General features: G+C 60.3%; 26 protein-coding genes, 1 tRNA gene and 1 pseudogene (1 of these 28 cut by a window edge). 17 read left to right on the forward strand and 11 right to left on the reverse strand.

Going from position 1 to position 57,671, the window contains the following annotated elements; genetic code table 11:
• Together lapG and lapD are read left to right on the forward strand one after the other, a co-directional pair.
• Positions 1-318, forward strand: partial view of a cysteine protease LapG gene (gene lapG, locus BLV18_RS21620; RefSeq protein WP_236690448.1) — the final stretch only. It extends 363 nt beyond the left edge of the window; the window shows 318 of its 681 coding nt (coding positions 364-681); its start codon lies off the left edge, out of view; the stop codon is at positions 316-318.
• An 11-nt stretch (positions 319-329) separates the two neighbouring features.
• Positions 330-2,282 (forward strand): cyclic di-GMP receptor LapD, encoded by a 1,953-nt coding sequence (gene lapD / locus BLV18_RS21625; RefSeq protein WP_090361842.1) that lies wholly within the window; start codon positions 330-332, stop codon positions 2,280-2,282.
• Between the two features lie 73 nt (positions 2,283-2,355).
• On the opposite strand, the gene BLV18_RS21630 is transcribed toward lapD, so the two are convergent.
• Together BLV18_RS21630 and BLV18_RS21635 are read right to left on the reverse strand one after the other, a co-directional pair.
• Positions 2,356-2,694: a hypothetical protein gene (locus tag BLV18_RS21630; protein ID WP_049858986.1), complete on the reverse strand. Its 339-nt coding sequence runs from the start codon at positions 2,692-2,694 to the stop codon at positions 2,356-2,358.
• A 122-nt stretch (positions 2,695-2,816) separates the two neighbouring features.
• Positions 2,817-18,896 carry a retention module-containing protein gene (locus BLV18_RS21635; RefSeq protein WP_090361845.1) on the reverse strand — a complete coding sequence of 5,360 codons (16,080 nt, stop codon included), beginning with the start codon at positions 18,894-18,896 and terminating at the stop codon, positions 2,817-2,819.
• An 876-nt stretch (positions 18,897-19,772) separates the two neighbouring features.
• On the opposite strand from BLV18_RS21635, the gene BLV18_RS21640 reads away from it, so the two are divergent.
• The 7 genes from BLV18_RS21640 to BLV18_RS21670 all read left to right on the forward strand — a co-directional run bounded on the left by BLV18_RS21640 (position 19,773) and on the right by BLV18_RS21670 (position 28,572).
• On the forward strand, positions 19,773-21,926 hold the full coding sequence (locus BLV18_RS21640) for a type I secretion system permease/ATPase (RefSeq protein WP_090361848.1): 2,154 nt from the start codon (positions 19,773-19,775) through the stop codon (positions 21,924-21,926).
• Entirely contained in the window at positions 21,916-23,292 is a 1,377-nt protein-coding gene (locus BLV18_RS21645) for an HlyD family type I secretion periplasmic adaptor subunit (RefSeq protein WP_049858989.1), read from the forward strand. The genes BLV18_RS21640 and BLV18_RS21645 overlap by 11 nt, the downstream gene beginning before the upstream one ends.
• Before the next feature lie 211 nt (positions 23,293-23,503).
• On the forward strand, positions 23,504-23,956 hold the full coding sequence (locus BLV18_RS21650; protein WP_090362490.1) for a MarR family winged helix-turn-helix transcriptional regulator: 453 nt from the start codon (positions 23,504-23,506) through the stop codon (positions 23,954-23,956).
• Entirely contained in the window at positions 23,953-26,043 is a 2,091-nt protein-coding gene (locus BLV18_RS21655) for an FUSC family protein (RefSeq protein WP_090361850.1), read from the forward strand. The genes BLV18_RS21650 and BLV18_RS21655 overlap by 4 nt, the downstream gene beginning before the upstream one ends.
• Positions 26,040-26,249 carry a DUF1656 domain-containing protein gene (locus BLV18_RS21660; RefSeq protein ID WP_049858991.1) on the forward strand — a complete coding sequence of 70 codons (210 nt, stop codon included), beginning with the start codon at positions 26,040-26,042 and terminating at the stop codon, positions 26,247-26,249. The genes BLV18_RS21655 and BLV18_RS21660 overlap by 4 nt, the downstream gene beginning before the upstream one ends.
• Positions 26,246-27,136, forward strand: a complete 891-nt coding sequence (locus BLV18_RS21665; RefSeq protein WP_090361854.1) for an efflux RND transporter periplasmic adaptor subunit — start codon at positions 26,246-26,248, stop codon at positions 27,134-27,136. Before BLV18_RS21660 ends, BLV18_RS21665 begins: the two co-directional genes overlap by 4 nt.
• Positions 27,133-28,572 carry an efflux transporter outer membrane subunit gene (locus BLV18_RS21670; protein WP_090361857.1) on the forward strand — a complete coding sequence of 480 codons (1,440 nt, stop codon included), beginning with the start codon at positions 27,133-27,135 and terminating at the stop codon, positions 28,570-28,572. The genes BLV18_RS21665 and BLV18_RS21670 overlap by 4 nt, the downstream gene beginning before the upstream one ends.
• Before the next feature lie 3 nt (positions 28,573-28,575).
• On the opposite strand, the gene BLV18_RS21675 is transcribed toward BLV18_RS21670, so the two are convergent.
• The 3 genes from BLV18_RS21675 to BLV18_RS21685 all read right to left on the reverse strand — a co-directional run bounded on the left by BLV18_RS21675 (position 28,576) and on the right by BLV18_RS21685 (position 31,281).
• Entirely contained in the window at positions 28,576-29,571 is a 996-nt protein-coding gene (locus tag BLV18_RS21675; protein ID WP_049858994.1) for a zinc-binding alcohol dehydrogenase family protein, read from the reverse strand.
• An 81-nt stretch (positions 29,572-29,652) separates the two neighbouring features.
• Positions 29,653-30,540 carry a bestrophin family protein gene (locus tag BLV18_RS21680; protein ID WP_049858995.1) on the reverse strand — a complete coding sequence of 296 codons (888 nt, stop codon included), beginning with the start codon at positions 30,538-30,540 and terminating at the stop codon, positions 29,653-29,655.
• A 111-nt stretch (positions 30,541-30,651) separates the two neighbouring features.
• Positions 30,652-31,281: a LysE family translocator gene (locus tag BLV18_RS21685; RefSeq protein ID WP_090361859.1), complete on the reverse strand. Its 630-nt coding sequence runs from the start codon at positions 31,279-31,281 to the stop codon at positions 30,652-30,654.
• Between the two features lie 451 nt (positions 31,282-31,732).
• Between BLV18_RS21685 and BLV18_RS21690 the strand changes: the two genes are divergently transcribed.
• The 3 genes from BLV18_RS21690 to BLV18_RS22280 are packed head-to-tail and all read left to right on the forward strand — an operon-like array spanning position 31,733 to position 43,798.
• Complete coding sequence (locus BLV18_RS21690; RefSeq protein ID WP_090361861.1) at positions 31,733-33,442, forward strand: ShlB/FhaC/HecB family hemolysin secretion/activation protein; 1,710 nt, start codon at positions 31,733-31,735, stop codon at positions 33,440-33,442.
• Positions 33,443-33,467: 25 nt separating this feature from the next.
• Positions 33,468-43,355, forward strand: coding sequence for a two-partner secretion domain-containing protein (locus tag BLV18_RS21695; protein WP_090361864.1), 9,888 nt, complete (start codon positions 33,468-33,470; stop codon positions 43,353-43,355).
• Positions 43,352-43,798 (forward strand): hypothetical protein, encoded by a 447-nt coding sequence (locus tag BLV18_RS22280; RefSeq protein WP_139211038.1) that lies wholly within the window; start codon positions 43,352-43,354, stop codon positions 43,796-43,798. The genes BLV18_RS21695 and BLV18_RS22280 overlap by 4 nt, the downstream gene beginning before the upstream one ends.
• On the opposite strand, the gene BLV18_RS21700 is transcribed toward BLV18_RS22280, so the two are convergent.
• Complete coding sequence (locus BLV18_RS21700) at positions 43,747-44,346, reverse strand: RNA 2'-phosphotransferase (RefSeq protein ID WP_090361867.1); 600 nt, start codon at positions 44,344-44,346, stop codon at positions 43,747-43,749. The genes BLV18_RS22280 and BLV18_RS21700 overlap by 52 nt on opposite strands.
• A gap of 48 nt (positions 44,347-44,394) precedes the next feature.
• Positions 44,395-44,796, reverse strand: a complete 402-nt coding sequence (locus BLV18_RS21705; RefSeq protein WP_208598873.1) for a helix-turn-helix domain-containing protein — start codon at positions 44,794-44,796, stop codon at positions 44,395-44,397.
• 230 nt (positions 44,797-45,026) lie between these two features.
• Between BLV18_RS21705 and BLV18_RS21710 the strand changes: the two genes are divergently transcribed.
• Positions 45,027-45,515: a CHC2 zinc finger domain-containing protein gene (locus BLV18_RS21710; RefSeq protein WP_279626333.1), complete on the forward strand. Its 489-nt coding sequence runs from the start codon at positions 45,027-45,029 to the stop codon at positions 45,513-45,515.
• Between the two features lie 397 nt (positions 45,516-45,912).
• Here BLV18_RS21710 and BLV18_RS22835 read toward each other — a convergent pair whose 3' ends face one another.
• From BLV18_RS22835 to BLV18_RS21720, 3 genes and pseudogenes are all read right to left on the reverse strand, one after another.
• Positions 45,913-46,785, reverse strand: a complete 873-nt coding sequence (locus BLV18_RS22835) for a methyl-accepting chemotaxis protein (RefSeq protein ID WP_414708351.1) — start codon at positions 46,783-46,785, stop codon at positions 45,913-45,915.
• Positions 46,768-47,886, reverse strand: a pseudogene (locus tag BLV18_RS22840) (methyl-accepting chemotaxis protein); the annotation flags it as partial. The pseudogene BLV18_RS22840 and the gene BLV18_RS22835, both read right to left, overlap by 18 nt.
• A 336-nt stretch (positions 47,887-48,222) precedes the next feature.
• A tRNA-Arg gene (locus BLV18_RS21720) sits at positions 48,223-48,299 on the reverse strand.
• 309 nt (positions 48,300-48,608) lie between these two features.
• On the opposite strand from BLV18_RS21720, the gene gabD reads away from it, so the two are divergent.
• From gabD to BLV18_RS21735, 3 genes are all read left to right on the forward strand, one after another.
• Entirely contained in the window at positions 48,609-50,051 is a 1,443-nt protein-coding gene (gene gabD, locus BLV18_RS21725) for an NADP-dependent succinate-semialdehyde dehydrogenase (RefSeq protein WP_056844575.1), read from the forward strand.
• 125 nt (positions 50,052-50,176) lie between these two features.
• Positions 50,177-51,457, forward strand: a complete 1,281-nt coding sequence (gabT, locus tag BLV18_RS21730) for a 4-aminobutyrate--2-oxoglutarate transaminase (protein ID WP_090361879.1) — start codon at positions 50,177-50,179, stop codon at positions 51,455-51,457.
• A gap of 390 nt (positions 51,458-51,847) precedes the next feature.
• On the forward strand, positions 51,848-53,053 hold the full coding sequence (locus tag BLV18_RS21735; protein WP_090361883.1) for an HDOD domain-containing protein: 1,206 nt from the start codon (positions 51,848-51,850) through the stop codon (positions 53,051-53,053).
• Between the two features lie 77 nt (positions 53,054-53,130).
• Here BLV18_RS21735 and BLV18_RS22285 read toward each other — a convergent pair whose 3' ends face one another.
• Positions 53,131-53,526: a hypothetical protein gene (locus BLV18_RS22285; RefSeq protein ID WP_139211039.1), complete on the reverse strand. Its 396-nt coding sequence runs from the start codon at positions 53,524-53,526 to the stop codon at positions 53,131-53,133.
• An 81-nt stretch (positions 53,527-53,607) separates the two neighbouring features.
• Between BLV18_RS22285 and BLV18_RS21740 the strand changes: the two genes are divergently transcribed.
• Positions 53,608-57,507, forward strand: coding sequence for an SPM autocatalytic domain-containing protein (locus tag BLV18_RS21740; protein ID WP_090361886.1), 3,900 nt, complete (start codon positions 53,608-53,610; stop codon positions 57,505-57,507).
• The last annotated feature ends 164 nt before the right edge of the window (positions 57,508-57,671 follow it).

The following is a 57,671-nucleotide window of genomic DNA, read 5'->3' on the forward strand; positions in this document are numbered from 1 at the left end:
CGTCATCTGGGCGTCGCTGCCGACAAGCTGCGCATTACCTACGTCAAGGCCTTGCGACAGAATCGGGCGCACATGGTGCTCACCTATTACGCCACACCGACTGCCATGCCGCTGGTACTGGATAGCCTGATGGACCCTATTCTGCCTGCCAGCCAGCGTCAGGACCTGCTGCCGGTGTACGCCTTCAACGGTGAAGGATTATGGCTCACCGGCGCCGGTGGCAACAGGAAGGTAGGGGATACCAAACGCCTGTCGCGTTGGCAGGACGTGCTGAAGAAAATGGCCGCAGAAGGCTTTCCGGAAAGCCCGGATCATTAAGTGGAGCAACGATGTCTCTGTTCAAACAGCTGTTGATCGCGATATGTCTGTTTCTGGTGGTGGCTTTCACTGGCAGCTTCATGGTCAGCCTTGAGAGCTCGCGCACTCAGTACGTCAATCAGCTGCGTTCGCACGCCCAGGATGCGGCTACGGCGCTGGCGTTGTCGCTCACGCCCAACATCGATGACCCGGCGATGGTCGAGTTGATGGTCAGCTCGATCTTCGACAGCGGTTATTACGCCAGCATTCGTGTGGTCAATCTGGCGGATGACAGCGTCATCGTCGAGCGAGCCGCAGAGCCGGATGGCAGTGGTGTGCCGGCCTGGTTCGTGAAGATGATCAATCTGGCCCCGGCGGGTGGTGACGCCATCGTCAGCCGTGGCTGGGAGCAGGCGGCTCGGGTGGAGGTGGTGAGCCACCCCATGTTCGCTGTGGCCAAGCTATGGCAGGGCGCATTGGGCAGTCTGGGCTGGTTGCTGCTGTGCGGCGCGGTGAGTGCTGTGCTCGGCGCACTGCTGCTGCGTCGCCAGCTCAAACCGCTGGACTACATGGTCGAGCAGTCGCACGCCATTGCTCGCCGGGAGTTCCTCAGCCTGCCCGATCTGCCGCGGACCCCCGAGTTGCGACGCGTGGTGCAGGCCATGAACCAGATGGTGGAAAAGCTCAAGGCGCTGTTTCACGAGCAAACCGTGCGCAGCGAGAGGCTGCGGATCGAGTCGTACCAGGACAGCCTGACGGGACTGGCCAACCGACGCTACTTCGAGATGCAATTGCACACCCGCGTCAGCAATCTGGAAGAGGCCAGCGCCGGGTATCTGGTGCTGTTGCGGATCAACGATCTGGCAGGCCTCAACCAACGTCTGGGCGGGCAGCGGACCGACCAGTTGCTGCAGGCGGTGAGTCAGCAGTTGATTCGCACCTGTGCAGGTTACCCCGAGACGCAGAACCTGATCACCCGCAGCCGTGGTGGCGAGTTTTCCATCCTGGCACCGGGCATGGTGCGCGAGGAGGCCCAGCAGCTCGCACAGGCGCTCGATGCGAACCTGCGCAGCCTGGCCCAGACCGGCGCCACCGATCTGCTGCCAGTGGCCCATCTGGGGCTCGCACCGTACACCCCGGGTGATGACCCGCACGCCTTGCTCAAGCTGGCTGACGAAGCCCTGGCGCAAGCCGAGGGGCCAGGGGACAGTTGCTGGGTGTGTCTGGAGCACCGGGCGCTGGCGACGGTGGAAAATGATCACCACGCCTGGCATACCCTGCTCGATGACGCTCTGAGCCAGCGCCGCTTCCAGCTGTACTTCCAACCGGTGGTGAGTAGCGCGGACACCCAGCAGGTGCTTCACCACAAGGTGCTTTCACGGCTGATCGACGAGCAGGGCCAGGCTGTGGCAGCAGGACGGTTTCTGCCGTGGCTGGAGCGTTTCGGCTGGTCGGCGCGGCTGGATCGGCTGATGCTGGAGCTGGTGCTGGAGCATTTGCGCAAGCACGACGCCACGCTGGCCCTGAACCTGTCCGCGGCGACCTTGAATGATCCTCAGGCGTTGGAAGCGCTGTTCGAAAGACTGGCGCAGTATCCGTCCCTGGGCCCGCGTCTGATCCTGGAAATCGGCGAGGAGCAGATCCCCGAGCAGAGCGTGCTGGAGCAGTTCACGCGACGTCTGCGCAGCCTGGGCTATAGCCTGAGCCTGCAGCGCTTTGGCGGGCGTTTCAGCATGATCGGCAACCTGGCCCATCTGGGCCTTGGCTACCTGAAGATCGACGGCAGCTACATTCGCGCCATCGACCAGGAGAGCCACAAGCGGCTGTTCATCGAGGCCATTCAGCGGGCGGCGCACAGCATCGACTTGCCGCTGATTGCCGAGCGGGTCGAGACGGAAGGAGAGCTGCAGGTAATTCGCGAGATGGGGATTGCCGGTGTGCAGGGCCAGCTGGTGGGCGAACCGCGGCCCTGGCAGGCAGGCTAGGTCTGCCGCACAGGCCTTCGTTCAGCTTCTGACCGTGCCCTTGCAGGCGCGGTGGTGAGGAGGGACGAAGGCTTCAGATCAGGCCGGTTTCGTCGTCGTTGATCAGCTGGTTCAAACCACCCAGCGCCACCCGCGCGCTGGAACGATCCTTGAGCTTGGCCTGGGCCGCCGCTGGCAGGTCGGTCACCCGAATGATGCCTTTGCTGGTCAGTACCTGAATCAGGTCGTCGAGTACCCGGATCATGTCCAGGTCGCTCTGCTTGAGCTGTTTCAGGCTGGTTTCGACCACATCGTTGGCGTACCACGCCTGGATCTCGTGGTGATCGGCCGGCAGGGTTTCCGTGGCTTCGGCATAGGGTGCCGCCTCCACACGGATCAATGCACCTTGTCGATCGCGTTGTACGTAGAACATCGAAACACTCCCATCGAAAAAAACCTGCCGAGACTGCAGGGCAGCCTCGGCAGAGATTACACGGATTCCGACTCTCTGGATGCTGACGGCAGCCGACCCGTCGGGGCCAGCTGCCGATGGCATCAATCGTGGTGCTTGACCAGCAGGTCGCCACCGGAGATCAGCGACTTGATGGCATCGGTACCGCTGCCCCAGTGCGCATTGTCGACCTTGATGGTGACGTCCGGCGTGACGGTGGCCGCAGCCGACGTCATGCCACCTTTGGTGCTGATCTGCAGGGTCGAGTTGCCGGCCGTGTCGGTGCTCAGCTTCAGGTAGTTCGCCAGGTTGGTTTCGGCATCCGATGGCAACAGGTCGGACAGGTCCAGTTTGTCGCCTTCGGCATGGCTGAAGTCCTTGATGGTGTCGGTACCCACGTCACCGCTTTTCCACACGAACGTATCCTTGCCGGCACCACCGAAGAGCACGTCGTTGCCGGCACCGCCACGCAGGGTGTCATCGCCACGCTGGCCGTAGATGATGTCGTCGCCATCACCGCCGTTGAGGAAGTCGTTGCCCCCCTTGGCGACGGTGAACAGACCGGCCTGGCCCTCGGAGCTGGCAGGCCCGACGTTGAAGTCGCTGGCGTGCTTGGTGATGTAGTCGTGTACCTGCTCGGAGGTGACGGAGCTTGCGTTGGTGACCGATTTCACGTACTCGGTCAGGGCTGCCGTACCCTCGGTAGTCACGCCCGCCTTGGTGAACGAGATGGTGTCGCCGAACAGGATGTCGTGGCCTTCGCCGCCGTTGATGGTGTCGCCACCGGCGGTGATGATGCTGTTCTTCAGTGCGGCAGCGATATTGCTGACATCGATCTTGGTCTGCACTTCGCCATCGCTGTCGAACTTCTGCAAGGTGGCCACGGTGGCGCTGTTGGAGTTGTTACCAACCCCGATCGCCTCCACGGTCGATACTTTGGCCAAGGCTGCGAATCCTTCGGCAGAACCCTCGACGACGGCGCTGTTGGTGGTGCGACCATCGCCTTGACGGTTACCTGCGGTGTCCAGGTAGTAGGTGGGCTCGCCGTCGGTGATCAGGTAGCTGAGCTTCACGGCACCGGTGTTGCTGGTGGCTTCGGTCCCGTTGAACCAGGTCGCGGCCTTGTAGAACGCGGATTCGTAGTTGGTACCACCATTGGCGGTGATCGCATTGAGGCCAAGATCTTTTTTAATCTCGTCCAACGACATGTTCGCCTTGAGCGTCAGCGTAGTGCCTTGCTGCGCGTCGGTACCGAAGTCGATGATGGTCACCTTGACCGTGCCGCCGCCCAGGTTCTGCGAAAGCTGCTGGACCGCGTTCGCGACCGAATCCTTCGCGCTGGCCAGGGTGTCCTTCATGCTGCCGGAGCGATCCAGGATGTAGGCGATGTTGTAGCTGGCGCCGTTCTGCGTCTGGGTCGGTGTCACGTCGCCGACGATGATGTCGCGGCCGGTGGTGCCGTCCAGCGTCTCGGTGCCGGCGTTGCCGGTGATTGCGCTGTAGCTCTGTTTGGCCTCCACCACGTGCACGGTCAGGGTCTGTTCAGCAGCCGCTGCAGCGACGGCGGTACCGTCCTTGGCGCTGGCGTTGACCTTCAGGTTGATGTCACCGGCAGGCGCATTGGCCGCGGTGGTCAGGGTCAGGGTGGACAGGTTCCAGTCGCTGACGTCCGCGACCTGTGCAGTGCTGCTGGCCGTGAAGCTGTGGGTGCCGTCACTGAGGGTGGCACCGGCCTGGATGTTGGAAATGGTCGTGGTCAGGGTTTCGGAACCGTCACGGTCGACCAGCTGCGAAGTGATCTCGGACAGCGCGATCGCCTTGCCAGCCACACCGGTGTTGCCGGTGGTGGACAGCGTGATGTTGTCCAGCAGGCCGCCGAACGAGTTCTTGTCCACCGAAGCGAAGGTCAAGGTCTTGCTGGCGGTGCTGTCCACCGGCAATTGCAGGCTGTAGTGCACCATGCCAACGGTGGTGCCGTTGATCAAGGCAACCACCTTGTCACCCCACATGACCTTGATGTCGGAATCGCCTTCATGCCCTTTGCGTGGCGAGTAGTCGAAGTCCAGGGTGTACAGCGAACCGGCCTTGGCGTTGGCCACGACAGTGTAGAGGTCGCTGGCGTCGCCCACGTTGCTTTCCAGCTCGATCACCTTGGTGCTGCTGGAGGTGCCGTTGTAGACGCTGTATGGGTTGACCTCGATGTAGTTGTTGGCGTTATGGGTCTTCCACGCTTCGCCCAACTGGCTGACCTGGCCGCTGGTGACGGTGTTGGCGTCGCCGGACAGTGTCCACGAAGTTGGGTTGGCAACGCTCAGCAGCGGCGTATCGCTGACTGGCCCCACGGTGATGTCCAGGGTACTGACCGCACCGGTATTGGTGGTGTAGCTGACCGTTGGCACGGTGCCGCTCCAGTGCTCGTAACCCTTGGCCGGCGTGTAGGTGTAGCTGCCATCGGCGGCGATGGTCAGATTGCCGACCGTCACCGACTGGTTGCCCACGATGGCGGTGACCGGCGCCGAGGCATGGCCGTTGGCGTCCATGGCATAGCTGGTGCCGCCGACGGTGAACTTGGCCACGGTCAGGCTGTTGTCACCGTCGCGATCATTGGTCAGCACGTTGCCGTTCAGGGTGGCGCCTTCATCGACCGTGGCGGTGTCGGCCACCAGGGTGTTGTCGATGATGTTGATGGCAACACTGGCGTGGGCCGGGTCTGGCGTCAGGCTCTGGAAGTTGCCGCCGGTGACCGAGTCGATGGTCACGACCAGTTGTTCGGTTCCCTCACGCAACTGATCGCTCAGGGCGCTGATGGGGAAGGTCGCAGACGACTTGTCGGCGTTGATGACCACGGTGGTCTGGCCCTGGAAGTCGGCACCATTGGCCGCCTTGCCCGAATAGCTCAGGGTGACGGTGACCGGGCTCTTGGTCTCGTGGCTGAGGGTCAGGGTGTAGATGGCCGACTGGCCTTCGATGATCCGCTCGGCACCGGTGATACCGATGGTGGTCTGTGGACCGGTCACGGTGGTGCTGGCCGAAGCATCCTGGTACACCAGTTTTTCGAAGTTGCCATCGATCGGCTTGCCATTGGCGGCGTTGGCGATACCGGCCACGGCAACCGTGATGATGCCGGCGCGCGAGGCATCGTTGGCCACCGTGTAGTTGACGGAGCCTTGGGTGGCCTTGGCCGCGATGTCGATGGTCTGGCCGTTCGACAGCAGCAGCTTCACGGCCTTGTCGGCCGCATGGTCGAGGGTGGCGGTGTAGGTGATGACGCCGCCGTCGTTGACGGCCGATGTGGCGCTCAAGCTGACCTTGGTAGCGTCGATGGTGTCGTTGACCAGGACATTGACCGGCGTGGTGCCCGGCATCAGCGTGACGTTGCCGCCACCGCTCACGTTCTGGATGGTACGGCTGACCGAATCGGCGTCCTTGTACACATCGTCCGCTGGCGCATCGACAGTGGTCGAGCTTGCCGAGGCGCCCTTGGCGATGCTGATGCTCGCGCCGTTGCCGATGTCGACCCGAATGGTGTCCTGAGCGTTGACGGCATTGCCGTGCAGGTCGGTCAGGGTGGCGGTGTATTTGATCACACCGCCTTCGAAGGCCTGTGGGTCGGCCGACAGAGTCACAACCACGGCGGGCTTGACCATCATCACGCTGTTGGCCACGACCGAGGTCGCAGCGTTTGCACCATTGCCCTGCACGCCGGTATCGGTCACTTCGACCGAAACTTGGCGCACGGTGCTTTCCGGGTGTTCGCCGGTTGCCTTGAACATGATCGAACTGATCACGTCCTGATAGGTGGCACGACTTGCGGCACCTTCCAGAGTTATGGTCATGGTGCCATCGCTGCCCACGCCTGCGACCTTGTAGGCAATGCCTTGAGTGGTGGTGCCGTTGCCGGTTGCGAAGGCCGAGCTCAAGGTGTCACCGGCCATGGTGTTGTGGATGACGATCTTCGCGCTTTGCAGTTGATCGCCAACGGTGTTGTCCTTGTCGCTGATGCTCAGGCCTGTGACCAGATGGACGGCTTGTGCGGAGCCTTCGTTGAAGACCACACGTTCATCCATGGCGACCACGGGCGCGTCGTTCACGGCGTCGACGATGACGTTGAGCTTCTGGGTGACCGACGCAGGGTTGGCCGGGTCAGCGTTCTCGGTGGCGGTGGCCTTGACGGTCAGCGCCAGCGTGCCGTTGAAATCGGTCGGCGGCGTGATGGTCAGGGTTCTCAGATCCCATTTGGTGATATCGGCCGTGCCGGTGCCACCAGCCGTGGAAACGTAGCTATGGCCGGCGCCATCACGCAGCTCTGCACCTGCCGGGATACCGCTGATCTGCAACACGTGCAGTTCGGAGCCATCACGCGTGTCGCCGAAGGTGACGTTGATGGTGCTCAACTGGATCGCGGTGTTTTCGGCACCGTGGTTCAGTTCGTAACCGGCGTAGTAACCATCGCCGTTGCCGTCGACGTGCGGAGTGACCTTGATACCCTGGTTCACCAGGTCGGCGATGTCGGTGTACAGCAGCGCTCCGCTCTTACCGATCGCAGTGGCTGGGCCTTGGTCGACCGACAGGTTCAGGGTGTAGTTACCGGGCCCATTCTGGTTGTGGTGATACAGGTCGAGGCTGTAATAGCCGGTTTCCGTGGGCTTGAAGGTGCCGCTGAAAACACCCGCGTTAGGGGAAGAGCCTGGTCCCCAATGCGCGGTGGCCAAGTCCTTGCCGCCGACGTTGAATAGCAGACCGTCGTCGGCCTTGCCGCTGAAGGTGTAGGTCTTGCCAGCTTCGAGGAAGATCAAGCCGGTGACCTTGGTACCGGTGCCCTGGACGACACTGGTGTCACCCACATTGGAGATGACCACGCCCTGAGGCCGGTTGGCGGCTTCGATGGTGGACTTGATCAGTGCTGGATCAGCGCCTTCACCATTGGTGCCCAGGCCTTTCAGACCTGTGTAGGTGTACTTGATCAGACCGGTCGGAACGACGTAGTCCGGTGTCAGGCTCAGGATCGGGGCATCGGCTACCGGCTTGATATCGATGGTGACCGTGCCAGGCTTGCCCACCAGCGCATCGACCGTCGGGGTGAAGGTGAAGCTGGCGTAGTCGCTGTGCTGATCGCCGGTACCGGCGTTTTTGTAGGCATCGCTGCCCGACTCGTCGGGTACTGGGACGAACTGCAGCTTGCCGGCATCGATGTCGGCTTTGCTGAATGTGGTGCCCAGATCCGCTTGGGTCAGGTTTTTCCAGCCGCTGCCGTCGTTGAACTGCAGGTTGCCGTTCGCCGGCAGGCTGGTGAACTTGATGCCCAGGTCGAGGTTGGGGTTGGCAGTTGGCTGGACGTTGAACGAAGCCCAGTCCAAGGCCACGGCATTGTCTTCGGTGCCGCTGAGCTTGTTGCCAGCCACGCCCTTGTTGTCGCCATTGTCGCCCACCAGCGGCGCATCGTTGTCGATGATGACGGTGTTGACACTGGCGGCCTGCGGGTTGACCACCAGGCTTTCGAAGTTGCTGCCGGTTGGATTGGCGATGGTGACTACGACGTTCTCGCGACCTTCGACCAAAGCGTCATCGACGATGGGCAGTTGGAACTGGACGCTGGTCTGGCCCTTTGGAATGGTCACGGTAATGCTGTTGCTGTCCGGACCTACGTAGTCCGCACGTGTCGCAGTGCCGCCGTAGCTCAGGTTCAAGGTGACCTGGGTGTCGACATTGGTCGGATTGCTCAGGGTGAGCGTGTAGGTCGCCGATTGGCCTTCGGTGGCCGATGCATCACCGCTGAGGCTGATGGTGGTGACATCGATCACATCGCTGACCTGGGTCACGACCGGGGTGGTGTTCGGAGCCAGTTGCTCGTAGTTGCCACCGGTTACGCCGGTGATGGCGGTGCTGACGCTGTCAGCGCCTTTGTACACGTCGTTGCCGACGACGTAGGACACAGTGCCCGACGTCTGACCTACCGGAATGGTGATGGTCTGGTTGTTCGACAGGGTCACGACCACCGGCGATTCAGTAACAGGTGCGCCGACGGTGGCGGTGTAGACGATGGTGCCGTTCTCAGCCACGCCGCCTGCTGGCGTCTGTGCGGTCAGTACGACGTTTGTGACGTCATTGCTGTCGCTGACCTGGGTCACGACCGGGGTGGTGTTCGGGGCCAGTTGCTCGTAGTTGCCGCCGGTCACGCCGGTGATGGCGGTGCTGACGCTGTCAGCGCCTTTGTACACGTCGTTGCCAACGACGTACGACACCGAGCCGGACGTCTGACCTACCGGGATAGTAATGGTCTGGTTGTTCGACAGGGTCACGACCACCGGCGATTCAGTGACAGGTGCGCCGACGGTGGCGGTGTAGACGATGGTGCCGTTCTCAGCCACGCCGCCTGCTGGCGTTTGTGCGGTCAGTACGACGTTGGTGACGTCGTTGCTGTCGCTGACCTGGGTCACGACCGGGGTGGTGTTTGGGGCCAGTTGCTCGTAGTTGCCGCCGGTCACGCCGGTGATGGCGGTGCTGACGCTGTCGGCGCCTTTGTACACGTCGTTGCCGACGACGTAGGACACCGAGCCGGACGTCTGACCTACCGGAATGGTGATGGTCTGGTTGTTCGACAGGGTCACGACCACCGGCGATTCAGTGACAGGTGCGCCGACGGTGGCGGTGTAGACGATGGTGCCGTTCTCAGCCACGCCGCCTGCTGGCGTCTGTGCGGTCAGTACGACGTTGGTGACGTCATTGCTGTCGCTGACCTGGGTCACGACCGGGGTGGTGTTCGGGGCCAGTTGCTCGTAGTTGCCGCCGGTCACGCCGGTGATGGCGGTGCTGACGCTGTCGGCGCCTTTGTACACGTCGTTGCCGACGACGTAGGACACCGAGCCCGACGTCTCACCCACAGGAATGGTGATGACTTGGTCGTTCGAGAGCTTGACGACGACCGGTGTGCCTGTCACCGGATTACCCACCGTCGCGGTGTAGACGATGGTGCCGTTTTCCAGCACGCCGCCCGGTGGCGTTTGTGCCGTAAGCACGACATTGGTCACGTCGGTAACCGGGTCGACGATGACGTTCAGCTGCTGGCTGACCGAAGCCGGGTTGGCCGAGTCAGCGCTCTCGGTGGCGGTGGCCGTGACGGTCAGCGCCAGAGTGCCGTTGAAATCGGTCGGCGGCGTGATGGTCAGGGTTTTCAGATCCCACGTGGTGATATCGGCCGTGCCGGTGCCACCGGCTGTGGAAACGTAGCTATGGCCAGCGCCGTCACGCAGCTCTGCACCTGCCGGGATACCGCTGATCTGCAGCACGTGCAGTTCGGAACCATCACGCGTGTCGCCGAAGGTGACGTTGATGGTGCTCAGCTGGATCGCAGTGTCTTCGGCACCGTGGTTCAGTTCGTAGCCGGCGTAGTAGCCATCACCGTTGCCATCGACGTGCGGGGTAACCTTGATGCCTTGGTTCACCAGGTCGGCGATGTCGGTATACAGCAGCGCTCCGCTCTGGCCGATCGGAGTCACGGGGCCTTGGTCGACCGACAGGTTCAGGCCGTAGAAGCCCGGCCCGTTCTGGTTGTGATGGTACAGATCCAGGCTGTAGTAGCCGGTTTCAGTCGGCTTGAAGGTGCCGCTGAAGTCACCTGAAGTGGGATCGACGCCAGCGCCCCAGTGGGCGGTGCTCAAATCCTTGCCGCCAACGTTGATCAGCAGACCGTCGTCGGCCTTGCCGGTGAAGGTGTAGGTCTTGCCGGCTTCGAGGAAGATCAGGCCGGTGACTTTGGTAGATGTGCCCTGTACGACATTGGTGTCACCCACATCGGCAACGACCACGCCCTGAGGCCGGTTGGCGGCTTCGATGGTGGACTTGATCAGTGCAGGGTCAGCGCCTTCGCCATTGGTGCCCAGCCCTTGCAGGCCGGTGTAGGTGTACTTGATCAGACCGGTCGGAACCACGTAGTCCGGTGTCAGGCTCAGGATCGGTGCGTCAGCCACCGGTTTGATGTCGATGGTCACGGTGCCGGGTTTGCCCACCAGAGCGTCGACCGTGGGGGTGAAGGTGAAGCTGGCGTAGTCGCTGTGCTGGTCACCGGTACCGGCGTTTTTGTAGGCATCGCTGCCCGACTCGTCGGCTACGGGTACGAACTGCAGCTTGCCGGCATCGATGTCGGCTTTGCTGAACGTGGTGCCCAGATCCGCTTGGGTCAGGTTTTTCCAGCCGCTGCCGTCGTTGAACTGCAGGTTGCCGTTAGCCGGCAGGCTGGTGAACTTGATGCCTAGGTCGAGGGTGGGGTTGGCGGTTGGCTCGATGTTGAACGACGCCCAGTTCAGTGCCAGTGCGGTGTCTTCGGTACCGGTCAGTTTGTTGCCTGGCACGCCGCCATTGTCGCCCACCACCGGAGCATCGTTGTCGATGATGACAGTGTTGACGCTGGCGGCCTGCGGGTTGACTACCAGGCTCTCGAAGTTGGTGCCGGTCGGATTGGCGATGGTGACCACGACGTTCTCGCGACCTTCGACCAGAGCGTCATCGACGATGGGCAGTTGGAAGTTGGCGTTGGTTTCCCCCGCCTTGATGGTCACGGTGATGGTGTCCGTGCCCCGATAGTCGGCACCTGTCGCACTGCCACCGTAGCTCAGGTTCAGGGTGACCTGCGTATCGACATTGGTCGGATTGCTCAGGGTCAGCGTGTAGCTCGCAGACTCACCTTCGGTTACCGACGCAGTGCCGCTGAGGCTGATGGTGGTGACATCGGTCACATCGCCGACCTGGGTCACGATTGGCGTGGTGTTCGGAGTCAGCTGTTCATAGTTGCCACCGGCTACGCCGGTGATGGCCGTGCTGACGGTGGCGGCGCCGGTGTAGACGTCATTACCCAGCGTGTAGGAAACGGTGCCACTTGTTTCGCCCACACCGATGGTGATGGTCTGGTTGTTGGACAAGGTCACGACAACCGGGGTGCCGGTGACAGGTGCGCCGACGGTCGCGGTGTAGAGGATGGTACCGTTTTCCAAGGCGCCGCCCGCTGGGACGGTAGCGGTCAGTACGACGTTTGTGACGTCGGTGCTATCGCCAACTGGCGTCACGACCGGGGTGGTGTTCGGGGTCAGTTGCTCGTAGTTGCCACCGGTTACGCCGGCGATAGCCGTGCTGACGGGGTTGGCGCCGTTGTAGACGTCGTTACCCAGGGTGTAGGAGACAGTACCGCTGGTTTCTCCCACACCAATGGTGATGGTCTGGTTGTTCGACAGGGTCACTACAACCGGCGAGCCGGTGACCGGTGCGCCAACGGTGGCGGTATAGACGATGGTGCCGTTTTCAACGGCCCCGCCCGCTGGAACAGCGGCAGTCAGTACAACGCTGGTAACGTCGTTGCTGTCGCTAACCGGGGTCACGACTGGCGTGGTGTTCGGGGCCAGTTGCTCGTAGTTGCCGCCGGTCACGCCGGTGATGGCGGTGCTGACGCTGTCGGCACCTTTGTACACGTCGTTGCCGACGACGTACGACACTGAGCCCGACGTCTGACCTACTGGAATGGTGATGGTCTGGTTGTTCGACAGGGTCACGACCACCGGCGAACCGGTTACCGGTGCGCCGACAGTGGCGGTGTAGACGATGGTGCCGTTTTCAGCCACGCCACCGGTTGGAACGGCGGCAGTCAGTACGACGTTGGTGACGTCGATGCTGTCGCCAACTGGCGTTACGACCGGCGTGGTGTTCGGAGTCAGTTGCTCGTAGGTGCCACCGCTTACGCCGGTGATGCCCGTGCTGACGGTATCGGCACCTTTGTACACGTCGTTGCCAATGACGTAAGTCACCGAGCCCGATGTTTGACCTACGGGAATGGTGATGACCTGGTTGTTCGACAGGCTGACGACCACTGGCGCGCCGGTCACTGGCGAATCGACCGTGGCGGTGTAGACGATGGTGCCGTTTTCGACCGCGCCGCCCGCTGGGACTTCGGCGGTGAGAACCACGTTGGTCACGTCGGTGACCGGGTCGACGATGATGTTCAGCTGCTGGCTGACCGAAGCTGGGTTGGCCAGATCGGCTTTTTCGGTGGCCGTTGCGGTAACGGTCAGCGCCACGGTGCCGTTGAAGTCGGTCGGTGGCGTGAAGGTCAGGGTGCTGAGGTTCCAGCCGGTGATGTCGGCCGTGCCGGTGCCGCCAGCCTCGGACACATAAACGTGGTTGGCGCCATCACGCAGCACTGCACCCACTGGAATACCGCTGATCTGCAGCACATGCAGTTCGGAGCCGTCGCGCGTATCGCCGAACGCGACGGCGATGGTGCTCAGTTGGATCGCGGTGTCTTCGGCACCGTGGTTCAGTTCGTAGCCGGCGTAGTAGCCGTCGCCATTGGCGTCGACGTGCGGGACGACATCGATGCCCTGTTTGATCACTTCGCTGATATCACTGTAGAGCGGCACGCCGCTCGCACCGATCGACGTCGCTGGACCCTGGTCCACCGAGAGGTTCAGGTTGTAGAAGCCTGGGCCGTTCTGGTTGTAGTGATACAGGTCGATGCTGTAGTAGCCGGTTTCGGTCGGCGTGATGCTGCCAGTGTAGTCGCCCGAGGTCGGGTCGATGCCAGCGCCCCAGTGCGCGCCATCCAGATCCTTGCCGCCAACGTTGATCAACAGGCCGTCGTCGGCCTTGCCGCTGAAGGTGTAGGTCTTGCCAGCTTCGAGGAAGATCAGGCCGGTGACTTTGGTACCGGTGCCCTGCACCACGTTAGAGTCACCGACGTCGGAGATGACGACGCCCGGACGGCTGCCTGCGGCTTCGATGGTGGACTTGATCAATGCAGGATCAGCGCCTTCACCGTTGGTGCCGAGGCCTTGCAGGTCGGTGTAGGTGTACTTGATCAGACCGGAGATGGTCTGGGCCACAGACAGCACGGGGACGTCAGCCACCGGCTTGATGTCGATGACCACGGTACCCGGCTTGCCCACCAGGGCATCGACCGTCGGGGTGAAGGTGAAGTTGGCGTAATCGCTGCGCTGGTCGCCCGTGCCGCCGTTGTTGTAGGCATCGCTGCCCGATTCGTCGGCCACCGGGACGAAGCGCAGTGTGCCTGCGTCGATTTGAGCCTTGCTGAACGTGGTGCCCAGATCGGCCTGGGTCAGGTCTCTCCAGCCCGAGCCATCGTTGTATTGCAGCGAGCCGTTCGCCGGCAGGCTGGTGAACTTGATCCCCAGGTCGAGGTTGGGGTTGGCGGTCGGCTCGATGTTGAACGAGGCCCAGTCCAGTGCCAGTACGGTGTCTTCGGTACCGGTCAGCTTGTTGCCTGGCACGCCGTCGTTGTCGCCGACCACGGGCGCGTCGTTGTCGATGATGACGGTATTGACGCTGGCGGCCTGCGGGTTGACTACCAGGCTCTCGAAGTTGGTGCCAGTCGGATTGGCGATGGTGACCACGACGTTCTCGCGGCCTTCGACCAGAGCGTCATCGATGATGGGCAGCTGGAAGTTGGCGCTGGTTTCTCCCGCCTTGATGGTCACGGTGATGGTGTCCGTGCCCTGATAGTCGGCACGTGTAGCGCTGCCGCCGTAGCTCAGGTTCAGGGTGACCTGGGTGTCGACGTTGGTTGGATTGCTCAGGGTCAGCGTGTAGCTCGCCGATTCACCTTCGGTTACCGACGCAGCACCGGTGAGGCTGATGGTGGTGACATCGATCACATCGCTGACTGGCGTTACCACAGGCGTGGTGTTCGGGGTCAGCTGCTCGTAGTTGCCACCGGTTACGCCGGTGATGGCGGTGCTGACCGTGTTGGCACCAATGTAAACGTCATTGCCCAACGCGTAGGAAACGGTGCCGCTGGTTTCACCGACCGCGATGGTGATGGTCTGATTGTTCGACAGGGTTACGACGACTGGCGAGCCAGTGACGGGGGCGCCAACGGTAGCCGTGTAGACAATGGTGCCGTTTTCGAGGGCGCCGCCCGCTGGAACAGTGGCGGTCAAGACGACGTTGGTGACGTCGATGCTATCGCCAACCGGGGTCACGACCGGCGTGGTGTTCGGGGTCAGCTGCTCGTAGTTGCCGCCGGTTACGCCGGTGATCGCGGTGCTGACGGTGTCGGCGCCGTTGTAGACGTCGTTGCCGAGGGTGTACGAAACGGTACCGCTGGTTTCGCCCACTGCGATGGTAATGGTCTGGTTGTTCGACAGGGTCACGACAACCGGCGAGCCGGTGACAGGTGCGCCAACGGTAGCCGTGTAGAGAATGGTGCCGTTTTCCAGGGCGCCGCCCGCTGGGACAGTGGCGGTCAGCACAACGTTGGTGACGTCGATGCTATCGCCAACCGGGGTCACGACCGGCGTGGTGTTCGGGGTCAGTTGCTCGTAGTTGCCACCGGTTACGCCGGTGATCGCGGTGCTGACGGTATCGGCGCCGTTGTAGACGTCGTTGCCCAAGGTGTAAGAAACGGTACCGCTGGTTTCACCCACTGCGATGGTAATAGTCTGGTTGTTCGACAAAGTCACGACAACCGGGGAACCGGTGACAGGCGCGCCTACCGTAGCGGTGTAAACGATAGTGCCATTCTCGACAGCGCCGCCCGCTGGAACGGTAGCGGTCAGTACGACTTTGGTGACATCAACGCTATCGCCAACCGGCGTCACAACCGGTGTGGTGTTCGGCGTCAGCTGCTCGTAGTTGCCGCCGGTTACGCCGGTGATCGCGGTGCTGACGGTGGCGGCGTCGTTGTAGACATCATTGCCCAGTGGGAAGGAAACCGAGCCGCTGGTTTCGCCCACTGCGATGGTAATGATCTGGTTGTTCGACAAAGTCACGACGACTGGCGAGCCAGTCACTGGAGCGCCGACGGTCGCGGTGTAAAGGATGGTGCCGTTTTCGAGAGCGCCGCCCGCTGGGACAGTGGCGGTCAAGACGACGTTGGTCACGTCAATGCTATCGCCAACTGGCGTCACAACCGGTGTGGTGTTCGGGGTCAGCTGCTCGTAGTTGCCGCCGGTTACGCCGGTGATCGCGGTGCTGACAGTGTCGGCGCCGTTGTAGACGTCATTGCCCAGGGTGTAGGAAACGGTACCGCTGGTTTCACCGACCGCGATGGTGATGGTCTGGTTGTTCGACAGGGTCACGACAACCGGGGAACCGGTGACAGGCGCGCCTACCGTAGCGGTGTAAACGATAGTGCCATTCTCGACAGCGCCGCCCGCTGGAACGGTAGCGGTCAGTACGACGTTGGTGACATCAACGCTATCGCCAACCGGCGTCACAACCGGTGTGGTGTTCGGCGTCAGCTGCTCGTAGTTGCCGCCGGTTACGCCGGTGATCGCGGTGCTGACAGTGTCGGCGCCGTTGTAGACGTCATTGCCCAGGGTGTAGGAGACAGTGCCGCTGGTTTCACCGACCCCGATGGTAATGGTCTGGTTGTTCGACAGGGTTACGACAACCGGCGAGCCGGTGACAGGTGCGCCAACGGTAGCCTTATAGAGGATCGTGCCGTTTTCCAGGGCGCCGCCTGCTGGAACGGTAGCGGTCAACACGACATTGGTCACGTCAACGCTATCGCCAACTGGCGTCACGACCGGCGTAGTGTTCGGGGTGAGTTGCTCGTAGTTGCCGCCGGTTACGCCGGTGATCGCGGTGCTGACGGTGGCGGCGCCGTTGTAGACGTCGTTGCCCAGAGGGAAGGAAACCGAGCCGCTGGTTTCGCCTACACCAATGGTGATGGTCTGGTTGTTAGACAGGGTCACAACCACTGGCGAACCCGTGACAGGCGCGCCAACGGTAGCGGTGTAAACGATAGTGCCATTCTCAACAGCGCCGCCCGCTGGAACGGTAGCGGTCAACACGACGTTGGTGACATCAACGCTATCGCCAACCGGCGTCACAACCGGTGTGGTGTTCGGCGTCAGCTGCTCGTAGTTGCCGCCGGTTACGCCGGTGATCGCGGTGCTGACGGTGGCGGCGCCGTTGTAGACGTCATTGCCCAGAGGGAAGGAAACCGAGCCGCTGGTTTCGCCTACACCAATGGTGATGGTCTGGTTGTTAGACAGGGTCACAACAACCGGGGAACCGGTGACAGGTGCGCCAACGGTAGCGGTGTAAACGATGGTGCCATTCTCAACGGCGCCGCCAGCTGGAACGGTAGCGGTCAGTACGACGTTGGTCACGTCAACGCTATCGCCAACCGGGGTCACGACCGGCGTTGTGTTCGGCGTCAGCTGCTCGTAGTTGCCACCGGTTACGCCAGTGATCGCGGTGCTGACGGTGGCGGCGCCGTTGTAGACGTCGTTGCCCAGAGGGAAGGAAACCGAGCCGCTGGTTTCGCCTACACCAATGGTGATGGTCTGGTTGTTAGACAGGGTCACAACCACTGGCGAACCCGTGACAGGCGCGCCAACGGTAGCGGTGTAAACGATAGTGCCATTCTCAACAGCGCCGCCCGCTGGAACGGTAGCGGTCAACACGACGTTGGTGACATCAACGCTATCGCCAACCGGCGTCACGACCGGCGTTGTGTTCGGCGTCAGTTGCTCGTAGTTGCCACCGGTTACGCCGGTGATCGCGGTGCTGACGGTATCGGCGCCGTTGTAGACGTCGTTGCCGAGGGTGTACGAAACGGTACCGCTGGTTTCGCCCACTGCGATGGTAATGGTCTGGTTGTTCGACAAAGTCACGACAACCGGGGAACCGGTAACAGGCGCGCCTACCGTAGCGGTGTAAACGATAGTGCCATTCTCAACAGCGCCGCCCGCTGGAACGGTGGCGGTCAACACGACGTTGGTGACATCAACGCTATCGCCAACCGGCGTCACGACCGGTGTGGTGTTCGGGGTCAGCTGCTCGTAGTTGCCACCGGTTACGCCGGTGATCGCGGTGCTGACGGTGGCAGCGCCGTTGTAGACGTCATTGCCCAAGGTGTAGGAAACGGTACCGCTGGTTTCACCGACCGCGATGGTAATGGTCTGGTTGTTGGACAGGGTCACGACAACCGGGGAACCGGTGACAGGCGCGCCTACTGTAGCGGTGTAAACGATGGTGCCGTTCTCGACGGCGCCGCCGGCCGGAGTGGTCGCGGTGAGCACGACGGTCGTCGTGTCGATCGAGTCGACGATGTTGACCACCGCAGGCGTTGTGCTTGGCACCAGGCTTTCGAAATTGCCACCGGTAGCGCCGGTGATGGTGGTGTTGAGGGTGGTCGGGTTGTTGTAGACGTCGTTGGCCGGTGCGGCCACGTCGATCGACCCCGACGACTGACCAGCCGCGATGGTAATGGTGGAGCCGTTTGACAGGGTCACGGTTACCGGCGTCTGCGCCGGATTGGTGAGCACGGCGGTGTAAGTGATCGTCGTGCCTTCGGTGACGGGGTTGTTGCCCACGGTCAGGGTCACGGTGGTGACGTCGATGGTGTCGTCGACACGGGTGACGGCCGGGGTCGGATCGGTGGTGACCGCCAGGTCGCCACCGCCGGTGGTGCCGGTGACGGTTACGGAGATCTGCGACGGATCGATGTAAGGCGTGTTGGTGTCCGGCACGGTGACGTTGACGGCGCCTGTGGTCTGGCCGGCGGGAATGAGCACCGATTGGCCATTGGACAGGTTGACGGTCAGGTCGGCAGAAGGTGCCTGGGTCACGGTGGCGGTGTAAGTGATCACGCCGCCGGCTTCGGTGATGGCGGTCGTCGCCGTCACGGTCAGCGTGGCCGTGCGCTGGACGGCCGGATCGTTACCGGTGTCGGCGTTGATCGGGTTGGTATCGCCTTCGATCTCGCGTGTATTTTGCGCTGCACCCGCGTTCGGACCTTCGGTGGGGTAGCCCACGGTAGGATCGACTTCGCCTGCGGTTTCGCTGAGCAGTACGAAGCTGTGGCTACCGCCGCCTTCACCGCCGGTGTCGTTCGCGCCCGGGCCTGCAGCAGTGGCTTCCAGATCCTGGGTAGGGTCGGCGCCGGCCGCGATAGCCTGCTGCAACTCTTCTACCGAAGGGGCCGCCTGAGCCGTGGCCGCGCTCAGGTCGGCGATGGAGTCGGGCGTGTTGGCACTCCATTGAGTGTCGCGCCCCAGATCGATGGTGCGGCCATCGGCCAGCGCCAACGTGACCGCACCGGCTTCACCCGTGACGACCTGCTCCCCGGCGAATAGCCGATCCCCTTCGATAAGCACTCGGCGAATCCCCTCGGGGGACACTGCGAATACTTGGCCAACAATGCTTTTGACGATGGCAACAACACTGCTCATGTGGGTGACTCTCCGGGGTGACGATTCGTTTGGTACGGTGCCTGAACATCGTCAGTGAAGGCGACGGGCATTCGGTACGTATTGTATGTTGTAATATTGACGTCAAACTATTGTCTTAAATCCGCTAAAATGAACTTTATGACAATGTATTGACCTATTTGGCGCCATCCTAAACAATCCATTGTGTAATGTCACATTGATATTTCTTAGGTATGCAAAACGCTTCAACAGCGTGAGTTCATTGACGTCAAGACGACCACGACTGACATTTTTCGCCGGTTGATGTGACAAAAAAAGTCGCTTCTGGAATATCCGGGAGATGTCGTCAGGAGTGCTCGCCATGGATGCGTCGCAAGAAAGCCGGATATAGCACAAAGCCTGCCAGGCGCGGGCTGCACAGTACGTGGAGCGTGGATGAACGGTAAATGGCCTGGGGCTTTGCGTGCGAGTCGCCGGTGCGAAAATGGCCAGTTCAGGCTTACCGTTATATGTCAGGCACACAACATGGGTGGATGGACAAACATCACAACGGAAAGTTCGTAATTGTTGGTGTGCAAGTTATAAAGGCTAACTCCTTGTGTTGATTGAAGAAATTTTTTCACCGGGGCACGGATGCCAAATGGCCACTGACTGTTGATTGGCGAAACGACTGCTCACCCCGGTCGGATTGAATCAGCGATGAAACACACCCCATGGCTATCCAGGTTGCTCGACTCGCCGTGCATCCGTTTGCCAAACGAGCTCATGCGAAGCCAGCGACCAGCGTGTACGCTGGCATCCCTTGTGCAAATGCAACCCAAACCGCTGCCAGACCAGGCGGGATGAACTGATCCTGATAGGGTCGAGGTGTTCAATGAGCGATAAGAGAGTGTCAGCGTGGATTCGGAATTAAGTTCGGTACTACTCAGCCAGGACCCACGCAGCCAGCACGATGATCCGTTGCTCGACGGCCTGCTGACCCTGTGCTCGCTGCATCACAAGCCCGCCAGCCGGGCCATGCTGACCACCGGCCTGCCGTTGCCCTCGCAGCGTCTGACCGCTGACCTGCTGCCGCGCGCCGCTGCACGCGCCGGCCTGCAAGGCCGTGTACTGCAACGCAAGCTGGATCAGATTCCGTCCATAGCCCTGCCGGCCATGCTGATGCTCAAGGACGCGCGCTGCGCCGTGCTATTGGGCTGGGAAGGCGATACCGCGCGGTTGCTGCTCAGTGAAAGCGATGGTGGTGAAGTGCGCGTGGCGCGCGAAACGCTGGTTCAGGATTTCACCGGCCGGGTGTTTTTCGCCCAGCCGCAGCACAAGTTCGACGTTACCAATGGCTCGCTGATCCCGCGTGCCCATTCCTGGTTCCGCGACACCCTCAAGCGTTCGCGCTGGCTGTATGCCGACGCCATCGCCGCCAGCCTGGTGATCAATATCATTGCCCTGGCCGCGCCCCTGTTCGTGATGAACGTCTATGACCGCGTCGTGCCCAACCAGGCCACCGCGACCCTGTGGGTGCTGGCGGTGGGCATCTGCGGTGCCTACCTCTTCGACCTGCTGCTCAAGGGGCTGCGCAGCCTGTGCCTGGACCTGGCCGGCAAGAAGACCGACCTGATCATCTCGGCCACGCTGTTCGAACGCATCGTCGGCATGTCGATGAAAAACCGTCCGGCGCGCGTGGGCAGCTACGCGCAGAACATTCATGAATTCCAGGGCATGCGCGACTTTCTCACGTCGCTGACCCTGACCAGCCTGATCGACCTGCCGTTCACCATCCTCATCCTGCTGGTGATCGCCTTGCTGGGCGGGCATCTGGTGTGGATTCCGATCATCGCGTTCCCGCTGGCGCTGGGCATCGGGCATTTCCTGCAAAAGCCCCTGACCAAGACCCTGGAGCGCACCATGGCGCTGGCCGCCGAGCGCCAGTCGAGCCTGATCGAGACCCTGGGTGGCCTCGATGCGGTCAAGGTCAACAACGCCGAAAGCGAGCGCCAGTACCAGTGGGAACAGACCATCGGTACGCTCAGCCGCCTGGAATTGCGGGTCAAGACGCTGTCCAGCCTGGCCATGAACATCACCTTGCTGATTCAGCAACTGGCCGGTGTGGCGATCATCATCTTCGGTGTCTACCAGATCATCGAAGGCAACCTGAGCATGGGCGGCCTGGTGGCCTGCTACATGTTGAGTGGCCGCGCGCTGGCGCCGCTGGCGCAACTGTCCGGTCTGCTGACCCGTTACCAGCAGGCCAAGGTCACCATGGTCTCGGTCGACCAGATGATGGAACTGCCCCAGGAGCGCAATTTCGACGAGCGCCCGATGAGCCGCCAGGTGCTGCAGGGGGCCATGGAGTTCCGCAACGTCGACTTCACCTACCCGAACCAGCAGAACCAGGCGCTGCACGGCATCAACCTGACCGTGCGCCCCGGCGAGAAGATCGGCATCATTGGCCGCAGTGGCTCGGGCAAGAGCTCGCTGGCCAAGCTGCTGGTAGGGCTGTACCAGCCTGACGCCGGCTCGCTGCTGGTCGATGGCGTGGACATTCGCCAGATCGATGTCAGCGAGCTGCGCCACAACATCGGCTACGTACCGCAGGACATCCAACTGCTGGCCGGTACCTTGCGTGACAACCTGGTGTCGGGCGCCCGCTACGTCGATGACGAGATGGTCCTGCAGGCCGCCGAACTGGCCGGTGTGCACGAGTTCGCCCGCCTGCATCCGCAGGGCTATGAACTGCAGGTTGGCGAGCGCGGACAGAATCTCTCTGGCGGTCAGCGGCAGAACGTGGCGCTGGCGCGGGCGCTGTTGCTCAATCCACCGATTCTCTTGCTGGACGAACCCACCAGCGCCATGGACAACACCGGCGAGGAGCGCCTGAAAGCGCGCCTGCAAGCCGTCATCGAGAACAAGACCGTGATTCTGGTTACCCACCGTGCGTCGTTGCTGAGCCTGGTTGACCGCCTGCTGGTGATCGACCGCGGGCAGATTCTGGCGGACGGGCCGAAGGCTGCCGTCATGGAAGCGTTGAAGAAGGGGCAGATCAGTGTTGCTTAAATCCTCCTCCGGCGGCTTCAAGAATTCCCTGGTGCGCTACTTCAAGGGCTCCGATTCGCTCGATGGCCAGCCGTTGCCCGAGGTCGAAAAGGCGCTGATCGACGATGCGCCGCGCATCGTGCGCCTGACCATCTGGGGCGTGATCGCGTTCTTCGTGTTTCTGCTCGCCTGGGCGCACTTTGCGGTGATCGACGAGGTGACCAAGGGCGACGGCAAGGCGATTCCTTCTTCGCGCATCCAGAAAATCCAGAACCTGGAGGGCGGTATCGTCGCCCAGATCTACGTCAAGGAAGGGCAGATCGTCGAAGCGGGCGCGCCGCTGATTCGCCTGGACGACACGCGCTTCGCGTCCAACGTCGGCGAAACCGAAGCCGACCGTGTGGCCATGGAGCTGCGCGTGGAGCGCCTGAGTGCCGAGGTGGAAAACCGGCCGCTGAACATCACCGCCCAGGCGCGCAAGTCAGTGCCCAGCCAGGCGGCCAACGAAGAGTCGCTGTACATGAGCCGTCGCCAGCAGTTGGCCGATGAAGTCGGCGGCCTGCAGCAGCAGCTGGTGCAGCGTCAGCAGGAGCTGCGTGAGTTCACCTCCAAGGCCGAGCAGTACCGCAACAGCCTGAACCTGCTGCGCCAGGAGATCAGCATGTCGGAACCGCTGGTGGCCAGGGGCGCGATTTCGCCCGTCGAAGTGCTGCGTCTGCGCCGTTCGGAAGTGGAAACCCGCGGCATGCTCGACGGCACCACGCTGGCAGTGCCGCGTGCGCAGGCGGCGATTGGTGAGGTCCAGCGCAAGATCGACGAGACCCGCGGCAAATTCCGCAGTGAGGCGCTGACGCAGTTGAACGAGGCGCGTACCGATCTGGCCAAGACCCAGGCCACGGCCAAGGGGCTGGAAGATCGGGTGAGCCGTACCATGGTGACCTCGCCAGTGCGCGGGATCGTCAAGCAGGTGCTGGTCAACACGGTCGGTGGGGTGATCCAGCCGGGTAGCGACATGGCCGAGATCGTGCCTTTGGATGACAGCCTGCTGGTGGAAGCGCGGATTCGTCCGCAGGACATTGCGTTCCTGCATCCGGGGCAGAAGGCGATGATCAAGTTCACGGCCTATGACTACACCATCTACGGCGGTCTGGAAGGCACCCTGGAACAGATCGGCGCCGACACCGTGCAGGATGAAGAGAAGAAGAACACCTTCTATCTGATCAAGCTGCGGACCAACAAGAGTCATCTGGGCTCCGATGAAAAGCCGCTGCTGATCATTCCCGGGATGGTGGCTTCGGTGGACATCATCACCGGCAAGAAGAGCGTGCTGAGCTACCTGCTCAAGCCGATCATCAAGTCCCGCGCCGAGGCATTGCACGAGCGGTAAGGAGTTACCTGCTCGCGGCCGCTCACGTTCCACTGTAGGAGCGGTCTGCGGCTGCGAACGGTTTGTGGATGTGTCTGACACCCTGCGGCGTGTTCTCCGCGGCCGATGACCGCTCCTACAAGGGATTACATTCGGTCGGGCATTCTTGACGAAATGTTTCCGTTCCGCGAATATAGATAGTTAGCAAACTATGAATATTCGCACCTTCCCGATGAATATCGACAAGCTCCAGTTGAACATCAGCAGCGGCATGGTGGTTGCCTCGCGCCACTGGCGGCGAATCTGTCAGGCCACCCTGGCCAACTATGGTGTGTCCGAAGCCTGCGCCGTGCCTTTGTTACTGATCGTGCGCCTGGGCGACGGTGTCCGCCAGGTCACGGTGGCGCAGGCCGCTGGCCTGGAAAGCCCCTCACTGGTTCGCCTGCTCGACCAACTGTGCACGGCCGGCTACGTGGTTCGCACCGAAGACCCCACCGACCGCCGCGCCAAGGCCTTGAGCCTGACACCGAGTGGCCGCGACCTGGCCGAGTCCATCGAAGGCGAGTTGGTGCGCTTGCGCCGTGAAGTGCTCAAGGACATCGCCCCGGCGGACCTGGAGGCGGCTCTGCGTGTGGTGCGTGCCTTCGAGGAAGCGGGACAGGGCACGCCCGGTGGTTACCCGTGAAAGGTTTCTTCAGCGATGTGCCCCCGGCCCGGGATTGGTTCTACGGCGTGCGAACCTTCGCCGCCTCGATGATTGCCCTGTACATCGCCATGATCCTGCAGATGCCGCGCCCGTATTGGGCGATGGCGACCGTCTACATCGTTTCCAGTCCTTTCGTCGGGCCCACCAGTTCCAAAGCGGTGTACCGTGCGGTGGGGACGTTCACCGGCGCTGCGGCGGCGGTGCTGTTCGTGCCGCTGTTCGTGCAGACGCCGTTTCTGCTGGCCACGGTGATTGCCCTGTGGACCGGCACCCTGTTGTACCTGTCGTTGCACCTGCGCACTGCCAACAGCTACGCCTTCATGCTGTCGGGTTACACCTTGCCGTTGATCGCCCTGCCGGTGGTGGACAATCCCACGGCGGTGTTCGACATCGCCAGCTCGCGCTTTCAGGAGATCTGCCTGGGCATCGTCTGCGCCGCCGTGGTGGGCGCGATGTTCTGGCCGCGCCGGCTCACGCCGGTGTTCGTCGGTGCCGCTGGCAAGTGGTTCGACGATGCCGCCGGCTACAGCGATCACTTCCTGGCGCGGGACGTCAAAGGCGAGGAAGTCGGCCCGCTGCGTTCGGCCATGGTCGGCACGTTCAATTCGCTGGAGATGATGATCGGCCAGCTTCCCCACGAAGGGGCGCGGCCACAGCTGGTGCGCAATGCCAGGGAGCTGCGCGGGCGCATGATCCATCTGCTGCCGGTTATCGATGCGCTGGATGACGCGCTGTTCGCCATCGAGCGCCGTACCCCCGAATTGGTAGAGCGCCTGGCGCCGGTCATGGCATCTGCTCGGCAATGGCTCAAGGACAGTGTGGACGACCCCGATCAGGCCCGCTGGCAAGCGCTGCGCGATGAACTGCACGCCCTGCGGCCAACCCCTGAGCAATTGGATGACCGCCGCGAACTGATGTTTTCCAATGCGGTGTACCGGTTGGGCGAATGGATCGACCTGTGGCAGGACCTGCGCAGCCTGGAACTGGCGATCAAGACCGACAGCCGCCTGCCATGGCGAGCGGTCTACCGCCACTGGCGGCTGGGACGACTCAAGCCGTTCCTGGACCGCGGGCTGATGCTGTATTCGGTGTTCTCCACGGTCACCGCGATCATCGTCGCATCGGTACTGTGGATTCTGCTGGGCTGGACCGACGGTGCCAGCGCAGTGATCCTGGCCGCCGTGGCTTGCAGTTTCTTCGCTGCCATGGACGACCCCGCACCGCAGATCTACCGGTTCTTCTTCTGGACCGTGATGTCCGTGGTGTTCGCCAGCCTCTACCTGTTTCTGGTGCTGCCCAACCTGCATGACTTTCCGATGCTGGTGCTGGCCTTCTCGGTGCCCTTCATCGTCGTCGGTACCTTGACCGTGCAGCCGCGGTTTTTCCTCGGCACCTTGCTGACCATCGTCAACACCTCGTCCTTCATCAGCATTCAGGGCGCCTACGACGCGGACTTCATGAATTTCGCCAACAGCAACCTGGCCGGTCCGGTGGGCCTGTTGTTCGCTTTCGTCTGGACCCTGGTGGTGCGGCCCTTCGGCGTGGAGCTGGCGGCCAAGCGCCTGACCCGGTTCAGCTGGCGCGACGTAGTGCACATCACCCGCCCGGCGAGCCTGGCCGAACAGCGCGCGATGGGCGTGCAGATGCTCGACCGGCTGATGCAGCACCTGCCACGCCTGACCATGACCGGCCAGGACACCAGCGCGGCACTGCGCGATGTCCGCGTGGCGCTGAACCTGCTCGACATGCAGGCCTACAGCCCGCGTGTGCCGGCTGCCGTACAGCCGTTGCTGCATCAGGTGATCGAAGAGGTGGGCGGGTATTTCCAGGCCTGTCGCAAAGCCGGTGAACGCCTGCCCGCCCCGATGGGTCTGCTCATGACCATGGACCGCGCGCGCCGTGGTTTGACGGTGCAGGCCATGGCCGAGGCCGAAGAGGCGCGCGAGCATCTGCTACATGCCTTGAGCGGCCTGCGCCTGGCATTGCTGCCGGGTACCGAAGTGGTCACCGAGGCGGGCGAGGCCGCCGAACAACTGCCGCATGGCATCGATGGAGCTCCGCTGTGATTGGTGAACTGGATATCAGCGGGATCTTCCTGCCCACCGTGCTGGTGATGATGGTGTTCACCTACGGCCTGTTTCTGTTGCTGCATGGCGTGCTCAACCGCCTGCATTTCTACCGCCTGGTCTGGCACCGGGCTCTTTTCAACGTCGCTCTCTACGCTGTGCTGCTCGGCGCGGTGGACGCTCTCTGTCGAAGCCTGATGCTATGAAAAAACCGATACTTACCTTTGGCCGCCTGGTCTTGACCCTGCTGTTCGTGTGCCTGGCGGCGTTCATCGTCTGGCGCATGGTGATGTACTACATGTATGCGCCCTGGACCCGTGACGGCCATGTCCGCGCCGACATCATCCAGATCGCGCCGGACGTGTCCGGCCTGATCGAACACGTCAACGTGCACGACAACCAGCCGATCAAGGCCGGAGACGTGCTGTTCACCATCGATCAGGATCGTTTCCGCCTGGCCTTGCGTCAGGCCCAGGCGAGCATGGCCGAGCGCAAGGAAACCCTGGCCCAGGCCGAGCGTGAACTGCGGCGCAACCGTGGCCTGGGCAACCTGGTCGCCCGCGAGCAGCTCGAAGAGAGCCAGTCGCGGCAACTGCGTGCCCTGGCTGCGTTGTCCGAAGCCCAGGTCGCCGTGGATGCCGCGCAACTGAACCTCGATCGCTCGGTGATCCGCAGCCCGGTGGACGGCTTCATCAACGACCGCGCGCCACGCCCGCGCGAGTTCGTCACCGCAGGCCGCGCCGTGCTGGCCGTGGTGGATGGCACCTCGTTTCATATCGATGGCTATTTCGAGGAAACCAAACTGGGCGTGATTCACGTTGGCCAGGCCGTGGACATTCGTATGATGGGCGACAACACCCGTCTGCAAGGCCGGGTGCAGAGCATCTCGGCCGGCATCGAAGACCGCGATCGCAGCAGTGGCAGCAACCTGCTGCCCAACGTCAATCCGGCCTTCAGCTGGGTGCGCCTGGCGCAGCGGATTCCCGTGCGCATCGCCTTCGAAAGCCTGCCCGAGGGCTATCGCCTGATCGCCGGCCGCACGGCCACGGTGTCGATCATCGAAGACGGTGTGGTGGCGGGAGCGGCGCAATGAGCAAGGCCCTGCGTCTTTCCGCCCTCGCGTCGGCGCTGCTGTTGTCGGCCTGCCAGATGGTCGGGCCCGACTACCATACCCCTGAGGCGGCGGCGCTCAACCGAGCCGATTTGCAGGGCTCGCTGGCCGAAGGCGACAGCAATGTGGTGTCGGCGCCGGTCCCGCAGGACTGGTGGAAGCTGTACCACGACCCTCGCCTGGATGCGCTGGTGCGCCAGGCCATGGCATCCAACACTGACCTGCGCGTGGCGGCGGCGAACATTGCCCGCTCCCGTGCGCAGATCGAGCAGGCCCAGGCCGAAGGCGGCTTCGACTTCAATGCCAAGGCCGAGGCGCAACGTGTGCAGGAGTCGGGCGAAGCGTTCCTGCTGACCGAAAAGCTGCCGGTGGATAACCTGGGCAGCGCGTCCATCAACCTGTCCTACCAGTTCGACCTGTGGGGGACGCTCAAGCGCGGCATCGAGGCGGCACGCGCCAACGCCGACGCCACCCAGGCCGCAGCGGATACGGCGCGCATTACCGTGGTAGCCGATGTGGTGCGCGCCTATACCCAGGTCTGCGCGGCCAACGAAGAATACGAGATCGCCCGGCATTCGCTCGAACTGCAGCAGGAAGGCGTGCAACTGACCCAGCGCCTGCGCGATGCCGGCCGTGGCGACGAAACCCAGGTCACGCGCTCCGAAACCCAATACAAGTCCCTGGGCGCGGAGCTGCCGCGCTATCAGGCATCGCGTCAGGCGGGCCTGTACAAATTATCGATGCTGCTGGCCACGCCGGTTGCACAGCTGCCTGCCGACGTGGCCAGCTGCGCCGAGCTGCCGCGTATCAATCAGCTGATGCCGGTGGGCGATGGTGCGGCGCTGCTCAAGCGTCGTCCCGACATCCGCCAGGCCGAACGCCGTTTGGCGGCGGCCACCGCCAACATCGGCGTGGCCACCGGTCAGCTGTACCCGGACATCAGCATCGGCGCCACGGTCGGCACCGTGGGTATTCTCGATGACCTCGGGCATCCGGCAACCAATCGCTGGGGCATCGGCCCGCTGATCAACTGGAACGTGCCCACCAACGGCGCCCGGGCACGGATTCGCGAGACCGAAGCTTCGACCCAGGCTGCGCTGGCCAATTTCGATGGGGTGGTGCTCAACGCCATTCGCGAGACCCAGACGGGCCTGGCGCAATACGCCGCCTTGCTGCAGCGTCGCGATGCCCTGGCCGACGCCGAGCGATCGGCGCAGCAGGCGGCGGATCAGACCCATCAGTTTTTCCGGGCCGGCCGCGCGTCGTTCCTGGCGGACTTGCAGGCAACGCGCACCTACACCGATGTGCGTGGCCAACTGGCGGCGGCGAACACCCAGGTCGCCATGGAACAGATCAACCTGTTCCTGGCCTTGGGCGGCGGTTGGGAAAGCGCCCGGCAGGTGCCGGGCGCACGTTGAGGCTTAGAAGCCTTCCAGGACGATCTTGCCCTTGGCCGTGCCGCTTTCGATCAGCTCGTGGGCACGGATCAGGTTGGCGGCGTTGATCACCCCGTAGTGCTCGCCCAGGGTGGTGCGCAACACGCCGCTGTCGATCAGTTCGGCCACGCGCTCGAGCAGCTCGTGCTGCTTGATCATGTCCGGAGTCTGGAACAGCGAGCGCGTGAACATCAGCTCCCAGTGCAGCGACAGAGCCTTGCGCTTCATCGGCATCACGTCGAGGGTCTTCGGGTCGTCGATCAAGGCCAGCTGACCCTGAGGGCGCAAGGCTTCGATCAGTTGCTCGAAGTGCTTGTCGGTGTGGGTCAGGCTGGCCACGTGGTCGACCTGGCCAACCCCGATGGCTTCCAGCTGCGCCACCAGCGGCTGGCTGTGATCGATCACATGGTGAGCGCCCAGATCGGTCACCCACTGACGTGTTTCATCCCGCGACGCTGTGCCGATCACGGTCAGCTTGGTCAGCTTGCGCGCCAATTGCGTAAGGATCGAGCCAACGCCACCTGCCGCGCCGATGATCAGCAGGCTCTGGCCTTCACCACCGCCCTCGGGCACGCCCAGACGGTCGAACAGCAATTCCCAGGCAGTGATCGAGGTCAGCGGCAGGGCGGCGGCATGGGCGTTGTCCAGGCTTTGCGGTTTGTGCCCGACGATCCGCTCATCCACCAGATGCAGCTCGCTGTTGCTGCCCGGACGGTCGATGGCCCCGGCGTAGAACACGCTGTCACCGACCTTGAACAGGCTGACCTGATCGCCCACCTGCTGGACGATGCCGACCGCATCCCAACCCAGCACGCGCGGCTCGGTCACGGCAGCGCCGCTGCGCACCTTGGTGTCGACCGGGTTGACCGAAATGGCCTGGACCTGCACCAGCAGATCACGCGGGCCCGGTGTGGGCGCGGGCAGTTGCAGGTCGGTGAGCACGGAGGCTGCGCCGTTCTGGGTATAAGCGATGGCTTTCATCAGGGGATTTTCCAGGTGAGGTCTGTAGGATCGATGCGCCCTTGGCAAAGGGCGCTCGGTGGTCACGAAGATAGCGGAAGGTCAGGCGGAACGCATTTCCTGCGTGTCACGCTGCATCGACTGCAGGTTGCGCTCGATGTTCTCGCACAGCGAATCCATCTGGATCTGGTGTTCGCTGACCTTGAACGGGCTCTGCAAGTCGGTGCCGATGCGCTCGATGGCCAGCAGCATGAAACCGACCACGGTAGACGCCAGCGGTGTGAACCATTCCAGTGACTCTACCAGGCCGATCGGTACGATCAGGCAGAACACGGTGATGAACAGGCGAGGAAAGTAGACGTAGGGAAAAGGCAGTGGCGTGTTGGCGATACGCTCCATGCCGCCCTGGCAGTTGGAGATGTCCACCAGCGTCGATTCCAGGCGCGCCAGGCGGATGCTGTCCAGGCGCCCAGCCTTGTATTCACGCGCCAGCAGGGCAGCGGAGCCGGTGATGAGGTCGTTGGAAAAGTTGTTGGTGCTGTTGCGCCGTTCGAATTCCTCGGCGCTGATGAACGCTGCCACTTCCGGTGGGCAGGGTATGTGCCGTACGTGCGCCGCCAGGCAGTTCACGTAGGCCACGTGACGCCGCAACAGGGTGGCCTTGACCGGGTTCACGTCATCACCTACGTCGTCGATCAGGGTCAGCACCTGACGCGCGTAGCTGCGCGATGCGTTGACCAGCAAGCCCCACAATGTCCGAGCTTCCCACCAACGGTTGTACGCGCTGCTGTTGCGGAAGCTGATCAATACGATCAGCGCCGAGCCCAGCAGGGTCAACGGCATGATTGGCAGGCTCAGCTTGGTATTGAGGAACAGCATGAAGTCGACGGTGACCGCGATATCCCACAGCAGCAGCCAGAACAGGGACCAGCCGACATAGCCCATGGTCTTGATGATCAGACGGTATTTCTTGGCGATGGCTTCTTTCATAAGCGGACCTCAGGCGATGGGCGTGCCTAGGTCGGACGTCGACTTCGCAACAAGGTTCGTTGCATCCAAACGAATGCCCGTTACCAGTTGCTACCGGCCGATACTGGCACTTCAGGCATGCCCGCGGCGGGCGAACAGCAGGCCGACGCCTGCCAGCCCCAGCAAGCCACCACAGGCGCGATTGAGGCGACGTTTGGCCTGCACTGTGTTCAGCCAGCGCTTGAGGTTCACGCCCAGGTACGCATACAGACCCACCGCAATCCACTCCAGTACCAGAAACAGTGTACCGAGTACGGCGAACTGGGCACCCACCGGTTGCTGCGGGTCGACGAACTGCGGCAGGAACGCGGTAAAGATGAGGATCGCCTTGGGGTTGCCCGCCGCGATCAGGAACTCGCGGCGCAGCATCAACCACAAGCTCGGACGGCCGGCCGTGGCGTCATCTGCCATGTCGGCGGGCTCGCCGGTCCACAGGCTCCACGCCAGCCAGAGCAGGTACAGCGCCCCCACCGTCTTGATGACCAGGAACAACCACTCGGAAGCGAACAAGACCGCGGCCAGGCCCATGGCTGCCAGCGCGATCATCCCACTGAAGGCCACCAGACGTCCGAAGCCTGCCAGGCAGGCGGCCTTGTAGCCGTGGTGGGCGGCATTGTTGATGGACAACAGGTTGTTGGGGCCTGGGGCCATGTTCAAGGCGAAGCAGGCGGGGATGAAGAGCAGGAGGGTGGTGAGGTCCATGGTGCTGTGTCTCTTGCGCAAAAAGGGCCGGGGTACTCGAACGTTGCTTTCGGAAATGTAGAGAAACGCGTTGCCCACCGCAACGCTGATCAGCGCAAAGTGTTTTCACCACATTGAGGATTGACCGGGTGATGATTCATGCCGCGATACATCAGCATCATTGGAGTTCTTAGTATCATGCGATCAGATTTCTGTGTGGGCCGTACTGTAATTTTAATGGTTCGCTTCCATAAGTAAGAGTGTGCGGTCCATGAGGATTGGTGAATTGTTTAGTAGGAAAAATCTTAAGTAATGTTAGTTGAGAGAAGTCGAGCCCGAAGAGTATGTGAACGATTAATTTACCAATAATATCAAAGGCTTACTTATTTAATCTTGACGTCAATATACAGCGTCCCTATCATCGCGCCCCTTTCGAGTTGATACAAAGCCATTCTGGCATCAAGGATTGAATATGTGGTCAAGGGCAGGACGCCGTGCAAGTCCGTATTTCGCGGTATTGCTTTGTTGTGCAACTAAGGTCTTCGCGGCGCCCACCACACCGGGCGAGCAGGACTTCATTCGCGACCGTCAGGATCGCCTGCTGCAAGAGCAGCGGCAGCGCTTGGATGACCTCAAGAACCTGCCTGGTGAACAACTCAGCGCTCCTGCGCCTCCAGCCGTGGAGGACGCTCGCTGCTTCACCATCCAGCGTATCGACATTCAGGGCGCCGATGCACTGGGTCCTGCCCAAAAGGCCGAACTCGTGCAGCCATACCTGGGTCAATGCCTGGGTGTTGCACAACTCAACGAGTTGCTCGGGGTCGTCACCGACCGCTATCTGCAACTGGGCCTGGTCACCAGTCGTGCCTACCTGCCGCAACAGGACCTGTCGACCGGCATCCTCACGCTTCAAGTGGTTGAAGGCCGCCTGGAAGGCATTCGACCTGCCGATGACAGCGGGTTATCGCCACGGGAAGTGAACATGGCTTTTCCGGGCCATGTAGGCGAGCTGCTCGATTTGCGCGAAGTCGAGCAGCTGGTCGACCAGCTCAATCGCCTGCCGTCCAACGGTGCACAAATGGAGCTGGCGCCCGGCGAGGCGGTGGGGGGCAGTACCGTGCTGGTCAGGAATGCTGCACAAAAGCCTTGGCGTGCTTCGCTGTCGCGCAACAACGATGGCCAGCGCAGCACCGGTCAGCAGCAGTGGGGGGCGGGTCTTGATTGGGACAGCCCCTTGGGGCTCGCCGACCAGTTGGTACTGCGCGGCAGCCACGATGCGGTCAGCGACCACCATCGCAGCTCCAAAAGCACCACGGCGTACTACAGCGTGCCGTGGGGCTGGTGGAACTTCAATTATTCCTACAGCCAGAGCGAATACGGCTCGCAGGCTTATGGCAACGGCTTTGCCTTCAAGCAAAACGGTGACAGCCAGAATCATCAGTTTCGCGCAGAGCGCGTGATACATCGCGACTCAGTCAGCAAAACATCAATCAACGGCGGCCTGGCCTATCTGCGCAGCAACAACTACTTGAACGGCAACCGCCTGGAAGTCAGCAGCAACCGCATCAGCGAGGCCCAGTTCGGCATCAACCACGGCCGCCGTATCGGCAATGCGTTCGTCAACCTCGATCTGGGCATGCAGCAAGGCATCGGCGCTTTCGATGCACAAAGTCGCAAGGTCGAACAGCACGGCGACCCCAACGACCGCTATCGCAAATACACCGCCACCGTGAGCTACCTGCAGGGCTTCAACCTGTGGGGCGAAACGTTCAGCTTCACCAGCCTGGCCACCGGGCAGCGCAGTGAAGATGTGTTGTTCAGCCCCCAACGCATGAGCTTGAGCGGACAGTCGTCGATGCGCGGCATCAAGGACCAGAACCTGTCCGGTGACAGCGGCGGCTATTGGCGCAATGACCTGCGCTGGACGCGTCCGGTCAACCTCGCCTGGTTGCGACCGGTCCTTTATGAATACGGCATCGGACTGGGCTACGACCAGGGCGTGATCCGGGGCGATCGCTACAACGGCGACCAGCATGGTCGCGTGTCCAGCAACTCGGTCGAGTTGTTCGCCCGCGGCCAGCATTTCGCGACGTCGGTGACGTTCGCCCATTCGCTGGAACGCCCCGACTCGATGAGCGATCGCGAAACCCCGATCTACTTTCGCCTAGACCTCTTTCTCTGATTTCACGTTTCAGTAGGTAATCGACATGGACGTTCGCCAGTTCGCTTTTCTGGCCCGACAAACTTCGGCCCGGATTCAGCCCCGTGAGCAATTCTGCGGCTTGCCCAAGCGCGCGCTGGCGTTGCTGCTGGCCAACGTCATGTTCTGGCAACCGCTGTGGGCGCAAGCCGAAGGCATCGTGGTCAGTGGTTCGGGGACCAACCTGCAACAGGCCGGCAACGGTGTGCCGATCGTCAACATTGCGACACCCAATGCGACCGGTCTGTCCCATAACCAGTACAAGGATTACAACGTCGGCAGCCAGGGCGTGATCCTCAACAACGCCACCGGCCGCACCCAGAACACTCAACTGGGCGGCATCATCGTTGGCAATCCGAACCTGGCAGGCTCCGCCGCCAACGTCATTCTCAACGAAGTCACCGGCGGCAATCCCAGCCAGCTGCGTGGCTATACCGAAGTCGCCGGACAATCGGCCAAGGTCATTGTCGCCAACCCCTATGGCATGACCTGCAACGGCTGCGGTTTCATCAACACCCCGCAGGTGACCTTGACCACCGGCAAGCCGATCGTCGAGAACGGCCGGGTGCAGCGCTATCAGGTCGATGGCGGCGCGATCTCCATCGACGGCCAGGGCCTGAACGCCAGCAATGTCGATGGTTTCGAGATCATCACCCGCTCGGCCCAGATCAATGCACAGATCAACGCGCGCAATCTCGCCATCGTGGCGGGGCGCAACGACGTCGACGCCGCGACCCTGCAGGCCACCGCCCGTGCCGATGACGGCTCGGCCAAGCCGCAACTGGCCATCGACAGTTCCGCGCTGGGCGGCATGTATGCCGGTGCGATCAAGCTGGTGGGCACCGAAGCCGGCGTCGGGGTGAAGCTGGCCGGTCATCTGGCGGCCAGCGCCGGTGACATCCAGCTCGACGCCAACGGTCACCTGAGCCTGGCCCAGACGGCGGCCAGCGGTGCCGTAAACGTCACGGCGCAAAGCCTGGACGCCCAAGGCCCCGTCTACGCAGGCAGCCAGTTGCGGGCGCAGACCCGTGGCAACCTGACCCTAAGCAACAACCTGGCCGCCCGCGACAGCATCACCCTGAGCAGCGGCGGGCAGTTGACCAACAGCGGCATCATCGAAGCCGGGATCAATGCGGACAACAGCCGCAATGCCCACGGTGACGTACACCTCGAGGCGCAAGCGTTCAGCAACCGCAACAGCGTGATCGCCAGCCGTAACCTGAAAGTCGTCAGCGCAGGTGCCCTCGATAACCGCAACGGCTCCCTGAGCGGCGCCAACCTTGAGGCCCGCGCGGACCATCTGGACAACCGCAGCGGCCAGATCAGGGCCACAGAGAGCGCCAATGTCACCGCAAAAGATCTCGACAACCGTCAGGGCCGCATCACCAGCCAGAACCAGCTGAGCGTCAACGCCGTGACCGGCGACAACCGCACCGGCACCCTGCAAGGCGACCGCAGCCTGCAACTGGCCGTCGACCACCTGGACAACCAGCAAGGCCTGCTCAGCGGCCGTGGCACGGTTGATATCACCTCCAGCGGCCTGTTCGACAACCGCGCCGGAACCGTGATCGGCGACTCCCGGCTGCGGGTGCAGGCAGGCGCCATCGACAACCGCGAGGGTGAGATCGTCGGCCAGCAAGACGTCGAGGTCCGCACTGAGGGGTTGGATAACCAGAATGGCAAGCTGATCGCCCAAGGTGCGCTGCTGCTCACAGGCGCGCACCTGGACAACCGCCAGAACGGGTTGGTGGCGGCCACCCAGGCCTTGAACGTGCACGTCGACACTCTGGACAACCGTGGCGGCGAACTGTCTTCACAGGCGGACATCGAGCTGTCCGGTGACCAACTCGACAACGACGATGCCGGCCAGGTATTGGCCCAAGGCAGCCTGATCCTCGCCTACGCCAACGTCCTCAACCGCGCCAAGGGCCTGCTGTCCGGCAAAGCCGGTATCGACCTGCGAGCAGACAGCCTGGACAACAGCGGTGGGCGCCTGCTCAGCCAGCGCAACATCGATCTCCTGCTCACCGGTGCGGCCCTCAACCAGAAAGGTCTGATCAGTAGCGAAGGGGCGTTGCACCTGAACGTCGGCAGCCTCGATAACACCGGTGGCAAGCTGTCCAGTGCAGGCCTGCTGACCCTGGACAGCCGCGGCCTGATCTTGAACCGCGGTGGCGAACTGGTCACCGATCAAGGCCTGACCCTTTCCAGCGCCAGCCTGGACAACAGCCAGGGCGGCCGCATCAGCGGCAAGGGTGCGGTGAAGCTGACGACCGGCGCGTTCAACAATGAGGGTGGGGAGGTCAGCAGTGCCAGCACCCTCGATCTGAGCGCGCAGCAGGTCAGCAACCTCGGCGGCCGCATCGGCAGCCAGTTCGCCCTGACGGCCACTGTGCAAGGACTGGCCACGCGGGCGGGGCAGTTTTTCAGCAACAGCGCCCTGACGCTGGACCTCAACGGCGGTGACCTGGACAACCGTCAAGGCCTGCTCAATGCTCCGGAACTGACCTTGCCCAACGTCGGCGCGGTGCACAACCAGGGCGGTGAAATCTCCAGCAGCCAGGCCTTCACCCTCAAAGCGCGCAGCCTGGACAACAGCGCGGGCAAGCTGCTCAGCAACCAGACCCTGACCCTGCACATCGAACAGGCCCTGGCCAACCTCAAAGGCCAGATTGCCGCCGCCGCGCTCAGCGTACAGACCGGTAGCCTGGACAACAGCGAAGGCGTGCTCACCAGCCGCAGCGATCTGAGCCTGACCAGCCAGGGCAGCCTGCTCAACCGCAACAATGGCCTGATCAACGCGGCAACCGTGCTGGACATCCACAGCGCCGACCTCGACAACCAGGGCGGCCAGTTGCTCGGCAACCGCGCTGTGCGTCTGGATCTCAACGGCGGCACGCTGAACAACAGCGCTGGCTTGATCAACGGCGAAGGCCCTTTGACCTTCAACCGCATCGGCGCCGTCGACAATCGCAACGGCGAAATTTCCAGCAATCAGAGCTACACCCTGACCAGTGCTCAGCTCGACAACCGTGCTGGCAAAATCATCAGCAGCGGCCAGCTGTCCGTCATCAGCGGCGCCATCATCAACCGCGATGGCCTGCTTTCCGGCTGGCAGGGTGTGAACCTGCAGGGCAGCAGCCTCGACAACCGCGACAACGGCACCGTTTCCAGCCGCGACGGCAACCTGGCAGTCAACCTGAGCGGGGCGCTGCTCAACGGCAACGCCGGTGCGCTGGCCAGTGCCGGACGTCTGGACATCGACAGTGCCCGCCTGGACAACAACCAAGGCGGCATTCTGAGCAGCGGCGCCGGGCAAAGCCTGACCGTACAAGAGACGCTCGACAACAGCGAAGGCGGTCTGATCGACAGCGGCGCAGAACTGACCGTTCGAGCCACAGACCTGAGCAACCGCGCCGGGACCGTCAACAGCCAGCAGGGCCTGAGCTTTACCGGTACGCAACTGGACAATACTAGTGGCCAATGGGCCAGCAACGGCAGCATCACGCTCGACTTGCTGGGGACCCTGATCAACGCTCAAGGCAAATTCGCCAGCGGCGGCCCTCTGCGCATTCAGCGCGCTGCGCACATCGACAACCAAAGTGGGCAACTGGTCAGCAAAAGTCTGCTGAGCCTGCTCATCGGCAGCTTGGACAACCGCGACCGTGGCACGCTGGCGGCGCTCGATCAACTGACCGTGGACGCCAGCGGTACCGTACAGAACGGCGCCGACGGTTTGATCTACAGCCAGAATGGCGCCGTCAGCCTCAGCGCCGCTGAGCTGGAAAACGGCGGGGGTGCCGTACAGAGCCAGACCGGCCTGACGCTGCACACCCGTGGCGCGATCAACAACGCCAACGGTCGTCTCATCGCCCAGAACGGCGACCTGGTACTGAACGCCGGAAGCCTGGACAATCGCGGCGGCATCCTTTCCAGCCTGCGCGGCGCTTTTGAAGCGCGCATGGCCGGTAGCCTGCTCAACGCTCAAGGGACCCTGCAAGGCCAGCGCCTGACCTTGTTGGCCCTGGCCGGCCTTGAAAACCAGAACGGCCGCATCGCCGCGCAGAGTGGCGACGCCAGCATCACCACCGCTGACCTCAACAACAGCGCAGGCGGCCTGTATGCAAAAGGTCTGATCGACGTCAACGCTGACACCCTCACCAACGCCGGCCAGATGGCCGGCGGCCGTGTGCGTTTTGCCCTGGGCGGTACGCTGATCAACCGCTCCGGCATCATCGAAAGCGACTCCTTCTTCGACATCACCGCGGCCAACCTCGATAACCAGGGCGGCACCCTGCGCGCACTGGGCACGGACGGCGCCTCGGTGTATCGCGTGGACGGTGTGCTGGATAACCAGGGTGGCGTGATCGAGATTGCGAACGCCGATCTGACGGTCGACGCAGGCAGCTTCCGCAATACCAACGGCTCTCTGCTGCACGTAGGCCTGGGTGAATTCAATATCTCCAGCGCCAACGTCACCGCCGCTGGTGGCAGCCTGGTCACCCGTGGTGGCCTGACCCTCAATGCCGACAGCTGGACCAACAGCGGCGTGCTCCAAGCCGGGCGCCTGACCATCAAGGTCGGCAACTTTCACCAGACCGCCAGCGGCCAGCTGCTCGCTTCGCAGAGCCTGCGCGGTGAAGGCGTCAACTGGAGTAACAACGGCAAGCTGGCCAGTGACGGTGACCTCTGGCTTGGGCTCAGCGGTACCTATTCGGGCAATGGCCGCGTCACCAGCCTGGGCAACCTGCAGATCGACGCCGCCCAGCTGCAACTCGCGACCCCGGCCAGCATCACCTCCGGCGCTGGCTTGAAGCTGGCCGTTGGCGGCACCTTGCTCAATCGGGGCCGCATCACTTCTGCGGATGACGCCGTGATCACGGCCGGCAACATCGACAACTACGGCACCCTCGGCAGTGCCCGATCCCTCACACTCAAGACCGGCGCCTTGCTCAACGAGCGGGGACTGCTCTTCAGCGGCGGTGACATGGGCTTGCAGGTCGACACCTTCACCAACCGCTACGCCGACGTCTACAGCCTGGCCAATCTGCGCATCGATCGAGACGGCAATGGCGGCCACGCCAGCCTGATCCGCAACAGCTCCTCGACGCTGCAAAGTGACGGCAACATGAGCCTGGCTGCCAGCACCATCGAAAACGTGCGTGAGGTACTCACTGTCAATGACGCCGGCATCTACACCGGCAAGATCTACCAGGTGGCCTGTATCGAGGGCGTCAACGCCGGCGACTGTTCGGGCAAACGCAATTTCGTCTTCGAGGTCCTGGAACGCCAAAAGCTGGAAGTCACCCAAGCGAGCCAGGCATCGAGCATCACCGCAGGCGGCAACCTGAGTTTCAACGGCGGCGACCTGCTCAACCAGAGCAGCACCATTGCCACGGGCGGCAACCTGAACGCCTCGGTCGCCAATCTGTTCAACCTCGGCATTGAAACGGGTGATACCGAATACGTGCGCACCTTCCGCACCAACCGCCAGCGGGGTGGAAGCGGGCTGATCGGGGCAGCCAATGCCTTCAACGAACAGTACTGGCTTGAAGGTGCTCGTTACGACGCCAACAACCTCAGCGGCCTGGAAGCGGGTATCAGCAACTTCCTGGCCCACACGGAGACCGAGCTTCCCCAGTACGCCCGTGTGACGCAACTGGCAACCAGTGATCAACGCTACGCGGCGGTCATTCAGGCGGTCGGCGAGGTCAACATCACCGCCCAGAACGATTTCGACAGCAGTGTGGTACGCAACGACTACCACTACGTCAGCAGCGGCACCCGCACCGACACCGGTGCGTCAGGCAGCGATTTCAGTACCCGAGTCAGTCTCGACGCGCAGCTGCCACCCGATCTCGCCCAGCAACAAATCAACCCGCTGTCTCTGCCGGGCTTCAGCTTGCCCAGTGGAGAACATGGCCTGTTCCGTCTCAGTGACCTAGCCGCCACGGACACCGCCGCCAAACAGGCCGATGCCGTCGCGCACAGCTGGACCATTGGCAGCGCGAGCATCGATGCAGCCCAGCGCACCCAGACCGCCGACCCCAACCCAGGCCGTACTTTCGAGGTAGAGGGTCAGGTCACCCCTCATCTGCCGACGGACGATAACGCACTGGGCTCCGTCGCCGGGGAAGAGACGTCCATCCCCCTCAACCGCGTCCAGGGCCTGCCCGAAACCCAGAGCACCTCACCGGCGCACAAATACCTGATCGAAACCAATCCGGCACTCACCAACCTCAAGCAATTCCTGAGCTCGGACTACCTGCTGGCAGGGCTGGGCTACAACCCGGACGAAAGCGCCAAGCGCCTCGGCGACGGCTTCTACGAACAGAAGCTGATCCAGCAGGCGCTGGTGGCCCGTACCGGCCAACGCTTCATCGACGGCCAGCACTCCGACGAAGCGCTGTTCAAGTATCTGATGAACAACGCCATCGCCAGCAAGCAACAGCTCAACCTGTCGGTCGGCACCACGCTGACCTCGGCGCAAGTCGCAGCGCTGACCCACGACATCGTCTGGCTGGAAGAGTACAAGGTCAACGGCGAGAACGTGCTGGTGCCCGTGCTGTACCTGGCCCAGGCCAACAACCGCCTCGGCCCTGACGGCGCGTTGATCGCCGGTCGCGACGTCAACCTGGTTTCCGGTAACGACCTCACCAACGCAGGCACCCTGAAAGCCAGCAACAACCTCAGCGCCAGCGCTGGCAACAACCTGGTCAACAGCGGCCTGGTACAGGCCGGCGGCCGACTTGACCTGCTGACGGGCAACACCCTCGTCAACAAGGCCGGTGGCGTGATCACCGGTCGCGACGTGAGCCTGACCGCCGTCAACGGCGACGTGATCAACGAACGCACGGTGACCAGCCATCAAAGCAGTAGCGGCTACCGCAGCGAACGCAGGGACTTCGCGGACACGGCCGCTCGGATCGAGGCGGCGAATGATCTGAGCGTGTGGGCGGGGCGGGATGTCAATGATGTGGGTGGGGTGTTGCAAGCTGGCAACGACCTGACACTGGCCGCCGGTCGAGATATCAACTTCGCTTCAGCCGAGCAGATTGAAAGCAATGACCGCGGCCGCAAAGCCAACAGCAGTTCCATTACCCAGCACGGCTCCAGCCTTGCCGCAGGCCGGGACGTCATCGCCACCGCCGGTCGTGACCTGACGGCCATTGCCAGCGACATCGACGCCAAACGCAATATCGCCATGGCAGCCGTCGGTGATCTCACGCTGAGTTCCGCGGCAGACGAACAGCACACCTACTCCAAAACCAAAAAGGTCACCGCACAGGAAGACCACGTCAGCCAGATCGGCACTTCGCTCGATGCAGGCGGCGACATCGCCCTGACGGCGGGCAAGGACATGGCCCTGGTCTCCAGCCGTATCACGGCAGGCGACGAAGCCTACCTGTACGCCGGTGAAAACCTGGAGCTGCTGGCCGCTCAAGACAGCGATTATTCCCTTTACGACAAAAAGAAAAAGGGCAGCCTGGGCAGCAAACAGACCCAGCGCGACGAGACGACCACCGTTACCAACGTGGGCACCGAAATCAAGACCGGTGGCAACCTCACCCTGGAAAGCGGCGGCGATCAAAAGTATCAGGTCGCCAAACTGGAAAGCGGCAAGGACCTGACCCTGGACAGCGGCGGCGCCGTTGATTTCGAAGGTGTGAAGGATCTCAAGCAGGAGAGCCACGAGAAGAGCAGCAGTGATCTTGCCTGGATGTCCATGGGGGGCAAGGGCAGGACAGATGAGACGGTGCGGCAGAGTGAGTTGGTTGCGCAAGGTGCGTTGGTTATCAACGCCGCCAACTCCATCAGCATCGATGTCAAGAAAGTCGACAAGCAAACGGTGGCCCAGACCGTAGACGCCATGGTGGCCGCCGATCCAAAACTGGCATGGCTCAAACAGGCGCAAGCTCAAGGCAATATCGACTGGCGGCAGGTGGAGGAAATCCACCAAAGCTTCAAATATGAACATTCTGGTTTGGGCGCAGGTGCTCAGCTGGCACTGGCAATTCTGCTGGCTGCAGTAACGGGCGGCGCTGGCGCTGCATTGGTGGGTGCCACAGCTGGAACCACGACTGCCGCAATTGCCAATGCTGCGTTGGTCAGCCTCGAAGTAACGGCAGCCAACAGTGCAATCAGCAACAAAGGCAATTTGAAAGCCGTCACCAAAGATACCTTCGGCGCCAAAGGCCTGAAAAATGCTGCTGTGGCAGGCGCAACGGCTGGTGTCACCCAAGGCGTTATCGATCCAGCCCTGGGAGGCAAGACAAGCAACTGGAACAACGTCACCAAAGGGTTCGACCTGAACACCTTTGACGGCGTTGCAGGTTTCGCGCTGCACGCGGGTGCCCAGGGTGTGGCGGCAGGGGCAATCAACACGACCATAAACGGTGGCAGTCTGGGCGACAACCTCGGTCAGGGGCTGGTCGGCCAGGCGACCAATGTCGTAGCGGCCACTGCGTTCAACTTCGTTGGCTCCTACGCACAGAGCCATTGGCAAGCCACCAAGGATGCCAACGATCCGGCAACGATGGCACTGTGGGCTGAGGGAGGCGCTGGGCGAGTCGCAATGCACGCGCTGATGGGGGGCGCGATTTCCAGCGCCATGGGCGGAGACTTCTCGACCGGCGCAGTCGCGGCCGGTGCGAGCCAGGCCATGGCACAGGTGCTGAACAATACGTTCGACAGCAACCCTGAACTGCGCGCCGCATTCTCACAGATCGTCGGACTGACGGCAGCAGGCCTCAGTGAAGGCGATGTCGGGAAAGCGGCCTACGTTGCGCAAATGGCGGACAACTACAACCGCCAACTGCACTACAAGGAAACCCTCAAGTTAGAGGAGTTGCAGAAAGCAGATCCTCAAAATGCCGCCCGGCTTGCAGCCGCTGCCTGTGCCATGACCCATTGCAGCGCCTCGGTGCCGGATGACGATCCCAATCGCCAGCGTTTTGTGGAGCTGGAAAAAACCGGCGCGCAGTACAGTGCTGAACTGGCAACGCTGCGGGCGTCCGGCGCTTTCGAAGAGTACTCGAGGTGGGACGCCGCGAACGACACTCTGCTGCGCGAAGACCCGATACTCAGCAAGGGCAACTCGGTGGGCCGCGCAGTGGCCGGCGCAGCAGGAGCGGCAAGCGGATTTGGCCTGGCCGTCGTCTCGACGCCTGCATGCATAACGGGAGTCGGCTGTGCGCTGCCGGTGTTGGCGGGTGTGGGTGGTGCTGCCTCATTCCTGGATGGCGTACAGGCTACGCGGGACTACTTCGCACCTTATGAATACACCCAAGGGCAAAGGGTCGCGGACTCGTTTTCATCGCAAACCTATCCAGGCGATGTAAACCCGATAAAGGACTACGGAACCACAGCGGCGAAGTATGCGTTGCAGGTTGCGTTGATCAAGGGAGCGGGTAAGCTGGCGGCAGGGCCAGGAAGTTCGGTGCTGGTGGAGGGGGTGCCGGGTGGGGGGGCGAAAGGCGCAGGTATCCTTGCTAATGCGGAGAGAGGGACGTTAACAGAAGCAAATTTTGCTCAAAATAAAATCAAGTCTGATCGATCCTTTAGTGAGGATGGGCAAAAGGTATACTCAGAGATGGCCGGCACACCGATCAAGACAGTTGAAGACTTGGCAAGCGCTTTGAGGGCTGGGACAATTAAGCCGAATCAGCTTCCCGTTGATTATGTAGATATGAATGGGACTCGCCTTATTTTGAATACGCGAACTTCTACCGCGCTTGAGCAGGCAGCTATCCCTCGAAGTGAGTGGTTCGGGCGCAATCAGACAGGTGTTGAGGCTTATCAAGGTAAGACATTCAATGATTTGGCAGCAGATCAGTTAAAAAATAACAAATTGCCGCCGACAGGCGCAGAGCAATTAAAGTCGGTGCGTCCATGAAGATAGGTCAGCCAAAATTAATACTAGATCCATATGAGTGGCTGCCAGGATATGGTGAGTCAAGAGTATCATTCCACTCCGTTGGCTCGGATGTGATACTTGATATTGAGTATGAGAAGGAAGTTGTAGTTGATAGCGAAGAGGTTGTACTGGCTTTAAGGCGGGAGATTGCGTTCAAGTCTGTGCGATGCTTTATTCGGGAGCCATTCCCTGGAGGTGCTATTTTTGAGTTTGAGGGTGATTCAGGTGAGTTTCGGCTTGGTAAGCTGACCGAGTTTATAGACTCCGAATGGGTAAGGAATAACTTGAAAGCATGGCGTTCCGTGTCGAGTCACGAACCGCCGAAGTTGAGGCATTTCAGCATTCAGTTTTTGTCAGAGAATCTTGCTTTTCATGTGCTGGCTGCAGATGTATTTTTATCCAATGAACTGTCGGGCAGTTGATTTTGTTTTGAAATAAAATTAACGGGAACCGCTTCAGTTAACCAAACACTATTTTCAGCCTGAAAAAATTTAAATCCCTGTTGGTACATTCGCAGGGATTCAATCTTCAGAACCACTGGTTTACCGTAGCGCTGTCCGACAGCGATAGCCGTCAGAGTCTCTTGCGATAGATGCACATGGTAGCGTGAACCTGCAATCAATCCTTGCTGAAGAATAGATTCAAGAAAGCGTGTTGCAGTGCCATGGTAGAGGAATTCTGGCGGTTCTTTCTCTATGTGTTGGAGGTTTACGTCTGGTGCTGAATGTCCCTGCGCGGCTCGAATACGCCGGCCATCGTCGGAGAGGGTAAAGCGTTTCTTATCACTGCTATTTACTACTGTCTGAATTATTGCGTGGTTAAGTACGCGGCCTTCTTTCGCTGCGCCGGTAATCAAAGAGTTTATGTCTGCCCAGCCTCCTGAGTCGAGTTGCAATCCGATAGTGTGAGGCTCATGGCGCAAAATATAGCTTAGAAACTTGCTTGTTTCGTTCAGTTGCTTGTTATTCATGATTGTCCTGCATGCATTTTCGATTTTCAGGATTTAGTCGCAGTCTTTTTACTTACTGGAAATTTCCCTTCCTTCACTACTCGCCTTGGTCGTGGCCCGAGCAATCAGGGCATCGAGCATCTGCGCAACAAATTTCTTCTTGCTCTTAGGTAGCTGGTCGATGACTTCCAGTTGCTGTTGCCATTTCGGAGCCGGACCACGCTTACGCACAGTGGATTCCTGCTTCTGACCAAACAGATCTTCGAGTGTGGTCGAAAGCAGCCGGGCCAGCTCTGGCAACGCAGCTACCTGGATACGCCGCTTGCCGGACTCATAGGCTTGGATAGTCTGTTGAGACACGCCCAGCCGTTCAGCCAGTTGGGTTTGGGTGATGCCGTGTTCTTTGCGCAGGCGGGCAATGCGTTCGCCCAGGGCAATGAAAAATTCACGTTCTTCGCTGGTGATGCTCATGGCTGTCGTCGACGAGAACTGTAACAGGACAGCCATAAACATATTCCAGCGTTTACTACTGTTTGTTGTAAATACTACTATTGGTGGTAGATTGTCGTCGCGTTGTTTTTGCTTTTCCCGCTTGACAGCTTTTTGGAGAAAACCTGATGGCCCGCATCCCCGAAGCCGAACTGGAACGCCTCAAACGTGAGGTGTCACTGGTTCGGCTGATCCAGTAGCAGGGCCATGAGCTGAAAAAACGCGGCAAGGATTGGGTGATGTGCTGCGTGTTTCATGACGAAAGCACGCCCAGCCTGTCGGTCTCCGAGGAGAAAAATCTCTATCACTGCTTTGGCTGCGGGGCCGCAGGTTCGGTGATCGATTGGGTGATGAAAACTCAAGGCGTGTCGTTGCCGCACGCGGTCCAACTGCTGCGCAACGATGCGCCGCTGGAGAACACGGAAAAAGTCGGTGTGACACGCAGCCATGCTCGACACCTCCCTTCTTTAGCTGCGGGCTCTTCTGGTCTTGAAGCCGCGGCGCTGCTGCGTTCGGTGGCAGAGTTCTATCACGCCAATTTCAAACAATCCCCCGAAGCAGTGGCCTATTTGGCGTCTCGCGGCCTGAACCATCCCGAGTTGATCGAGCATTTTCAACTTGGTTATGCCAATAAAACCCTGACGTACCGCTTGCCCGCCGGGCATACTCAGGCCGGTCGGCAGGTGGGACAGCACCTGTAAGATTTAGGTGTTTTGCGCTCTACCGGGCACGAACATTTAAACGGCTGTCTGGTCGTGCCGGCACTGGGTCTGGAAGACGGCGCCCAGCCAGAGCAGCCCGGGCGGGTGATGCAGCTTTACGGGCGGCGTATGCAGCCGAACAACAAACTGCACAATCAGCCCCGGCATTTGTACTTCGCCACGCCGTTGCGCGGGGTCTGGAACGAAGCCGCACTGTTGGCCAGACTAGAAATTATTCTCTGTGAATCGCTGATCGACGCCATGACGTTTTGGTACTTCAAGCGAGCGATTGACCGAGAGATAAAACTAACGTCGCGCATTACTCAAGTAACCGCCCAAACAAGCCCCAAGCGCCCACTTGGGGCTTCACACAATCGCAGCTCTTCTAAACCCTACATCACAGCACAAACCTACTCATCAGCCCCTGCAAATGCACACCCAGTCGTGCCAGCTCAACGCTGGACGATGCCGTTTCCTCACTCGCCGAAGCCGTCTGCTCGGAGATGTCCCGAACGTTGATCACACTGCGGTTGATTTCCTCGGCCACCGCGCTCTGCTCTTCGGCAGAGGCGGCTATTTGCTGGTTCATCGACTCAATGGTCGTGATGGATCGGCTGATGTTACCTATGGAGGTACCTGCATCACGGGTCAAGGCAACGCTGTCATCGGTCAGCAGGCGGCTGTTTTCCAGGGTGGTCGCTACTTGTGCGGTTCGGCTGTGCAAACCGTCGATCAAGATCGCAATTTCTTCGGTCGAAGTCTGAGTGCGCTGGGCAAGACTGCGGACTTCATCGGCGACCACGGCGAAGCCGCGTCCGGCCTCACCGGCGCGTGCGGCTTCGATGGCGGCATTGAGGGCCAGCAAGTTGGTCTGTTCGGCCACTGCCTTGATCACGTCGAGCACGCCACCGATCTTGTTGCTTTCCTGTTTCAGCTCGTCCATTGCAACTTTGGAGCGCCCGACCTCGGTGGCAAGTGTTTCGATCTGAATGACGGCCTTGGAAACCACGGCATCGCCTTCGCGCACTTCTCGGGAGGCACTGACGGCGGCATTCGAAGCTTGCTCGGCATTGCGGGCAACTTCCTGCACGGTGGCAGCCATCTGGTTCATGGCGGTGGCGACCTGGTCGGTTTCAGTGCGCTGGCTGTTCACTCCGGCGCTGGTCTGCTCGGTCACGGCGGAAAGCTGCTCGGCAGCGCTTGCGATCTGGGTAACGCCATCGCGCAGGCCGCCGATCAACTGGCGCAGATTCAAGGTCATGCGGTGCATGCTGGTTTGCAGCAGGCCAAGTTCATCCTTGCGCGTTGGGGCTTCATTGTGGGTCAGGTCGCCATTGGCGACGCGGTCAGCCAGCTGCAGTGTTTCACGCAGTGGAATGACGATCATTCGGGTGATGATCCAGGCCGCCAGGACGCTGGCGATAAGCGCGGCGACGAGCCAGAGAATCAGCATGCGGTTGGCTTGATCGACGTCTGCAAGGCGCAGGGCTACCTGGTTCTGCGCCAGTTGATTGGCCGAACCGAGCAGGACTTCGATGTTCTTCGAGATCCCCGCCTGCCCTTGATTGATAGTGGCTTGCGAAGACGAGAATCCGTTGATGGCGGATCCATAGGCGTTCATCGAGTCCACCAGACTGGCGACAGCGGAGGCGTCGATGCCGGAACTTGTCAGGCTTTTCATGTAATCGGAGGCTGCGGCAATCGATGCGACGGCCAGCTGCTGGGCTTCGGGTTTGAGAGTGTAAGTGTACCCACGCACGTCGAAGCGCATCTTTTGAAACAGCATGAGAGCCCGTTGCACCGCTTCGCGTTGCGCGGCGTCGCCATCCATGGAATTGGCTCGCCCATTCAACTGCCGCAACTTGGCGTCCGCGGTGTCGGCTGCAGTGCCGAAGACATCCCTGCTGGCTTCACGCGCGTGGGTGGCAGCGATGATGCTGTTGTAATGATCCTTGTATTCCTTCATGGCCGCCATGGCCGCTTTCACATGAGGAATATTAAGCTCGGAGTTCAATACGCTGTTGAGGTAGGCGAGGTGGTTATCGAGATTTTCGTAGGCCTTCAGCCAGCTCGCGGCATTGGCGTCGTCAGAGTTCTGGCCATAGACCAGTCGGGCTATGCGCATGTCTCGGGTCAGAGTGCTGAGCTTGGCAATGTCCGTGATGCGCTCACTGCGCTCACTCATGGAGGCGATGCCTCGCCAGCCCGTCAAGGCGATCAGGACCGTCAGTACGATCACGAGCGTGAACCCGAGTGCCAACTTTGATCTGACTGATAAGTTGGTCAACGCATTGTTAAACATGTAAGCCTCTCGAATAGATGTTTTAGTTTTCCAGTCGGCCCCTCCATGCCATTGATGCGTCAATGCCATCGGCTGGGAGCGGGAAATCTTTAACAACTATTTTTAAAAGAGGTGTTTATTCTTGATGTTGCGAAGTATGGAAAAAGTTCACTGGCTTTCGGGATATTTACTCAAGTAAGTGTTTCAAGGTGATTCCTTTGAATAATGCGAACCCCTCAATCCCAGATAGGTATACCCAAGCTCATGCACAGCGGGCAGCGAAAGGTTGAGTTGGCAAAGCGACCTGGTGTCGGGAGGCAGGCATGCTGCTGCAACGATCATGATGGATGATCGATGGGGCGAAAGTCAGTGGCGAGACGGGCTTCGGACGACGAAGCGCAGCGCGGTACTACAGAAGGGAAAAGATGGTGCACCAGGCGGGATTCGAACCCACGACCCCTGCCTTCGGAGGGCAGTACTCTATCCAGCTGAGCTACTGGTGCAACGCGGGCGCCATGATACCCATGTCGGGGGTGGTCGTCCATTGCGATAACCGGCCCATCGTTTGTAATCTGCTACGGTGACAGGTGCACAGGCTGGGCAAGCCCTTGTTTGCGGGGCCTGTCGTTCTTTTTTTCGAACGGCTATTGTCCTTTCACCCCATAGATCCTAGGATTCGTTTGAGATTTCAAACGCTCTTGTCTGGTCGCTGAAACGCATGAGTCCATCCATGCGCTATTTCCACCTCAGCCCGGGCGCCTTCTCATCCCTCCATTCGTGCCGTCACGTACGGCGCCGTTAAGGAAGCCGACATGCAGCTCAAAGACACCTCGTTGTTCCGCCAGCAAGCCTATATAGATGGTGCGTGGCTGGGCGCCGACAGCGGGCAGGCCATCAAGGTCAGCAACCCTGCTACCAACGAAATCCTCGGCACCGTGCCGAAAATGGGCGCCGCTGAAACGCGCCGCGCCATCGAGGCTGCCGACAAGGCACTGCCGGCCTGGCGTGCGTTGACCGCCAAGGAGCGCTCGAACAAGCTGCGCCGCTGGTTCGAACTGATGATCGAAAACCAGGATGACCTCGCGCGTCTCATGACCCTGGAGCAGGGCAAGCCATTGGCCGAGGCCAAGGGTGAAATCACCTACGCCGCATCCTTCATCGAGTGGTTTGCCGAAGAGGCCAAGCGCGTCTACGGCGACACCATTCCCGGTCACCAGCCGGACAAGCGCCTGATCGTGATCAAGCAGCCGATCGGCGTGACCGCGGCCATTACACCGTGGAACTTCCCCGCCGCGATGATCACCCGCAAGGCGGGTCCCGCGCTGGCTGCCGGTTGCACCATGGTGCTCAAGCCTGCCTCGCAGACGCCGTTCTCGGCGCTGGCGCTGGCTGAACTGGCCGAGCGCGCGGGTATTCCGAAGGGTGTGTTCAGTGTCGTGACCGGCAGCGCCGGCGACATTGGCAGCGAGCTGACCAGCAACCCGATCGTGCGCAAGCTGAGCTTTACCGGCTCCACCGAGATCGGTCGCCAGTTGATGGCCGAATGTGCCAAGGACATCAAGAAGGTCTCGCTGGAACTGGGCGGCAACGCGCCTTTCATCGTGTTCGACGATGCCGACCTGGACAAGGCGGTCGAGGGCGCGATCATTTCCAAGTACCGCAACAACGGCCAGACCTGCGTGTGCGCCAACCGCATCTATGTGCAGGACGGCGTGTATGACGCGTTCGCCGAGAAGCTGAAGGTGGCGGTGGGCAAGCTCAAGATCGGCAACGGTCTGGAAGAGGGCACCACCACGGGCCCGCTGATCGACGACAAGGCCGTGGCCAAGGTCAAGGAACACATTGCCGACGCCGTGGGCAAGGGCGCAACCGTGCTGACCGGCGGCAACGCACTGCAAGGCAACTTCTTCGAGCCGACCGTATTGGTCAACGTCTCCAAGGACGCCGCCGTGGCCAAGGAAGAAACCTTCGGCCCGCTGGCGCCGCTGTTCCGCTTCCAGGACGAGGCCGAAGTGATCGCCATGTCCAATGACACCGAGTTCGGCCTGGCGTCGTACTTCTATGCCCGCGACATGAGCCGGGTGTTCCGTGTCGCCGAAGCGCTGGAATACGGCATGGTCGGTATCAACACCGGTCTGATCAGCAACGAAGTGGCGCCATTCGGTGGCATCAAGGCTTCGGGCCTGGGCCGTGAAGGCTCCAAGTACGGCATCGAAGACTACCTGGAAATCAAATACCTCTGCATTTCGGTGTAACCCACCGCGCAGACACCCTTGGCGGCCGGCGTCCGCAGCAGTCGATCATCGTATGCTGCTGCGGTACTCACCGGCCGCTCAATCCTTGAATCACGCCGACCGATGAGCGGCGAATGAGGAATTTCATGAGCAAGACCAACGAATCCCTGATGCAACGCCGCCAGGCAGCCGTCCCACGCGGTGTGGGCCAGATTCACCCGATCTTCGCCGAGTCGGCGCAGAACGCCACCGTCACCGACGTCGAAGGCCGCGAGTTCATCGACTTTGCCGGCGGTATCGCGGTGCTCAACACCGGCCACGTTCACCCCAAGGTGATCGCCGCCGTACAGGCGCAATTGCACAAGCTGACCCACACCTGCTTCCAGGTGCTGGCGTACGAGCCGTACGTTGAGGTCTGCGAGAAGATCAACACCAAGGTACCGGGCGACTTCGACAAGAAGACCCTGCTGGTGACCACAGGCTCCGAAGCCGTGGAAAACGCCATCAAGATCGCGCGTGCCGCCACCGGCCGTGCCGGTGTCATCGCCTTCACTGGCGCCTACCACGGTCGCACCATGATGACCCTGGGCCTGACCGGCAAGGTCGTGCCGTACTCGGCCGGCATGGGCCTGATGCCCGGCGGTGTGTTCCGTGCGCTCTACCCCTGCGAATTGCATGGCGTGAGCGTCGACGATTCCATCGCCAGCATCGAGCGCATCTTCAAGAACGACGCCGAAGCCCGTGACATCGCCGCGATCATTCTGGAACCGGTGCAGGGCGAGGGCGGCTTCTATGTCGCGCCCAAGGCTTTCATGCAGCGTCTGCGCGCCCTGTGCGATCAACACGGCATCCTCTTGATCGCTGACGAAGTGCAGACCGGCGCAGGCCGTACCGGCACGTTCTTCGCCATGGAGCAGATGGGCGTTGCGCCTGACCTGACCACCTTCGCCAAATCCATCGCTGGCGGCTTCCCGCTTGCCGGTGTGTGCGGCAAGGCCGAGTACATGGATGCCATCGCACCAGGTGGCCTGGGCGGCACCTACGCCGGCAGCCCGATCGCTTGCGCCGCGGCACTGGCCGTGATGGAAGTGTTCGAGGAAGAAAACCTGCTCGATCGCAGCAAGGCCGTTGGCGAGCACCTGGTAGCTGGCCTGCGTGCCATCCAGTCCAAGTACCCGGTCATTGGCGATGTGCGTGCACTTGGCGCGATGATCGCCGTCGAGCTGTTCGAAGGCGGCGACACCCACAAGCCGAACGCCGCAGCCGTGGCCCAGGTCGTGGCCAAGGCGCGCGACAAGGGCTTGATCCTGCTGTCGTGCGGTACTTACGGAAACGTCCTGCGCATCCTGGTCCCGCTGACCACGCCAGACGAGCAGTTGAACAAAGGCTTGGCCATCATCGAAGAGTGTTTCGCTGAAATGGCTTGAGTGATGTGATCGTTTGATAGAAAAACCCGCTTCGGCGGGTTTTTTTATGGGGTGGTTTTATTTTGGCTGGCTATGCACTGATCGAGGATGGCACGAGCGATCCAGTCGGGATTGTCTTTGAAATAAGGTAATCAACGACGCCATCACTTCTGCACGTAAACAACGGTTTCCGAGGGGCGCAGCACGCTGAAGGTCGCGCTATAAATATCAAGCTGAGCCGGTGCTTTACCGAGCCCTTGATTCTTCAACAGGCCGTTTGCAGCACGGCGCGGTATGCGCTAAAAATCCTCTGCTGGATCCATCGTTCTGCACGACCGACACGTCATACTGTCGGTGCTCACGCATCACGGCCCTGACCCGGCCTTCACCTCTGGCTCATGGAGTGCGCCTATGAATGCTGTTGCCAGCATGCCCCCTCGTGTGTTGATCGCCGATTCCGACCCCTGGATGCGTGATCTGCTGTCCCAAATGCTGCTGGCCGTACGGGGCGATGCGCGTCTGCAGATGTGCGCGACGGGGCCTGATGCGTTGGAGCATCTGCGTGAGCTACCGGATCTGGTGATCGCCACACGCGAGCTGCCGGGTATGAGCGGTCTCGATCTATTGCGCGGCGTACGCAAAAGCCCTCGCCTGGCGACCTTGCCCTTTATTCTGCTGAGCGAGCGCGGCGACAGTGCCAGTGTGCGTGAAGTGCTGCCGTTGGCGCCGACGGCGTACCTGACCAAGCCTGTGGATATGGCAGGTTTGAAAGCGCGTCTGCTGACCTTGCTGCCAAACTCGGGAGATGTTGGAGCGCGGCGGGCTCCACAGATCGCTGCAGGTACTACGTTGGACCACTATGTCGAGCGTCGGCGCCTGGAGTGCGACGGCGGCCCTTTGTTGTGTGATGTGCAGGCGGCCGTGATTCGCGCATCGGGAGATATGAAGGTATTGGAAGCCAACCTGCGCAGTGATCCGCAGGTCACGGCAGTGCTGATCAGCGCGGCCAACAGCGCCGCGAAACCAGGTGCGTCGCCGGTATTGACGCTGCAGCAGGCACTGTACGCCTTGGGTGTCACGCAGAGCAGAAACCTGTTGCTGGCCCTGGCCTCCAAACCTGGCGCCTACCTGACCGACCCACTGTTGCTGGAGCGGGCCGAGGTCTGCTGGAACCGCTCGGCCCATACCGCGGAATTCGCCCGCAGCATTGCGCGTCAGCAGCAGCTGGATGAGTGGTTTTGCCACTGCGCAGGTTTGTTGCACTGCCTGGGTGACCTGGCGTTGCTGCGGGTGTTGCAGGAATGGCAACTGGCGGGCGGCGAGCTCGACGAAGTCCGGATCACCCAGGTGCTACGTACTTTCAGCGCGCCTTATGGATCGGAACTGCGCCGACGCTGGCGGTTGCCGCTTGAACTGCGAGAGTTGATTGCCGCAGCCTATCAATTGGGCGGAGGGGTCTACTCGAGGGAAAAGTTGATTGTGAATGTTGCGGCGCAAATGGCGTCGCTGGGGGCAGATGAAGATGTCACCCAAATCGCCCAAGGCAAACCCGCACGGTTACTCAAGATAGGGGTGTCGCAGCTGAACTGGTGGCGAGGTGCGCCAATGATTCGCTGATGTGCTGAACTACGCCGGGACATGGATAAAGACCTCTATCGACCCGGGGCCTTGGCGGCGATCGAGAGAGGTGGGGATCAACCACCCCAGCAATGGTCGAATATTGTCTGGGCAATCCAGGGCAGGTCACGTTGATATTCTGGAAATACCTCGAAGCGACCGAGCATGCGATCTACACATATGAATACTTTTTGGCCAGACCCGGCAATGGTGCATATACCGCCAAGACTAACATTGCCTTCGCGCGATACTGAGACAGGCAAAGTATAAAGGTTGTCACATAATTGTATGTCGGTAGTATTTTTGTTCCACAGTGCAATATCTCTGAATTCTTGCGTTACAGACCTCCAGTCTTCCGGATCTACTGTCCTCAAAACCGAGTTCGCTGGCGGAAATTCGAGCTCTGGCTCATTGCCTCCAACAGCTGCAGTAGACAGCAGCATGAACTGAACTAGCATACATAATTGCTTCATATGTGACTCCTTGAGTGGTTATTCTCCGTCGCTCCATGGAAAAGTAAACCATGATCTAAGGTATGACTCAAGGAAGTGAATATGTCTTTTCATAAAGAACAGTTAACAGCATTTGTCGAGGCAGCGGTACGTTTTGGCGAGATCTCTACAGGTAGCCCATACGTGTCCAGCTACTCTACAGGTAAAAGTGGATTGACCTACGGTGCGTTTCAACATGATACCAGGACGAACCGTAATGCGAAAAATGTGTTAAAAGAAGTTCTCGATGCACAGGTGGCACAGGGTATATTGACTCAGAAGCGAGCAGACTCCCTGTATACTAATACGGTTAACTCGACAACCTCTGCAAAGATTTCTTCCATAGACCGCAGGCTGATCGATGAGGCCTTGCAGAACCAGCAGTCCATCATAGATAGGGTTGACAAAGAAAGACTGGATTTGGTCATGCAGTATGTCGACTCTGCCCTCGAAACTGCAGCACTTCATCCCAACGGACCAGGCGCGCTTGATCCTGCGGCATTGGATCTGACGCTGGTTGCAGAAATGGCAATGTGGGGCAACCGCACTAACGGTTTGGATAAGTCAAATCTGTTCTTGCCAAAAATGGAGAGCATCACTCGTGAAGCATGGCGGGACCAATATCTCTCTCAGCAATTACAGTTTACAACTAGAGGTGAAAGCTTTGAAAAGTGGACTGCCAAAGTTGAGAATGGAGTAATCAAAGGTGCAATTGCCGTGCTCACCGGTCAGCTCAAGCCGTTGATCGTTGCTACCGACATTACCAAAATTGACTTTGGTGATCTTGGCGACTTGACGGAAATTTTTGATCCATGGTCTTTGGTAGGTCTTCCTGAAGAGGTACTGAAATATTTCAATGAAGAGTTTGATGAGGCCCAGGCCACGAGAAGTCCTCTGGTGTTAGACCTGGATGGCAACGGCGTCAGTACCATTGGCCTGGATTCGAAAGTCTACTTTGATCACGATGGAAATGGCTTTGCTGAACGTACGGGCTGGGTTGGCCCCGAAGACGGAATATTGGTCCATGACCTGGACAGTGACGGGATGATCAAGACCGGTGCTGAGCTATTCGGAAACTATACGATCAAAGCTGATGGTAGTCGCGCCTCCGACGGGTTTGACGCGTTACAAGAGCTAGACGTCAACAATGACGGCCAAATTGATGTAGAGGATATAGCTTTTGCGGACTTGGCTGTGTGGATCGATGCTAATAGCAATGCGGCGGTAGATGATCGCGAGTTGACCTCTTTAAGCGAGGTGGGCGTAAAATCGCTGAAAACCGCGAGCGGTGGAGGATTCGTTGATATTCACTTGAATAAGCATGTAAGCGGAAGTTACATAAATACTGAGGGCGCGTCACACCAGATGAACGATGTGTGGTTTAGAGTGGATGCCTCTAAAAGCCTAAATGCTGTTGATGTGCATATACCCGTGGAGATTAGAAACCTTCCAAACATCGACGGTATTGGTAATGTACTTTCACTCCATCAAACCATGGCAATCGATAGTAGCGGGCGACTGAAGAAACTTATCGAAGACTTCATCAGCGGAACTCGTTCCGAGCGACTAGCGCTATTGCCGAGTATCATCTATGCATGGGCAGGGGTTTATGATGAGAATCCCACTAAGCGCTCCTCCACACGGGGTGCTGGCAACGCAATAGGAGACGCGCGGATACTGGAATCACTGGAAGTGATGCTCGGCCGAGATTATCTGGGCATCTGGTGTTGGGGTCAGTTGGATGCGAATCCTCATGGCCCTTCCGCTGCAATTCTGGCAAGCGCATTCGATGACCTATCCAACCTTGTATATTCCAGACTGATGCTACAGACCGAATATGGTAGCAAGCTTACCGCCGTCAGTTTTGCGAGTGAGGAAGGTGATCGTATTGTAGATACAAAAGCTGTATTTGATCTGCTAAAAGCCGAATACGATCTTGATCCTGTTCGATCTCGGGAAAGCATTGTCGACTTCACCAAGACATTGATGAGCATAGGGCGACTGGGAACTCAGATACTCCAGAGCTTGAGGGAGTACCCATGTGATGAACCAGAAATCACCATCGCATTACATACTATTGAACTCTCCCATACCTATGGTCTAAATCCGAATGCGGTCCTGAGCGGTGGGCCTGAAGATGATGTATTGAGTGGAGGCTCCGGCTCGGAAAAAATCTACGGTTATGGCGGGGACGATTTTCTTGCTGGAGGTGGCGGTGACGACTATCTTGCTGGCGGTAAAGGATCTGATGCCTATCTATTCAACCGGGGTGATGGAGATGATGTAATATCTATTGCAACTAAAGATCGACCTGGAAAAACGGCTGACATTCTCCGGTTTGGAAAGGGTATCGTGCCCGCCGACATAAAGCCTGAGCGTCGGTATTATGATCTCTTATTGATTGTAAGTAGATCGGGTGGTTCTGTACGTGTCGCAAATTATTTCTATGATAATGGTAAGGGCCTAGCCTGCGTTGCTTTTGAAGATGGCACCGAATGGAAAACCGAGCAAATATCCGAAATTATTACTATGGCATCTCTTGAGCCGAGTAGGGCTTCCTTCAACCACTTGGAGGATGATACAGTTACGCTGGGAGAAGTTGAATCACTAATTAGTCTGCCAGAAGAGGAGCTTTCAACGGATGAGTCTGAATTGGGCTCTTTTTCCAGCGAGGAGGATACAGTTCCCATTGTTATAGAAGCGGAAGGGAGTTACGCTTATTTTGAAGAGAAACAGAATGTATATTTCTATCGTGAGGATGTTGGCGATATAGTGGTTTCCGCCAATGACATTCTCCAAGGCAAACTGGTTATCGATCCAGAAATTGCGGTCGAACGAATCACATTCCATAGATCCGATTTTGATCTAATTATTCGTATCAGATCATATCCTGAGAAAAGCATTAGACTTCTGAATCATTTTCTTGATCGCACTCCCGCGTTCAGATGGCTAACACTTGGAGGGACTACCCATGCTATCGAAGTAATCGCTGGGCAAGCTGTTGTGGATCCGATAAATGATGTCTTGTTTGGTACTCCCCAGAACGACGTATTGCTGGGCGGAATGGGTAATGATCAACTATATGGGGTTTCGGGTGACGACATAATGAAGGGTGGTCGTGGCAGTGATATGTACGGATACTCGGGCGGGGGTAATATCACGGTTGATGATACAAGTGGCGAGCTGGATACGCTGGTCATGAGGAACACTCATTCACGGCAAGATTTGATGGCTGCTGCAGTGCGCGAAGGAAGTGATCTGGTTCTAGATGTCGATCATGATGGCATTGATACCGCTACTGTAAAAGACTTTTTCCTTCGGTCAGATACAGTGGAGATTTTTAGCGGTTCTTCGGGCGAGGAAGTAACGAGGTCTGAAATCATCAACTTGTTGGACGAAAATAGTACGCTTTCAGGGAACTATTACCAGTCCATGGCAATGCACGGGGAGAACATACAAGGTTCTTCGTATGCAGACCATATCGAGGCAGGTGGGGGTGATGATACTATAAAAGGTAGAAGAGGGAATGATTTTCTCTTTGGCGGCGGTGGTAACGATACCTATTTATACACCAAAGGCGATGGAAGTGATGTAATTGATAACTCAAGCGAGCAATCGCCAAATCGCGATACTTTAAGCATCACAGGCTTCAGCTACCTTGATATCATTTTCATACAAAGCCTAAATGATCTCGTTATCAAGTTTTCTCAGAATGAAGACAGTATTACAGTTAAGAATTGGTTTTTGCAACCCTCTGCTCAGTTGTCCTCGATCGTTGTCAACAATTTCTCGATCAATGCGGCATCGGTAACCGCCCTAGCAGAAAAGATGCGAAAAGCCAATATTGGATCTGTAAACCCTGCGCACCATCCTATGGAAGTATCTCCGATTCAGGATCTAGCATTGATTCTAAGAGATTTTTGGGTCAGGACTGAACTTGAAATCGATCATATAGTTAAGTAACACGCGAAGCGATGGTAGTGCACGCCATCGCTTCCTCTTATTCCAGGTCTCCGATAGAGCATACGAAAATGTACCCGGGTCCCGGTGTCGTTGGGCGGAGACTTTACTGGCGGGAGATTATCAATAATAAGAATGCCGACCAATGCTTCAATACTTTCATCAGA

This window comes from Pseudomonas coleopterorum (assembly GCF_900105555.1).
GTDB classification, from domain to species: Bacteria; Pseudomonadota; Gammaproteobacteria; order Pseudomonadales; family Pseudomonadaceae; genus Aquipseudomonas; species Aquipseudomonas coleopterorum.

What these genes read in the sequence shown, in the direction of transcription:
- BLV18_RS21680 (WP_049858995.1), bottom strand. Translation starts at nt 30,540, where the DNA reads ATGAAAGAAGCCATCGCCAAGAAATACCGTCTGATCATCAAGACCATG.
- BLV18_RS22280 (WP_139211038.1), top strand. Translation starts at nt 43,352, where the DNA reads ATGAAGATAGGTCAGCCAAAATTAATACTAGATCCATATGAGTGGCTG.
- BLV18_RS21695 (WP_090361864.1), top strand. Translation starts at nt 33,468, where the DNA reads ATGGACGTTCGCCAGTTCGCTTTTCTGGCCCGACAAACTTCGGCCCGG.
- BLV18_RS21635 (WP_090361845.1), bottom strand. Translation starts at nt 18,896, where the DNA reads ATGAGCAGTGTTGTTGCCATCGTCAAAAGCATTGTTGGCCAAGTATTC.
- lapD (WP_090361842.1), top strand. Translation starts at nt 330, where the DNA reads ATGTCTCTGTTCAAACAGCTGTTGATCGCGATATGTCTGTTTCTGGTG.
- BLV18_RS21670 (WP_090361857.1), top strand. Translation starts at nt 27,133, where the DNA reads ATGAGCAAGGCCCTGCGTCTTTCCGCCCTCGCGTCGGCGCTGCTGTTG.
- gabD (WP_056844575.1), top strand. Translation starts at nt 48,609, where the DNA reads ATGCAGCTCAAAGACACCTCGTTGTTCCGCCAGCAAGCCTATATAGAT.
- BLV18_RS21675 (WP_049858994.1), bottom strand. Translation starts at nt 29,571, where the DNA reads ATGAAAGCCATCGCTTATACCCAGAACGGCGCAGCCTCCGTGCTCACC.
- BLV18_RS21700 (WP_090361867.1), bottom strand. Translation starts at nt 44,346, where the DNA reads ATGAATAACAAGCAACTGAACGAAACAAGCAAGTTTCTAAGCTATATT.
- BLV18_RS21665 (WP_090361854.1), top strand. Translation starts at nt 26,246, where the DNA reads ATGAAAAAACCGATACTTACCTTTGGCCGCCTGGTCTTGACCCTGCTG.
- BLV18_RS22835 (WP_414708351.1), bottom strand. Translation starts at nt 46,785, where the DNA reads ATGCACCGCATGACCTTGAATCTGCGCCAGTTGATCGGCGGCCTGCGC.
- BLV18_RS21630 (WP_049858986.1), bottom strand. Translation starts at nt 2,694, where the DNA reads ATGTTCTACGTACAACGCGATCGACAAGGTGCATTGATCCGTGTGGAG.
- gabT (WP_090361879.1), top strand. Translation starts at nt 50,177, where the DNA reads ATGAGCAAGACCAACGAATCCCTGATGCAACGCCGCCAGGCAGCCGTC.
- BLV18_RS21740 (WP_090361886.1), top strand. Translation starts at nt 53,608, where the DNA reads ATGTCTTTTCATAAAGAACAGTTAACAGCATTTGTCGAGGCAGCGGTA.
- BLV18_RS21685 (WP_090361859.1), bottom strand. Translation starts at nt 31,281, where the DNA reads ATGGACCTCACCACCCTCCTGCTCTTCATCCCCGCCTGCTTCGCCTTG.
- BLV18_RS21690 (WP_090361861.1), top strand. Translation starts at nt 31,733, where the DNA reads ATGTGGTCAAGGGCAGGACGCCGTGCAAGTCCGTATTTCGCGGTATTG.
- BLV18_RS22285 (WP_139211039.1), bottom strand. Translation starts at nt 53,526, where the DNA reads ATGAAGCAATTATGTATGCTAGTTCAGTTCATGCTGCTGTCTACTGCA.
- BLV18_RS21735 (WP_090361883.1), top strand. Translation starts at nt 51,848, where the DNA reads ATGAATGCTGTTGCCAGCATGCCCCCTCGTGTGTTGATCGCCGATTCC.
- BLV18_RS21705 (WP_208598873.1), bottom strand. Translation starts at nt 44,796, where the DNA reads ATGAGCATCACCAGCGAAGAACGTGAATTTTTCATTGCCCTGGGCGAA.
- BLV18_RS21650 (WP_090362490.1), top strand. Translation starts at nt 23,504, where the DNA reads ATGAATATCGACAAGCTCCAGTTGAACATCAGCAGCGGCATGGTGGTT.